A 43,818-nucleotide genomic window follows, 5' to 3' on the forward strand; every position below is an offset into this window, starting at 1 on the left:
TCGACTTCCCACGGCTTCGGCCGAGCCACCCCACGCCCCCAGATCATCAGTCCCGGAGCGATCCAACCACCTCGAAGATCATTTCGTTAGGAGTTCTAACTGCGGATCCCCTGGACCTGCTCCGCCCTGGCCTGCCGGTTCTGAACGACCAGTGAAACCGCCACACCGGCCAACGCCAGCGCCGAAACGATCGCCGAGGTGAAGCCGTATGCCGCACCGATATCACTGAGCCTGTTCCAGTCCGCTCCACCGGAGTTGGCGATGTCGTCCAGGACCAGTGGCGACAGCAACAGCACCACCGCCAGCGCAGCCACCGCGACGGCGACCAGTCCCAGAATCCTGCCTACCCGGCGAGCCGCCGCCCCTGCTGTCGCGGATGTCGCGGGCCGATGACGGAGTATCAGGTCAATCACCCCCAAGGCGGGCCTCCCCCCCATGGCTGGGCCGAGCCCGGGAAGCTTACTTCCAGCCACCGCACGCTCCGCCAGGTAGCTCCTCGAGCCACCTCGCCGATCGACACACCGAGGAGATCAGTCGACCGGCGTCCGTGCCTGCATGCGGCTCTGCACGATGCCTTCGACTCCTCGCAGGAAGGTGTCGGCGATCAGTGCCGGATCGAAGAGGCAGCCCGCCGCCATGGCACCGTCCCTCAGCATGACCAGGTGGCGCGCGTCGGCATCTGCGGGAGTGTCACCGATGCGCGCCAACAGGTCTGTGACGGTGTCGAGGAACCACTCCCGGTGCCGCAGAACGGCCTGGTGAACCGGGTGGGTCGGATCGGGATACTCGGCCACCGCGTTGAGGAATGCGCATCCCCGGAACCCCTGGGACCGGATGCCGTCGGTGATGGCCTTGGCGACGGCGCGCACGGCGTCGACGGCCGACCCGGTGCCTGCCTGGGCATCGGCGAGCTGTCCGCGCATCATCCGGTCGGCCTGGTCGAGGTAGGCCAGGACGAGGTCTTCCTTGCCCGAGAAGTGTCGGTAGAGCGTTGCGCGGGTCACCTGCGCCTCGGCGATGACCCGGTCGATGCCGACGGAGTGGATGCCCTCCGTGTAGAAGATCCGGGTCGCCGTGTTGAGCAGTCGCGTGCGTGCTTCCGAGGTCTTGCCGCTGGTGGCGTTGGTGGTCCGCGTCATGCCCCCAGTCTACGTAACGCGAGGGAGAACGTTCGGTCTTGACTCGAAGGGCCTCCCCGCGCATCATTCAACGAGACAGAACGTTCTCCCTCGCATGAGATCTCCAGGGATCCCACACTCCGGAGACGCACCGCACCGCATCGCACCGCCCTGCCCCACACCGCTCCTCTCCGCTCCGCCCTAGGAAGGCACTCCCATGGACACCCTCATCGAGCCCACCTCCGCCACTGCCTCTCCCAACACTTCCGCGGCCCTGCGCAAGCTGTACTTCCTGCGCTTCGCGTTCGCCGCCGTGTGGGCCGGGCTCCTGTTCATGACCGCTTCGAAGCTGGGCCCGCTGAGTGCGGCCTTGCTGGTGATCTACCCCCTCTTCGACGTGGCGGCCGCGGTCGTCGACCTACGGTCCGCCAAGGCGAACGGCGGTCCGGTCCGAAGTCTGTACCTCAACATCGCGCTGAGCACGCTGACCGGCATCGGCCTGGCCCTCGCCGCTACGTCCGGCATACCCGCCGTCCTGCGGGTCTGGGGCGTCTGGGCCATCACCGCGGGGCTCGTCCAGCTCGTCGTCGGCGCCCTTCGACGTCAGCTGGGAGGCCAGTGGGCGATGATCGCCAGTGGCGCCATCTCCACCCTCGCCGGCGCATCGTTCTTCGCGCAGGCCGGCAGCGATGACGCCTCGCTGAGCAGCCTCGCCGGCTACGCCTTCCTCGGAGGCGTCTTCTTCCTCGTCTCCGCACTCCGCATGACGCGCGCCGGCAAAGCCGGTGCGACAGCCTGACGCAAACCGCCACGCACCGCGGCCCGATCGGCACTCACGCCGATCGGGCCGCGGTCGTCAGTCGGGGGCACGGCACGCAGGCAGACACCGAACAGGCCGACGCGGGATTCATCGGCACCTTGCCGTCCTGACCGAGAACCGCGGCAGGCTGGACCGCGAGCTCGTACGTCGTCTCCTCGCCCATGTGTCGGACTCTTCTGCCAACAGCCGGGATGGACCGCTCTGCCAACAGCCAGGGTGGATTACGTTCCTTCGGAGAGTAGGAAGCCGAGCGCGGCTCGGAGGATGTCACGGGCGACGCTCGCACCAGGCACACCGGCAACGTGCCGAGGGCGGGGCCGGGGCCACGAACTGAGACCGGCGGCGGCTGCGGCGCAGCGGTGGTTCAGTCGATTGCGATGTCTCCTGTGCGGGACGGGACGGCGTCCAGGGCGGAGAGGGTGGCCTCGTCGAGTGTGAGCGCTCCAGCCTGCACGTTCGCCTCCAGGTGTGCGGGGTCGGCCGTGCCGGGGATCAGTAGCACGTTCGGGGCGTGGTGGAGCAGCCAGGCCAGGCCGACCTGGGCGGGCGCGGCGTTCAGGTCGCGTGCGGCGGCGCGGACGGCGGGCTCGTCGGTCACCTTCGGCATGCCGTCGAAAGCACTGCCGAGGGGGAAGTAGGGAACCCAGGCGATGTCTTCTTCGAGGCACAGGCGGAGCATGTCCTCATCGTCGCGGGCCAGGAGGCTGTAGGCGTTTTGAACGCACGCGATGCCTGCGGGCAGGGCGCGGCGGAGCACGTCGAGGGAGACGCTGCTGAGGCCGATCGCGCCGATCTTGCCTTCGTCGCGCAGGGCGGTCATCACCGCGAGTTGGTCATCGAGGTCGATGACCTGGTCGCCCTCGGCACGCAGGCCGGGGCCCGTGTCGGTGCGGCGGAGGTTGACGAGGGGGATCTGCTCCATGCCGAGGGTCGCCAGGTTCTCCTCGACGGCGGCCCGCAGCTGTTCGGGGCGCTGGGCCAGGCGGAGGGGAAGCGGGCCGTCGGGGTCGGGCTCGGCGCCGACCTTGCTGACCACCATGACGTCGTCCTGGGCGCGGATGGCTTCGCGGATCACCTCGTTCACGAAGCCGTGGCCGTAGAACTGGGCGGTGTCGATGTGATCGATGCCCAGCTCGATGCAGCGGTGCAGCAGCGCGACCGCCGTCTTGCGCTCACCGCGCAGGCGCTCCAGCTGCATCGCGCCGAAGCCGATCCGGGAGACGGTACGGCCCGCGAGTTGCCCGGAGCCTCCGGCACGCTGCGCGCCGGAGGGGGTGAGCTGAGGAGATCGGGCGGGGGAAGCCATGGGTGTTCTCCTTCGCGTGGGACCATGGGAAAAACGGAGTAACTCCGTTTCACGCACCGTACCACTAACCGGAGGGCCTCCGTTTTGTCTGAGTCCGAAACCACGGCATCCGCTCGCAACGCCGCGGCCCCCGGGCGGCCGGCACGCGCAGACGCACGGCGCAACCGCGACCGTCTCCTCTCCGCAGCCCGAGAAGCGTTCGCCGCAACGCCGGACGCCGTCCCCCTGGATGCCGTGGCCCGCGCGGCCGGCGTCGGCATCGGCACCCTCTACCGGCACTTCCCCACGCGCGAGGCGCTCGTGGAGGCCGTCTACGCCGCCGAACTCGACGAGGTCGTCGCCAGCGCACCACCGCTCCTGGAAGAGCTGGAGCCCGCGGCCGCACTGCGTGCGTGGATGACCCGGTACGCGGCGTTCTTCAAGATCAAGCGCGGCATGACCGACACCCTGCGCGCGGGCTGGGCCTCGGGAAGCATTGCCACACCCGCCACGCGAGAACGCATCACCGCCACCATCGCCATGATGCTGCGCAGCGGCGCCGAGGCCGGCTCGCTGCGCCAGGATGTCGACCCGGAGGCCGTCACCATGATGATCCTCGGTGTGTTCCTCTCCACCACCGCCACCGACTCACCGGACAAGGTCGACCAGCTCCTGGACCTGATCGTCGACGCACTGCGCCCGCCGCACGAGCCGTGAGCCCGGTGCCCGCTGCCCGCTGCCCGCTGCCCGCTGCCCGCTGCCCGCTGCCCGCTGCCCGCTGCCCGCTGCCCGAAGAGTCTGCGTCCTCCTGGCGCTCCTCTCCATCACTCCCATCGCCCCCATCACCCGCGTTTCGCCACCCCGTTTCACCGCCCCGTCCCGCCGACCACCGCCTTCACCCCCGTCCGGCGCATGCCTCGGCCTCCGTGAGGTACCGCGACACCGGGCCCAGCGTCACCATTCCGCTGGCCGCGCCGGCGTGTTCCGCGCGGGCATCGCGCAGGGCCGTCGCGGCGCGTGCGGCGACTGCCGGCTCGGCCAGGCGTACGGCGGCGCGGGCGATCAGGCACCACATGGCCTCCTGCATGTGGTCCCGCGGTGGTTCGGGCACCGCGGCGAGGGCGGCGCGGGCCTCCTCCCCACGGTCCTGCGCAAGCAGCACGAGGGGGTGCGTCCACGGCCGGTACGGGCCCCAGTCGAGGCGCGGGTCGGTGGGTGCGGGCCGGTCGTGCAGCAGGCGCAGGCCCAGGAGGGCGAGCGGGAACAGGCCTCGGTGCAACCCCGGCATCCCGGCCGCCTGCAGGGCGCCCTCGGCAGTGCGGTACCGGGCCGCGGCCGTGGCGGCGGTCGGCCCGCCGGGTTCGGTGCTGCGGGCGGCCGCGGCCCGGGCCCGGAACCAGTCGGTCAGGACCGGGACGAGAGGTGCCTCGGTGGTGGCGGCGATCCGTTCGGCGGCTTCGGCGTGCGAGGTAGCGGCGTCGAGGTCGCCGAGGGCCGAGGCCGACTGCAGCCGGATGAGCCGGCCCAGTACGGCATAGTTCGGCAGTCCGTACCGGGTGGCGAGGTCGAGGATCTCGGCGCCGATCGCGTCTCGGGCCGCCGCGAGCCCGGGACGGCTGAACGACTGGAGGAACACCCCGTTGAGGGCGAAGGCCAGCAGGGCGGGGTCGGCCAGGTCCCGTGCCAGCGACTCGGCCTGCCGCGCCGCCTCCTGTGCGCGCCGCGACTCGGTTTCGGACAGGTCAGCGCTGCGGCTCTCGACGGCGATCGTGGCCAGAAGTCGGGCGGACAGGTCGGCGGGGCCGTCGGAGCCGAGCGCGGCGAGCGTGCGCTCGGCGGCCGCGACGACGGCACGGCACTGCCCGGGGTCGTCGGCACGGCTCCAGATGGCGGGCACGTCGTAGGCGCCGATGATCCGGGCGGTCAGGGACAGGTCTCCCGTGCGTTCCGCCGCCTGGACGGCGGCGAGGCGGTCGCGCCGCGAGTGGACGAGGGCGTCGCCACCCGCCAGAGCGAGGGTGCGCGCCAGTTCCACCGTGGTGCGCGGGCCGAGCCGCACACCGGGTACGGCCCACGCGGGACGTGTGCCTTCGAGGTGATCCGAGCCGTTGAGGATGTCCGTCTCCAGACGCTGGAGTTCGGCACCGGGGTCGATCCCGAGTTGATCGACGAGCATCGTACGGGCGCGGCGTAGGGCGGCCAGCGCGTCCGCCTGGCGTCCCGCGCGGTGGAGTGCGCGGGCGAGGAGGCCCCAGGCCGGCTCCCGCCACGGATGTTCGGCGACGTGGGCACCGAGTTCGGCGACCAGGTCGGCGCCTTCCCCGGAGTCGAGGAGGATTCGGGCGCGCAGTTCCACCCCTTCCAGTCTCAACTCCTCCAGCCGTGCCCGCTCGCGCTGGACCCATGCAGAAGCCGGTACGTCGGCGTAGGCCGGTCCGCGCCAGGAGGCGAGCGCCGAGCCGAGGCCGGTCACCGCGGCGGGGGTACGCCGGGCCTGGACCAGGGCGTCCTCGAATCGGTGTGCGTCCACCCGCTCACGGGGCAGGCGGAGCGCGTAGCCGGAACCTTCGGTGACGAGCACGCGTGGTGGGTCGCGCGGCGGCCGATCGGGCTCGAGGGCGCGGCGCAGGGCGGCAACGAACGTGCGCAGGGCGCCCACAGCGCGGGCGGGCGGGTCGGTCCACAGATCGTCGACAAGGGTGTCGGTGGTGACCATCCGCCCCTCGGAGGCGACGAGCCGGGCGAGTACCTCCCGATGGCGGGGGCCGCCCAGGTCGATGGGGCCACCGTCGTCGCCGAAGGCACGCACGGCACCGAGCACGTCGATTCGCATGCCCCCATTCTCTGCATCTGGAATCGGCAGCACCCCACCGCACTGATCGAATGCTGATCGCCGTCGGCCAGGTTGATCCCGTCAGTGCCTCCTTCGCGTACCTCATCCCTACGCGACTTCCGCCCAGAAAGAAGATGCCCGATGACGCTCACCATCCCCGGCTTCGACCGCCTCCGCCTGCCCGGTGCGGACGGCGTGGAACTGGCCGCCGCCGTTGGCGGCAACGGCAACGGCAGTGGCAGTGGCAGTGGCAGTGGCAGTGGCAGTGGCAGTGGCAGTGGCAGTCCACTCGTACTGCTGCACGGTTTTCCGCAGACCCACCTGATGTGGCGACACGTCGCCGCGCAGCTCGCCGCCGAGCGCACGGTGATCTGCCCCGACCTGCGGGGCTACGGCGCCAGTGACAAGCCGGCGGCCACCGCACCCGACGTGTACGCCAAGCGCACCATGGCCGCCGACATCATGGCCCTCATGGCGGAGCTCGGCCATGAGCGCTTCGCCCTTGTCGGCCACGACCGAGGCGCCCTGGTCGCTTTCCGAGCGGCGTTGGACCACCCCGAGACCATCACGCACCTCGGGCTGCTCGACATCGTGCCGACGCTCGACATGTGGAACGTCCTGCATGGCGCGTCGGCAGCGGTCGGCTATCACCTCTTCCTCATGGCGCAGCCGCCCGGTCTGCCCGAGACGATGATCGCCAACAGCGCGGAGGCGTTCTTCGGCTCGTTCCTCGACGCCTGGTCCAACGATCCCGCCGCCATGCCGCAGGAGGTACGCGCCGAGTACCTGCGGGCGAGCGCCGCCGCGGTCACGTCGATCGTCGCGGATTACCGGGCCTCGGCGAACGTCGACATCGTGCACGACCAAGCGGACCTCGACGCCGGATCGCAGCTGGCCATGCCGGTGTCGGTCGTCCAGCAGGACTGGGGCGCGCAGCTGGGCTACGACGCCGCCGAGGTGTGGAAGGCGTGGGCCCCCACCCTCGACCACCGACTGACCCGGGCGGGGCACTTCATGGCCGAGGAAGCACCGGACGAGATCACGGCAACCATCCGGGACCTACTGGCCCGCTGAGATGCGCCGCCGGTGGGGGCACCTCTGCCCCCTCGCTCTCGGACTACAGCCTCACGGCACGGAATCGGGACACGCGAACGCGCCCACCTCTGATCGCCGGGCCGGCACCCGGGCGGCTCGTACGCTCGCGCGGCTTGCGCGCGTTGCGTTGGTCGCGCGGCTTGCGCGGCAGGTCACGAGTGGTTGTCTAGGTGGCCTAGGAGGCGATGCGTACGACGTACTTGCCGCGCACACCGCCTGCCTCCAGTGCGCGATGGGCGTCGGCGATGTCCGCCAGCGGGAAGACGGTGTCCACGATCGGTCGGAGCGTGCCCTGCTCGACGTATGACGTCAGTTCGTTGAAGAGCTCGGTCTTCGGATTGCCACTGAAGAAGCGCACCCGGCTGCGGCCGTGGACGGCGCTGGCGAGGATGTAGCCGAGGGAGGCGGCAATCCTGTCGATGTCGAAGGCGATGGCCACCATGCGTCCGCCCGGAGCGAGCAGCCTGCGGTAGTCGGGGAGGTCCTTGCCGACAGTGTCCAGGACCACGTCGTAGCGGCCCAGGTCGGCGGGCGTGGTGGCGCGGTAGTCCAGTGCCTCGTCGGCGCCCAGTTCGCGGACCAGGGCCAGGGATTCCGCGCGGGCGAGACCCATGACCTCTGCTCCCATCGCCTTACCCAACTGGACTGCCACATTGCCCACTCCCCCGGCCGCCCCGCGCACCAGGAGACGCTCGCCGGGGCGCAGCCGCGCCTTGTCCCGCAGGGCGGTGATAACCGTGGTGCCCACGGGCATCGCCACGGCTTCGACGGGGTCGAGTCCCTTGGGGCTCCGGGACATCTGCTCCGGTCGGACGGCGACGTACTCCGCTGCGCTGCCGAAGCCGGAGGAACGCGGCAGGATGCCCCAGACCCGATCCCCCACGGCGAGCCCAGCAACGGGGGAGGCGAGCTGGGCTACCTCGCCGGCGAAGTCCAGGCCTGTGCGCAGCGGGAACTTCCTGCCGGTGACGGCCTTGAACCGGCCGGCGCGAGCGTGCAGCTCACCGCCGTTGATACTCATCGCACCGACCTTCACCAGCACCTCGCCGGGTCCGGGTACGGGCTTGGGCACCTCGCCCACGTACAGCACCTCGGGGCCGCCGAAACGGTCGTACAGTGCGGCTCGCATCATCTCGGTCATGCGGTACTCACCTCGCCATTCATCGCGCCGTCCACGGGGCCGTCCACGGCGCCGTCCACGGGGCCGTCCATCGCATCGTCTTCGCCTCTACGGGCCTCTACGCGCCTTTACGATCGACCGTACGGTGGTAAGTGGACGCCATCGTCCACTTGAGCCGGAGGTGAGAGAGATCGACGCGAAACCCTCTCGGTTGCGCGCGGACGCGGAGCGCAACCGGCAGCGGATCATCGAGGCCGCCCGCGAGGCCTTCACCTGGCACGGGGTCGAGGTACCCATGGCGACCATCGCGCGCAAGGCCGGGGTGGGCGTCGCCACGCTCTACCGCCGCTTCCCCACCCGTGACGAGCTGATCAGGGAGATCTTCGCCGACCAGCTCCAGGCGTGTTCGGCGGCCCTGGACGAGGCGCTGGACGACCCCGACCCCTGGCGCGGCTTCTGCCACGTGATCGAGAAGGTGTGCGCTCTGCAAGCGGCCGAGCGCGGCTTCACGGAGGCGTTCCTCAACGCCTTTCCGGACGCGGCAGCGGACCATTCCCGGCGTCGGCTGGAGGGCGAGCGTGGATTCGCTGCCCTGGTCCGCAGGGCACAACGCGCGGGGGCGTTGCGCACGGACTTCCATCCCTCGGATCTGACGGTGGTACTGCTCGCCAACAACGCGCTCAGCGCCACACCCGATCCCGCGGCGGCCTCACGGCGCCTGGTCAGCTATCTGCTCGACTCCTTTCGCGCCGATGCCGCGCACACACCTCTGCCGCCACCGACCGGCCTCGGCCTCGGCCATCTGCTGCCTGCCGGACACCGCGCCCGGCCGACGCAGGGCAGCATCGAGTGACGCCGCATCGGTGTCATGCAACATGACCGGTCATGCAACATGACCGGCTTGCCGACGCCCCGCCCACTCCGCCCCGCCTCACTTCACTCCACTCAGCTCCGCCCCGCCCCACCCCGCCCCGCTCCGCCTCACTCCACCCCGGCCATCTCATTCTCGAACCGGTGATGCCGGATTCCCGCACGGCGTCACCACTCGATCCTCCGTCGCCGACTTGGGCGTATCCCTCACTCAGCACCCGAAGACGCTGGATTTCGCGCTTCGAAGTTCACGCGATGAGGAATTCCAGCATTGACGGTCGTCTGTCCGCTGCCTACCGTCTCGGCCATGATTCCGCGAGCGAGCGCCGACATGATCGATGAGCTGGATCGCCGCATCATTGCGGCGCTGCAGCTCAGTGGGCGTGCGCCGTGGAGCAAGATCGCCCGTTGGGCGGGGACGAGCGAGTCGACGGCGCAACGCCGGTTCAACTCGTTGCGCGAGCGGCGACTGGTGCATGTGGTCGGCGCCGTGGAGCTGGACCGGACGGGTTCGGCGTCCTCGATGCTGGTGCGGGCCCAGGCCCGGCCCGGGAAAGGCCTCCAGCTGGCGGAGCTGCTGGCCGAACGCCCGGAAGTACGTTTCCTGGCGCTCGTCACGGGCGCCGCCGATCTGATCGTCGACTTCGTGGCGCGGGACAACGAGGAACTGCTGCGTCTGCTGCACGCCGAGCTGCCGGGCGCGGACCTGATCACCGGCACGGAGCATGTCGCGGTGATCCGCACCTTCACCTCGGCGGCGCTGTGGGACACCGGCCTGCTGCCACCCGAGGCGGTGGCCGACCTGCGTCCCGCACGCTCCCTTCCGTATGAGCGGACCGGCTGGGACCAAGCACCAAAGCCGCTGTCCCCGCTGGAGAACGCCGTCGTCACGGAACTGGCCAAGGACGGGCGGCTGCCCGTCAGCGCCCTGGCCCGGACTCTCGACCGCAACGAGTCCAGCGTCGCGCGGGCACTGGACCGGTTGGTCGAGCGAGGCAGTCTGCACTTCCGCACCCTGGTGGAACCCGCACTGCTGGGGTACGAGGCCGAGTTCATGCTCTGGCTGTCCATCGAGCCGGGGCGGTTGGAGGCGGCGGGGCGGCAGCTCGCGGAGCACCCCGGCACCAAGTTCCTGGCCGCCGCCACGGGCCGGTTCAACCTGGTCGGGCACATGGTGCTACCGCGCCGCACCGACCTGTTCCGTTACACCGATGAGGTGATCGGGGCGCTCCCCGGTCTCGACGCCTCCGACATCACCCTTCACCTCGTCACCCTCAAGGGCGCGTGGACCCGTATGGACCAGTTCACCTGAGCCTGCCCCTCCGCTCCGTCACGCTCACGTCCCTTCACTCTCTCCACCGCCTCTACGTCTTTCCCCGGCCATTCCCTTCCCCCTGCCGATCCCTCCCGCCCCGCCATTTCCTTCCCCTCGCCCTCCCTCACTCGCCCCCAACCGGAGAGGCACCATGTCGAATCCTGCTTCCCGTTCCAGTGCAACTGCTTCCCGTTCCAGTGCTGCTCCGCATTCCAGTACCGCTTCCCCTGCCAGTGCTGCTTCCCATGCGTCCGTTTCCGACCCCGCGCAGGTCCCCTCCTGGCAGTGGCCGGAATCGGTGTGGCGCGGGCACGTCGAGGCGGTGCGCGCCGGGCGCCCGCTCGCCCCGGCGCGCTGGCCCGGCGAGTCGCGGGTGGCCGTGGCGTTGTCCTTCGACTCCGACCACGAGACGATCCCGCTGCGTGACGGGGAGACCAGTCCCGGGCGACTCGCGCAGGGTGAGTACGGCGCCCGGGTCGGTGCCGTACGCATTCTGGAGCTGCTGGAACGCCGAGGCGTGCCCGCGACGTTCTTCATGCCCGCCGTCTCCGCGCTGTTGCACCCCGAGGAGGTGCGCCAGTACGCCGAAGAGGGCCACGAAGTCGCCGTGCACGGCTGGATCCACGAGCGCAACACACTGCTGGCGGCCGAGGACGAACGCATCCTGATCAGCCGCGCACTGGACACCCTCACCGAACTGACCGGCACCCGACCCACAGGCATCCGCACACCGTCCTGGGACTTCTCCGACTCCACACTGCAGACGATCCTCGACCTGGGATTCGCCTACGACTCCTCCCTGATGGCCGACGACGAGCCGTACGAGGTGGTGGCCGAGGGGCGCGCCACAGGCCTGGTCGAGATCCCGGTGGACTGGATCCGTGATGACGCGCCGTACTTCACCATGGACCGTTACACGGGGGTGCGCCCCTACACGCGGCCCCGCGATGTGCTGGAGATCTGGAAGGACGAGTTCGACGCGGCCTACCGGGAGGGTGGCGTCTTTCAGCTGACCTTGCACCCGCACGTCATCGGTCACCGTTCGCGCCTGGTGATCCTGCGCGAACTGCTGGATCACATCGGTGCCCACGCCGGCGTCTGGTACGCCACCCATGCCCAGCTCGCCGATGTGGCCCGCGCCCAGCTCGGCGACGCGGCCGGCACGCAGCTCCCCTCCCGTCCCGACTCGCCCTCCCCGGAGCGTGCCCGATGAGACCCACACCCGCCGCGGCGGCGGCGATATCCGCCGGTGCCACCGCACCGCGCCAGAAGCTGACCCGCGCCCAGCGCAAGGCCATCCTCGCCGGAACCATCGGCAATACCGTCGAGTGGGTCGACTGGGCGCTGTACTCGATCTTCGCGAAAATCATCTCCGAGGTGTTCTTCGCGAAATCCGAGGGGGCCGTCGCGCTGCTGGCCACCCTCGCGGTCTTCGCCGTCGGCTTCGTGATGCGTCCGGTGGGTGCCGCCTTCCTTGGCGCGTACGCCGACCGGCACGGCCGCAAGAAAGGCATGACCCTCACCATCGCGCTGATGGCCGGGGCATCCTTCATCATCGCGCTCACCCCCGGCTACGAGACCGTGGGCATCATCGCGCCTGTCGTCCTGCTGTTGGCGCGGCTGGTGCAGGGCTTCTCCGCGGGCGGTGAGTTCGGCTCGTCCTCGGCGTTCCTGGTCGAGTCCGCGGCGCGCGGGAGGCGGGCCTTCGCCGGATCCTGGCAGCAGGTGTCGGTCGCCGGCGGGGTGCTGATCGCCTCGCTGCTGGGCACCCTCGTCACCTCCTTCCTCAGCGACGAGGCACTGCACTCGTGGGGCTGGCGGGTCGCGTTCATCGCCGGCGGGCTGCTCGGACTGCTGGGCCTGTGGCTGCGGGTGTCGGTGGAGGACACCGCCTCCTTCACCCGGGCGCGGGAGGCAGGACAGGCCAGGGTCAACCCGCTCAAGGCCATGTTCGTCGAGCATCCCGCTGCCGCGCTGCGGGTCGCGGGCATCACCATCGCCGGCACGCTCACGTACTACATCTGGGTCAACTACCTGCCCACGTACGCCAATCTGGCCACCGGCATCCCACTCAGCAAGGCCCTGCTGTCACAGACCCTGTGCCTCGTCGTCTTCGTGGTGTTGCTGCCCTTCGCCGGGCTGCTCTCCGACCGCTTCGGGCGCAAGCTGACCATGTCGGTCTTCGCCGCCGGGTTCGTGGTGCTGGCCTGGCCGTTGCTGCATCTGATGAGCGGCAGTTTCCTCAGCCTCTTCCTGGTGCAGCTCGCGGGCATGCTGCTGATCCTCGGCTACTCCGCGAACTGCGCGGTCATCATGGCCGAGCAGTTTCCGCCCGAGGTCCGCGCCACCGGCATCGCCCTGCCCTACGCACTGGCGGTCGCCGTGTTCGGTGGTACCGCGCCGTACGTCACCACCTGGCTCAACGAGGCCGGGCACCGCGACTGGCTGTGGCTGTACGTCGCCGCCGCCTCGCTGGTCTCCCTCGTCGTGTATCTGACGATGCCGGAGACCAAGGACAAGGAGTTCGACTGATGGCAGCGTTCACCACACCGCCGAGAGCACCGATGGGTGCACGTCTGAGTGGCTCGCACGTGTTGGTCACCGGCGCTGCCCGCGGCATCGGCAGGGCCATCGCCGAGGAGTACGCCCGCGGCCGGAGCGAGCGGGACCGTCCGCGTCCCGACGAGGGCACGCCGACTCCGGCACTGACGCTGGTGGACCGGGATGCCGAACCACTGGCACGCACGGCCGACGAACTGCGGGAACGGTACGGCGTACGCGTGACGGCTCAGGTCCTGGACTTGAGCGAAACCGTCGCCCCGGCCGCGGCTGTGACCGCCGCCTGGGAAACCGATGGTCCACTCGACGTGCTGGTCAACGCCGCCGGTGTCTATCCCTCGATCGACATGCTGGACGTGACCGCCGCCGGCTGGGACCGTCTCTTCGCGCTCAACACCCGCGCTCCGGTACTGGCCACCGCCGAGCTCGGCCGCCGCGCCATCGAAGCCGGCCGCGCCGCCTCCGTTGTGAACATCTCCTCCGGCGCGGCACTGCGCTCCCGCCCCGGCGGCGGACCGTACGCGGCGACCAAGGCGGCGCTGGAGATGGCGACCCGGGCCGCCGCGCTCGAACTCGGCCCCTACGGCATCCGCGTGAACGCCGTCAGCCCCGGCTTCGTGCCGGTCGACAGCGACGTCAATCCGGTCGCATCCGAGTACGCGGAGATCGTCTCCCGGAACCCGCTGGGCCGCCCGGGCAGCCCCGCCGACATCGCCCGCGCGGTCCGCTGGATCGCCGGCCCCGAGGCTGAGTGGATCACCGGCGAGGTGCTGCGCGTCGACGGCGGCTCCAATGCCGGCGCCGCCCACCTGCCCCGCCTGGGCCCCGCCCCCTCCTGGTCCTGAGCTCATCTCATCCTGGGCTCGCCTGGTCCTGAACTCACCTCATTGAGCTCACCTGGTCCTGAACTCACCTCATTCTGAGCTCACCTGGTCCTGAGCTCATCTGGTCCTGAGCTCACCCCTTCCTGACCGGGCCCTGCTCCTGCCTCTCCAGCCGGCCCTTCCCTTGTTCGACTCTTCGACCGTAAGGACGTCTCATGACCGTGGAGCCCATACGGGCCCGCACCGTGGTCGGCGGTGGCGCCATCGGCGGCACCCTCGCGTTCGCACTGGCACGCGCCGGACACCCCGTCACCCTCGTCGACAGCGACCGGGCCCATGTCGCCGCCATCCGCGAGCACGGGCTGCGCATGTTGCGCCACGACGGCGCCACAGACATCGCCCACCTGCAGGCCTGCACCCCCGAGGAGTTCGAAGGGCCCCTGCACGAGGTGCTGTTGGCGGTGAAGGCCCAGGCCACCGAGACCGCCATCCGCTGGATCGCGCCCCGCCTGGCGGCGGACGGATTCGTCGTCTCCGTACAGAACGGCTTCAACGAACCGCTCATCGCCGAGCACATCGGGGCCGCCCGCACCGTCGCGGCGTTCGTCAACATCTTCGCCGACGTCGCCGAGCCCGGCATGATCCGCGACGGCGGCCCCGGCGCCCTCGTCATCGGTGCGCCGGACGGCGCCCCCACCGGTGACCGGGTGCGCGCCCTGATCGCCGATCTGCATCCCGGTACGGGCGCCGAGACGAGCGACAACGTCGAGGGCTACCTGTGGGCCAAGGCCGGCTTCGGCGCCATGCTGGCGGCGACCGCGCTCGCCGACGACGCGATGGCCGACCTCATCGACCGGCACCCCGCCGCCATGCACACCGTGGCCCAGGAAGTCTTCGACGTCGCCGATGCGCTCGGCGTGCGGCTGGAGCCGTTCGACGCCTTCGATGCCCTGGCCTTCCGGCGCTCCGCCGACCCCGCCGCGCGGGCGGACGCCACCGCACGGCTGACCGCGTGGCTGCGTACCCAGCCCAAGAACCGCAGCGGCATCTGGCGCGACCTGGCCGTACGCCACCGCCCCATCGAGGTCACGACCCACTACGAAACCGTCTTCGCGGAGGCCGGACGGGCCGGGGTCACCACCCCCGTACTGCACGCCGTGGTCGGCGGTCTGAAGGAGCTGGAGGGGGCACCGGAAGGCATGAGCGAAGCCCGCCTGGATGCCCTGGACGCACTCGCCGCGGGGCATGCCTCGGGGTGTGCCGCCGAGGGTGCCCCGCAGCCCGCCACGGAGCTGCCAACGCAACCGGCCCTCGCCCCGGAAGAGGCCGAGGCGGTGCACGCCTGGCTGACCGCGCACCAGGAGGACATGGTTGCCGATCTGGCCGCCTACACCCGTCTGGAGAGCCCCAGCGACGATCCCGAGGCCCTGCGGGCCTGTCTGCGGTGGCTACGGCAATGGCTCGATACGGCGCTCGGCGCGCCCGACGCCGAGGAACTGCTGCCCCAGGAGGGAGCGGGCGACATCCTGATACGCCGCTACGCCGCCACCGGCCCGGCGGGCGACAGCGACCCACGGCCACTGCTGCTGCTGTGCCACTACGACACCGTCTGGCCCACCGGAACACTCGCTCAGTGGCCCTTCCGCTGCGAGGGCGACCTGATCACCGGGCCCGGTGTCTTCGACATGAAGGCCGGGCTGGTGCAGGCCGTATGGGCACTGCGCGCACTGGACGCCCTGAGCCTGCCGCGCCCCGCCTGCACTCTGCTGCTCAACGGTGACGAGGAGACCGGCAGCCTCGCTTCCAGCGAAACCATCATCGCCGAAGCCCGCGCCTCTCGCGCCGCGTTCGTCTTCGAAGCCAGCGCCGAGGGCGCCCTGAAGACCGCACGTAAGGGGGTCGGCCTCTTCCGCCTCACCGTGCAGGGCCAGGAGGCCCACGCCGGGCTTGACCCCACCGCCGGAGCCAGCGCCGTCCACGAGGCCGCCCACCAGATCCTCGATCTCGCCGATCTCACCGACCTCGCTGCCGGTACCAGCGTCAATGTCGGTGTCGTGCACGGTGGGACCCGCAGCAACGTCACCGCCGGGCAGGCCGTCGCCGATCTCGATGTCCGGGTGGCCAACGCGGCCGAACAACAACGCATCACCGCAGCCCTAGCGGTACGGGAACCTGCGAACCCCGGAACCACGGTGCGGGTCACCGGCGACTGGAACCGTCCGGTCTTCGAACGCACCCAAGGCGTCGCCGATCTCTACACGCTGGCCCGCGCCTGCGCCGCACCGCTCGGCCTCGATCTGCGCGAGGCCGCCGTGGGCGGAGCCAGCGACGGCAACTTCGTTCAGACCGCGGGCACGCCGGTACTCGACGGACTCGGCGCCGTCGGCGGCGGCGCACACGCCCGTACCGAACACGCCACCGTATCCGGCATGACCACCCGCGCCGCCCTCACCGCATCCCTCCTGACCTGCTTCACCTCCTGACCAGCTTCACCTCCTGACCTACTTCACCTACTGACCAGCTTCACTTCCTGCAGCCTGCCATCGCCCCGGCCGGGCCGACCGACACACCCGGCCGGGCTCAGTGGGCAGGGCAAGGTGGGGATGGGCGACCTCAGACCGGCTTGCGCCACACGGAGATGTGCTTCGCCGAATCCTGGGTGAACGGCGCCCCGTCCCAGTCAGCGACGCGCCGTTCCAGTTCGAGCCCCGCGATCCGCGCCATCAGGTCGAGCTCCGCCGGCCACGCGTACCGATGCCGGGAGCTGTCGCGGCGGTAGCGGCTGTCCTCGCCATCGTGGGTGAAGTGATGTGAGACGAGTACCTGCTCGACGAGGTCGAAGGTGTCGAAGCCCAGGTGCTGCTCGGAGACGTCGAACGGCACCGCGACCTGCCCGGGCGGCAGGAAGCGCAACGGCGGCACACCCAGCTCGATGACGAATCGGCCGCCAGGCGCCAGGTGACGTGCGGCGTTGCGGAAGCACTCGACCTGCTCGTCCTGCGTCAGCAGGTTCGTGATCGTGTTGTAGACGAGATAGACCAGGGTGAACTGGCCAGGGACGACGGTCGTGGCCATGTCGCCGACGGCGACCGGGAGCGTTTCTTCGTCCACCTTGCGCCGCAGGACCGCTGCCATGTGCTCGGACAGCTCGATGCCCACAACGGGCACGCCACGTTCCCGGAGTGGTACGCCCACTCGCCCGGTCCCGATGGCGAACTCCAACGCCCGCCCGTCCCCGGCGAGTTCGGCGAGGAAAGCGACCGTAGGCCCGAGCACAGCGGCCGAGGACATCTCGCCCTCCTCGGCGTCGTAACGATCGGCGGTCACACGGCTCCACAGCTCACTACTCGTCACGAGCGGTCACTTTGCCGGTCCGGCGAGGAGTTGTCCACGCAATTACGAGTGGCCCCCTCCCCCGCCCCGTTGCCCCTCATTCGCTGCCTGTGAAGGTCGCGGCGGGCGTTCCATACGGGAGAGCCAGGTGGTGAGCAGCGTTTCGAGGGACTCGGCCTCGGCGGGTGTCAGCAGATCCAGCAGGCGGCGTTCGTTGTGCATGTGGTCGGTGAAGGCCTGGTCGATCAGTTCGCGTCCAGGCCTGGTGAGGGCGACGATCCGGCCCCGCTGATCGTCGCCGGACCGGCGGCGGGTGACGAGTCCGGCGCGCTCCAGGCGGTCGATTCTCTTCGTCATCGCGCCGGTGGTGACCATGGTGTGCGCGGCGAGCTCGCCGGGTGCCCGCTCGTAGGGCTCACCGGCGCGACGCAGTGCGCACAGGACGTCGAACTCCCCCTCACCGAGACCGTAGCGGCCGTAGACGATACAGAGTTCCTCGGTGAGCCGGTCGGCCAGGCGGTGCAGTCGGCCGATCACTCCTTGTGGGCTGACGTCGAGGTCGGGCCGTTCGCGGCGCCAGTCGGCCTGGATGCTCGCCACGCGGTCCAACGGTTGCGCCGGTTCCATCGACGGCGATTGCCGGTGCGACGGCGATTGCCGGGGTGATGACGATCGCCCGGATGACGGTGATTGCCGGGGTGACGGTGATTGCCGGGGTTCCATGGATGCATAGTAGCTTCCCTGGAAGCTATATTGACTTCCGTGGAAGCTAATATGCGCTGGGTGGCGCTGACCGCAGTCGCGCCGGTGGCCTGGGGAACCAACTACTTCGTCACGCACGAGTTCCTCCCGGCCGACCGCCCGCTCTACGGGGCCGCCCTGCGGGCACTGCCCGCCGGCCTCATCCTGCTGGCCCTGCGCAGACAGCGGCCGCGCGGTGCCTGGTGGTGGCGGTTCGCGGTGCTCGGGCTGCTCAACATGAGCGTGTTCTTCGTCCTCGTCTATGCCGCCTCACAACTGCTTCCGACGAGCGTCGCCTCGATCGTCATGGCGGTCTCGCCGCTGACGATGATGCTCATCGCCTGGCCCCTGGTCTCCGAGCGGCCCAGCATCGTGCACCTGGCGGCCGCCGCGGTGGGGCTCGGCGGGGTCTGCCTCATGCTGTTCACGGGGGTACGCGGGACCAGCATGGCGGGAGTCCTTGCCTCGGCCGCCGCCATGCTCGTCTCCTCCTTCGGGCACATCCTGACCAAACGATGGAGTGCGGGGGCCGACGTACTCACCTCGACCGCCTGGCAACTCACCGCCGGAGGCCTGTTCCTGCTCCCGGTCGCCGCAGCCGTGGAGGGCCCGCCACCCGCACCTTCCCCACCGACGCTCCTCGCCTTCGGCTACGTCGCCCTGGTCGCCACCGCGCTCGCCTTCGTCGCCTGGTTCACCGGGCTACGGCACCTGCCGGCGGGTACCGTCGGCCTGATCGGACTGCTCAACCCGGTGACAGGCGTGCTGCTCGGCACGGTGGTCGCCGGAGAGGTACTGACCGCCCAGCAGGTGTGCGGACTACTTCTGGTCCTGGCCGGAGTCGTCCTGGGCCGACCCCGGCCCCAACCCCGACCCCGGCCCCGGCCCCGGCACGGATGGCGGTTCTCGGGTCCGGCTTCGGCGCGCAGGCCGACGCGAGCGAAGCCGGACGTCTCCCCTCCGATCGGTCAGCCGGGCAAGTGACAGTGACGGACGTCAAGCAGCATTCGACCGCTCCTGACGATGCGTTACGTAGAAGTCCGCATGCAGCCGCCGCCGGTGGTCCACCGTGCGTACCGGGCCGCTGAGGCGGACCCGGGCCGTCAGGCGGGTGTCCGTGCTGGAGGCGCTGAAGCGCAGTTCCAGATCGCCGGGTTCGACTATGCGGTGGCCGTCGCGGCCGGTGAAGGACGCCAGGTCGGCGGGGACGGTCGCGCGTACCTCCGCCTCCTCGCCCGGGGCGAGGTCGAGGCGTACGTACCCGATGAGGCGCTGGACGGGCTGGACCACGGAGGCGACGGGATCGTGCAGGTACAGCTGGACCACCTCGGTGCCCGCGCGTGTGCCGGTGTTGCGTACGGTGCAGGCGACCTCGAACTCTTCGCCGGTGTCAGCCACTTCGCGAGCCGTGACGAGCTGGGACCAGTCGAAGGTGGTGTACGTCAGTCCGTGGCCGAAGCCGAAGGCGGGGGTGGGATCGATGTTGGAGACCTCGGTGGCGCGGCCGAGGCGGGCTGCGAGGTAGGTGGCGGGCTGTGCGTCCGGGAGCCTGGGCACGCTGACGGGGAGCCGGCCCGCCGGGGCCACGCGTCCGCTGAGGACGGATGCGACGGCCCTCGTGCCCTCCTCACCGGGGAAGAACGTCTGGACGATGGCGGCGGCCTCGGTCGTCGCGCGTCCCAGGGCGTAGGGCCGGCCGGCGAGCAGGGTGAGGACGAGCGGAGTGCCGGTGTCCAGCAGTGTGTCGAGCAGCTGCTGCTGTACTCCGGGCAGGGCCAGGGAGCCGGCGTCACAGCCCTCGCCGCTGCTGCCGCGGCCGAAGAGCCCGGCCCGGTCGCCGAGTGAGACGATCACCAGGTCGGCGCTGCGGGCCAGCTCGACGGCCGCGGCGAAGCCGTCGGTTGCGGCGCCGTCGATGTCGCACCCGGCGGCGGTGACGACCTCGCTCTCGGGGAATTCGGCGGTCAGCGCCTCGTACAGTGTGGGGAGTTGGATGCCCGCGGGCACGTGTGGGTGCTGGCTGCCCACATGGACGGGGAAGGCGTAGCAGCCGAGTACCGCGGTGGGTGTGGCGGCGTTGGGTCCGATGAGCGCGATGCGTGGTGGGGTGCGTTCGCCGTCCAACGGCAGCGTGCCGTCGTTGCGGAGGAGGACGATGGCCTGCTCGGCGACGCGGCGGGCCAGGGCACGATTCTCCGCCGTGTCGAGGTCGACGGTGCCACGCAGACCGGTCGTCGCACCCGCATTGGTGTCGGCCTTACCCGCACTCGTAGCGGACGTAGCCGCGTCCGTGTCGGCGAGCACCGCCGGTGTCGGGTCCCAGTCCGCGTCGAGCAGCCCCAGCTGGGCCTTCTGTCTCAGAACCCGGTGCACGGCGCGGTCCACGACCGCCTCGGACACCAGACCTTCGGCGAGCGCCGCGCGCAGCGGTGCGCCGAACGCCTTGACGGTGGGGAGTTCCACGTCGACGCCCGCGGTGAGTGCCGCGGCGGCGGCTTCGCCGAGGCTGCCGGCGACTCCATGCAGGGTCTGGAGGAAGGCGATCCCGAAGTAGTCGGCGACGACCGTTCCCTCGAAGCCCCAGGCATCCCGGAGCAGGCCGGTGAGCAGCCGTTCGTCGGTCGCGGACGGGATGCCGTCGGTGTCGGTGTAGGCGTGCATCACCGAACGGACGCCACCTTCGCGCACGGCCATCTCGAACGGCGGCAGGATGACGTCGGCGCGTTCTCTGGCACCCATGCCGACGGGAGCGAGGTTGCGTCCGGCGCGGGAGGCGGAGTAGCCGGCGAAGTGCTTGAGGGTGGCGACGATGCCGGCGGCCTCCAGGCCGCGTACATACGCGGTGCCGATCGTGCCGACGAGGTAGGGGTCCTCGCCGATGGTTTCCTCCACTCTCCCCCAGCGGGCGTCGCGCACGACGTCCAGGACCGGGGCGAGGCCCTGGTGGATGCCGACCGCGCGCAGGTCACGGCCGATCGCCCTCGCCATCTCCTCGATGAGTACGGGGTTGAAGGTGGCGCCCCAGGAGAGGGGTACGGGGTAGGCGGTCGCACCCCAGGCGGCGAAACCCGCGAGGCACTCCTCGTGCGCGAGTGCCGGGATACCGAAGCGGTTCGCGGCGGCGATCCGGCGCTGGGTGCGCAGCAGCGACAGCGCGCCGAGTGCGGGGTCGACGGGGGTGGTCCCGAACGGCCGGGTCAGCTGGCCGAGCCCGTACGGCAGCAGGTCCTCCAGGGGCGCCGGCTCCTCCATGTCGTGCTGGTGCGGGGCGACTTCGGCGCCCTCGGCGGAGGCGCCGACCCACACCCCGAAGAGCTGGGCGATCTTCTCTTCCAGTGTCATCTCGGCGAGCAGGGCATCGGCCCGCTCCCCCGGCTCGCGGGCCGCGTCCCGCCACAGCGGGAGGCCGGTCGTTTCGGTGTGTTCGGCACGCTCGGTGCGTTGAGTGCGCTCGGCACGTGCGGCATGTTCGGTGTGGTCGGCGTGTTCGGTGCGTGCGGCGTGTTCGGTGTGTTCGGTGTGGTCGGTCGTTGCAGACACGTGGCCGGTCACTTTCCTCCGACGCCCATGAGGCCCTGGACCAGGGCGCGGCGGGCGAACAGATAGACGAGCAGGATGGGGACCATGGACAGCACGACCGCGGCGAGCAGGCCCGGGATGTCGACCCCGTGCTCGGTCTGGAAGTCGTACAGGCCCATGGTGATGACCTTGGTGTCGGCGGATTGCGTGAGCACCAGGGGGAAGAGGAATCCGTTCCATGCCTGCAGGGCGGAGAAGACGATGATGGTGGAGAGACCGCTGCGCGAGAGCGGCAGAACCAGCTGGAAGAAGACCCGCCGGGAGGAAGCGCCGTCCATCGTCATCGCCTCGTACAGCTCCGGTGTGATGTCGCGCATCACGCCGCTGAGGATCAGGGCGCACACCGGCATGGCGAAGGCGGCGGTCGGCAGGATGACGCCGATGAGGTTGTCGTAGAGGCCGGCCTCGCTCATGACGTAGAACATGGGCACGATGACGGCCTGGGCGGGGATGGCCAGGCCCAGCAGGAACAGCCGGAAGACCATGTGTGTCGTTCTGCTGCGGCTGCGCACGATGGCGTACGACAGCGGCGGCACGAGGAGCACGACGATGCCTACGACGCACACGGTGACCAGGGCGGTGTTGAGGAAGTACTGCCCGAATCCGTTGCCGAAGTCCCTGATGTAGTTGTCGAGCGTGAAGGTCTTCGGCAGGGCCAGCGGTCCGTTGGCCGCGTAGTCGGCCCGGGACTGGAAGGTGGCGACGAGCATCGCGTACAGCGGCAGTCCGACCAGGAAGAGCCAGATCAGGGAGCCGAAGCCGGCGAGATAGTTGGTACGGGAGTTGCTCACACGTCCTCTGAGACGACGCTCGCTCACGGGTTCTCTGAGACGGCGCTTGCTCACAGGCCCTCCATCGTGCTGCGCATCCTGTCGTAGCCCGAGAGGCGCACCACGATCAGCGAGATGACGGTGGCGACCAGGACGAGCAGCACGCCGATCGTCGAGGCCGTTCCGTAGTCGAAGTTCTTGAAGGCCTTTTGGTACATGTAGTAGGCGCTGATGGTGGTGTCGGTGCCGGGGCCGCCCTGGGTGAGGATGAGGACGGTGTCGAAGGTCGTCAGTCCGCCCACCACCATCAGGATCGTGGACGTGATGACGCTGTTGCGCAGCTGCGGCAGGGTGATGTGGAAGAACTGCCGTACCCTGCCGGCGCCGTCGATCTGGGCCGCCTGGTAGAGGACTCGGGGCACCGCCCGCGCCGCTCCCTGGTAGATCAGCGTGTGCAGCGGTGTGAACTGCCACGCACTCACGAAGACGAGTACGCCGATGGCGCTGCCCTGCTCGCCGAAGAGGTTGCCTTCACCGAACAGCCAGGTGGCGTGTGCGGGCACACCGAAGTTGGGGTCGAGGACGGCGCGCCACAGGACGGACACGGCCGCCGCCGACAGCAGCAGGGGGATGAAGTAGATGGCGGAGAGTACGGCCCGGTTGCGCTGGTGGCCCGCCGCCCAGACGCCGAGCAGGATGCTCAGCGGCGTTTGGACGGCGACGCCGAGGGCGGTGAGCAGGACGCTCAACCACAGACTCTTGAGCATGACGGGGTCGTCGAAGAGCGTGCGCCAGTTGTCCAGTCCGGTGAAGTGCGGGGCGCTCAGCCCGTCCCAGTGGGCGAAGGAGAGCACGGCTACCAGGACGAGCGGAAGGAGCGCGAAGAGGCCGAAGAAGACGGCGGCGGGGGCCGCCCAGGCGAAGCTCGGCCGGTTGACGCCGGTGGCGGTGGGGGTCATGAGAGGGGGTCCAAGTCGGAGAGCGAGGCGCAGTCAGGAGGTGGGCAGGCCTGCGCGCGGTCAGGACGTGGGCAGGGCCTGCATGGCCTTGATGAACCCGGCCTCGTCGAGCGCTCCGCTGAGGAACTGCTGTACGGCCTGGTGCATGCCGACCGTCGCGGTCTGCGGGTACGCCTGGTCCCAGGAGAGCTGGAACGCGGGTGCCTTCTCGACGTGGTCGTACTGGTAGCGGGCGAAGTCCGGGTCGGCGGCGGTGTCGAGGAACTTCTCGGTGTTCGTGGTCGTGGGCAGGTTGCCGATGCCGAGCTGCGCCTTGACGAACTCGTCCGAGTACTGGAGCTTCAGGAACTTCTCGACGGCCTCGGGGTGCTTGGTCTTCTTCAGCACCGAGTAGAAGTTGTTGGTGTTCCCGACGAGGTTGGCCGTGTCGCCCTTGCCGCCGTCGACCGACGGGAAGGTGCCGTAGCCGAGGTCGTGTTCGGCGAAGTCGGGGTGGCTCTCCTGCTGGGTGGAGTACTCCCACGAGCCCATCAGCTCGAATCCGGCCTTGCCCGTGGCCAGGAGGGTGGGCGAGCCCTGGTCGGTGAACTTCACCGAGTCGTAGTGCGTGCCGAAAGCCCCGGCGTCCTTCAGGTCCTTCAGCATGCCGAGGGCCTTCTTGCTGTCGGCGCTCGCCCAGGCGTCCTTGTCCCCGGCCAGCGCTTTCTGGAACAGTCCGGGCCCGGCCACCCGGTCGTAGAGGTACTCGAACCACATGAGTGTGGGCCACTTGTCGCCGCCGCCCAGGGCGATCGGCGTGATGCCCTTGGCCTTCAGCGTCCGCACCGCTGCCAGCAGGTCCTCCCACGTCTTCGGCGGTTCGATGCCGGCGTCGCGAAGCACCTTCTTGTTGTGGAAGAGCAGCACCGGCTGGGTGCCGCGCATGGGAACGCCGTACGGCTTCCCGTTCACCTCCGCGCTCTTGAACACGGCGGGCAGGAACTTGTCCTTCAGGCCCGGGTCCTTGGCGATGAATCGGTCCAGTGGCATCAGCAGTCCGGCGTCGACGAACGGCTTGATGCTGCCGCCGCCCCAGTTGAAGAAGACGTCAGGGGCCTGCTCGCTGTTGATGATGGTCTGCAGTTTCGCCTGGTAGTCGGCGCCCGGAATGGTGTCCAGGACGGCCTTGACCTTCGAGGTCTTGTTGAAGGTGGCGATGATCCGCTTCTCCACCTTGTTCGCGCTGTCGCCGTAGACCAGGACGTGGATCTTGCCGTCGTCCCCGCCCGCCGCTCCGGCGCCACCGCCGCATGCCGTCAGGGTCAGTGTCAGGGCCAGCGCCACACCACCGACCGACGCGTTCCGCAGCTTGGCATTGCGCAGCATGGCATTCCCCAACATGGCGTTCCGCAGGGCCCGTACACGTCGTCTCATCGCCCACACCTTTCGAAACTTTTTCGATATAACTTCCGAAACTTCATGCGTCGTCGGGAAGCTAGGACTGCCCACTCCGACGGGTCAACCCTCAGTGAGCGAGTTATCAACTTGTGACACTGCAGCCACAGTTGTCGGTGCTCTATGCTCCTTCCCATGCGCGATGACGAAGAGTCGGGCCGTGTCACCCTGGCCCAGGTGGCCAAGAAGGCCGGGGTTTCCCTCTCGACAGTTTCGAAAGTCCTCAACGGGCGACAGGATGTAGCCGCACCGACCAGGCACAAGGTGGAACGCCTGCTGGAGGAGCACGCCTACCGACGCACGACCCGCTCGGCCCAGGAGGCACCACTCATCGAGCTGGTCTTCCACGAGCTGGAGAGCATCTGGGCGATGGAGCTGATCCGCGGCGTGGAAAACGTGGCCAAGGCCCACCAGGCCGCCGTCGTCCTCACCGAAAGCGGCACCAGGCAGGCTCCCGGACCCGACTGGATCGAAGGCGTACTCCAACGCCGACCGCTCGGCGTGGTCCTGGTCTTCTCCGCCCTCCCGGCAGAGGTCAAACAGCAGCTCCGCTCGCGCGCCATCCCCTTCGTCATCATCGACCCCGCCGGCGACCCCGACCCCGACGTCCCGTCAGTGGGTTCGGCCAACTGGAGCGGCGGGCTCGCAGCCACTCGCCACCTCATCGAGTCCGGGCACCGCCGCATCGGCATCATCACCGGTCCCGAGGACATGCTCTGCTCGCTGGCACGCCTGGACGGGTACCGCTCGGCGATGAGCATGGCAGGCCTGGAGATCGACCCCGATCTCATCCTGTACGGCGACTTCCACGTCGAAGGCGGCTACGACGGGGCCATGAAACTGCTCTCACTCCCCCACCCACCGACCGCCATCTTCTCCGGCAGCGACCTGCAGGCCCTGGGCGCTCTGGAAGCCGCGCGCGTCAGCGGCCTGCGCGTCCCCCACGACCTGTCCGTCGTCGGCTACGACGACGTACCGGTCGCCCGCTGGTCCAGCCCGGCCCTGACCACGGTGCACCAGCCACTGCGCCGGATGGCCGAGGAGGCGACCCAGATGCTGCTGCACATCCGGGCACAGGCCCCGGTCACCACACGCCTCGAACTGGCCACCGACCTCGTCGTCAGGAACAGCACGGCCCCGCCCGCGACCGACCCACCCCGCGACGGACCCACTCCGCAACCGACCCACCCCGCGACTGACCCGCCCCGCGACTGACCCACTCCGCCGACCGACCCACTCCGCCGACCGACCACACCAAGGGTGCCCGGTGAGTGTGCAACCGGTAAGCGTGCAGTCGGTAAGCGTGCAACCGGTGGCGTCCGGGCCAACCGATCGAGGCGGTCCCCGCCGCCGGCCTGGCGACCAAGATCGATTGTCAGTGGTGGATGAGAAGGTAGGGACACCGAGTGAGAAGAGGGGGAGCGCTCATGTCCGGAAGCCAGAACTACATCAACCACGTTGCTCTTGTGCTGGATGCCAGTTCGTCCATGTCACACCTGAGCCGCAAGGTCGTCGACGTCGCCGACCAGCAGATCGCCTACCTGGCCCGCCGATCGCAGGAGCTGGGCCAGGAAACTCGCGTCACGGTGTACGTCTTCGCCGACAAGGTGGAGTGCGTCATCTACGACAAGGACGTGCTGCGGATGCCGTCCCTGAAGGAGCACTACCGCGCCGGAGGAATGACCGCTCTGCTGGCGGCCACACTGAAGTCGCAGCGAGAGCTGGCGCAGACCGCCCAACTGTACGGCGACCACAGCTTCCTGACGTTCGTGCTGACCGACGGTCAGGAGAACGCGAGTCATCGCTGCCCGGACGTCACGACCGATGTGCCGCGCAATCTGGTGCAGGCCGTGTCCGAGATGATCGCGACGCAGGAGGACAACTGGACGCTGGCCGTCCTTGTGCCGGACCAGATGGGCAAGCGCGAGGCCATGCAGTGTGGTTTCCCGAAGGACAACATCGCCATCTGGGACGCCACGAGCACCCAGGGACTGGAGGAGGCAGGCCAGGTCATCCAGCAGGCCACCGAGAACTTCATGGTGGGCCGGGCCAAGGGCATCCGAGGATCACGAGCGGTGTTCTCCACGGGTGCGGAGGCGGTGAACAAGGACACCATCAAGGCTGCCGGCCTCACGCCGGTGAACCCATCCGAGTACCAACTGATTCCGGTGGCTCGCGCAGCGGCGATACGGGAATGGGTCATCGAATGCGGGCACACCTACCGCACCGGTTGCGCCTTCTACCAGCTGAGTAAGTCCGAGAAGATCCAGCCGCGGAAGCAGATCGCGGTGCTGGAGAAGAAGACGGACCGGGTGTACACGGGACCGCAGGCCCGCTCCCTGCTCGGCCTGCCGGACACCGAAGTCCGCATCAGTCCGGACCGCAACGACGACTTCACGATCTTCGTGCAGAGCACCAGCGTGAACCGAAAGCTGGTACCGAACACACGACTTCTGCTCATGATCTGAGGCCAGGCGGGGTCCCGCCGGTCGGACCGGCGGGACCCCGCCCGTTCAGTACGTCGTTCAGCACACCGTTCATCGCGACCGCACGCCGTTCGGCACACCGTTCATGACGACGCGACCGCATATCGTTCAGCACACCGTTCATGCATGGCGACCGTGTGGTCTCAGGCGACGTGAGCTGGGACGCGTGCCTGAAGAATCCGGCCCACTCCGGCGGGCTTTTCTCAGCGGTGGGACCGTTCAGGACACAGGCCGGGGCGAGGCGATGAGACGGGGATAGAGCGCCTCGGCGTTGTGTCGATTGATCGCGTCGGCCTGGCCTGGAACGTAGTCGGGGTAGGTCTCCAGGTAGTGGTTGTAGTAGGTGCCCGCGTCCTGGGGAGCGAAGGGCCAGTCGCTGCCGTACAGCACGTGCCCGGGTTCGGCGAAGGCGAGCAGGGCGGGCAGCGCACTGGGACTGGCGGACAGCGCGGTGTCGAAGTAGAAGCGCTTGAGGTCGCGCAGGATGTCCTCGGCCTTGCGGGCCGGGGCGACGACGGTGGAGGTCAGCCCCGAGAAGCGATAGGCGGCGTACGGGAGGAAGCCACCGCCGTGGGAGAGGATCACGCGTACGTTGCGGTACCGGTCCATGACGCCGTTGAGCACCAGGTTGAGTGCGGTGCGGGTGGTGTCGAAGACGTAGTCGGCGAGCGGGGCGGGCGTGCCGGGCAGCAGGGGCATCGGCGGCTGTGCGGGGTGGACGAAGACATTGGCATTGCGGCGGTCGAGTTCGGCCCACAGCGGCTCGAAGTCGGGGTCGCCCAGGTAGCGGCCATGGACGCTGGACATCAGCACGACGCCGTCCGCACCTGAGGTGTCGAGCGCGTGGACGGCCTCGGTCACGGCGGCGTCGACGTCGGGCAGCGGGATGCTGGCGAAGTGGCCGAAGCGGTCGGGGCGGTCCTTGACGACCTCGGCACCGTAGTCGTTGACGGCACGGGCGAGGGTGACGGCGTCCTGGTACCGGCTGGATCAGGTGGATCGAGTGGAAGGGGTGGAAGGGGTGGGTCGGGCAGATCACGCCGCCGACACGGAAGGCGTGGAGGCGTTGGCGCGCGCCGCTGACCAGCTGTTCTACGTCATGCGCCGCTCGCGGGCCGCGACCGTCGGCCAGTCCACGGCCGGCCTCTCCATGTCTCAGGTGGCCCTGCTGGAACCCCTCATGGAGGACGCCCGGGGCGAGGGAATGCCGGTCGGCAGGCTCGCCTCCGGCGCCGAGGTCAGCGTCCCCACCGCCACACGCATGCTCAAACAGCTCGAAGCCGGCGGAGTGGTCACTCGGCGACGCTCCGAACAGGATGAACGCCAGGTATTGATTCGCCTCACCGAAGACGGCGCCGACCAGCTCGCAGCCATGCGGACAGAACTACGGGGACGCCAGCTCCAGGCCCTCTCGCACTTCACACCGCAGGAACGCCGCGCACTCACCGCTCAGCTGCACCGACTCGCCGACGTCATCGCCGATGTCGCCGCCGATGCCGCCGCCGACGAAACCGCTCAGTGACCGTCTTCCTCGACGTCAAGTGTTCGGGGTGAGGTCGCAGGGTGCGCAGCAGATGCAGGTGTAGATGTGGATGTAGATGCAACAGATGGTGTCGCGGTCGTCGGCGTGGCGGCGGTGCGGTGTCGGTATGAGCGCCGTACCGCGCGGACGGCGACCGCGGCCAGGATCAGTGCGCCCGCTCCGAAGATCGTGTTGCCGGTCAGGCCGATGATCGGCGGCATGCCCATGTCCATCGCATGGACGACGCCCACCCAGACGTAGGTCAGCAAAGCGCCAACGGCCATGGCGACACGGTGCTCGCTCCCCCAGCCGCTGCGGCGCGACCAGCGGATGCCGAGAACCACGGCCAGGATCGCCAGGACCAGCCAGAATGCCGCCACACTCCAGTCCGGTACGTGATCCCGCAATACCGACTGGCCGACCCAGTAGGCGCTGGTGAGGGCGAAGGCCGCGCATCCCGCCAGCCGCGGACGAGGGGCAGCGGTGCGAGTGGCCAGGCGAGGGGAAGTGGTGTGGGTGACCGGCTGTGGGGCAACGGTACCGGTGGTCGGCCTCGGGTTCCGGCCGGTCAGGAGGGCCGCGGCAACCACAGCGATGATCATGATGGCGCCGACGGTCCACTGCCACCAAGAGGCCATGAAGTGGCCGTTGGCAGCGTACTGCGAGGCGGCCAAGAGCACTGACCCCGTCACGAACACCAATGTGGTGACGATCAGGCCGGAACGGCCGAGCCAGGGACGCCGCGGCTCGCGTCGGAAGGACTCGACGAGTGCGATCGGTACGCAGGTGCTCCAGATCATGTGCATCGACACGACGTCCTGGAGCAGCGCCACGCTGGTACCGAGCAGGGGCACGTGCGTTCCCGCATAGGTGAGGCCGAAGTCGAATCCGCCGTAGTGAGGGTTCCAGAGCATCTGATCGACCGGCCCCTCCTCGAACAGCCCGTAGGCCGCACCGAGCAGCAGCATCGTCGGCCAGCCCCGCCCCGTGTGCCGTGCGACCTCCCGGATGAGCAAGGCTCCGCAGCCGTACAGCGGAATCAGGAAGGGCAGGCCCGCGATTGCGGTGATCGGTGCGTTGCCGAGGAGAAATTCGCCGACCAAGGGGGCCAGCAGGAGCAGGGCGAAGACCGGTCGCCACCGGCGCCGGGACCTACGTAGGTGGATCATTCACCCGATGCTAGGCACGCACCGCGGCCGTCACATCGGCCGACCGGCTATGGGTACTGGCCACCCGGCCACATCTTCCGGACCGCCCGACCACCTGCGTCCTATCGTCGCATCCCATCGCTGCGTCCTATCGCCGCATCCCATCGCTGGGCGGTATGGGGCCATCGGCCATCCGGCCCCCGTCAGTCGGCCTGCGCATCGTGGGCCAGCAGGGCGAGCTGGATGCGATTGTCCAGGTCCAGCTTGGTCAGCGCACTCGACAGGTGGGCTTTGACCGTGCCGGTGGACAGGTGCAAACGCTGCCCGATCTCGGCGTTGGACAACCCTTCGGCCACCGCACGGGCAACCTCGCGCTCCCGGTCGGAGAGCGAGGCAAGCGTGCGCCGCGCCTGCTCGGTGCGACCGTCGGTGCCGGTCGCGGCATGGTCGATCAGCGTGCGTGCCGCCGCCGGGGAGAGCACCGGCTCGCCGCGGGCTGACCGGCGCACCGCCTCGACGATCTCCTCGGGTTCGGTGTGTTTGAGCAGGTACCCCGCGGCCCCCGCCCGCATGGCGTCCAGGATGAGACCGTCGGCATCGAAGGTGGTCAGCACGATGACCTGGGGTGCACGGTCACAGTCACCGCCGGCACCGCCGTGCTCCCCACCTGCCACCGTCCGGGTTGCGGTGAGCCCATCCATGACCGGCATCCGGATGTCCATCAGCACGACGTCCGGAGTGTGTCGCCGGACGGCCTCGGCCACGCCCGCACCGTCCGCCACCTCGCCGACGACTTCGATGTCGGACGCGCCGCGCAGCATCATCGTCAGCCCGGCCCGCACCAGCGGGTCGTCATCGACCAACAGCACTCGGATCACTGCTGTCACTCCGCGGTCCAGGGCAGTGTGACCCGCAGCGTGAACGTCCCGTTTTCGTTGCCGTGTTCGAGCAGGCCGCCGTCCAGCCGCACCCGCTCGGCCAGCCCGGTCAGGCCGGCTCCGGTTCCCGGGATGTCCGGCGTCCGCACTCCGGCGGGCGCACGGTTGGCAATCTCGATCGTCAGGTCCGAGCCCGGCCTGCCGGCCAGCCGTACGGTCACCTTCGCTCCCGGTGCGTGTTTGCGCGCGTTGGTCAGGCCCTCCTGGACCACCCGATACACCGTACGCTGAAGCTGCGGGCGCAGCGGTGACGCCTCGGGTCCGAGCGCCTCGTACGGCTCCCCCAGCGCATCGCGCGGTGCGTTGTGGATGTCATTTCCATCGTAGACGTGGTCTTCGCCGTGGACGTGGTCTTCGTCGTGGACGCCGTCGTCACTGTGAGCGTCGCCTTCGTTATGGGCCTCGTCTTCGTTACGGGCCTCGTCCTCGTTGTGAACCTCGTCTTCGTTGTGCGCGTCGTCTTCAGCGTGGACGTCGTCGTGGAAGTCGTCGTGGAAGTCGACGTCCTGTCCCGCGGCTCTGGCCTCCTTCACCAAGCGCGGCACGTCGGCCAGACGCGGCTGCGGGGCCGTCGGTTCGCCGTCGCCCGTGCGCAGTACCAGCAGGACATCGTGCAATTCGCCCAGCGCCTGGTGGGCGTTGTCCCGGATGATCTGAGCGCTGTCGGAGATCTCGGTGCCATCGAGCCCTGGACCACTGCCGGCGGCGGACTGCTTGGCGCGGTAGGCCAGCGCACCGGCGTGCACCGACAACAGTGAGATGCGGTGGGCCAGCACGTCGTGCATTTCGCGGGCGATGGCCTCGCGCTCCGTGCGGCGGGTGTCGGCCAGGCGCCGGGCGTGGTCCGCGCGCTCCAGGTCAGCCTCCCGTCGTACCGCGAGGGCCCACAGCCGTCGGGCCCTCAAGGTACTGCCGCAGGCGAAAGCGACCAGGTAGTACGCGAGCGCGAAGGCGACACCTACCATGCCGTCCGCGCTGAACCCCTGAACGAGCAGTGTGCCGAGCAGGCTTGCCGCCAAGTACAGACCGAGCACCGAGAGCGAGCGTCGCCAAGGTAGCCGCAGCGCGAGGTTCACGGTGATCACAAAGCCCGCGGGGAGCGCACTGCTGGAGACGGCAACGGCCGGCAACGCGAGCAACGCCACGATCAGTGGAGCGCTCCGGCGCCACCACAACGACACACAGGCCAGTCCGCCCAGCAGGAGATCGACGGCCACGAGCCAGTCCGAGGGGCGATCGTACTGCTGGACGATGCCGCAGACCACCAGCCCCAGCACGACCGCGGCGCCGAAAGTCAGGGAGTCGATCGCCCAGTCCCGTGGGGTCCGACGGGCTCGTGTCCGGTCACCACCGGCCAGGAAGTCGCCGGGCAGCAGCCATGCCGGTACGGCTCTCCGGACGTCGTCGCTGTGCTCCACGCTCCTCACGATAGGTGTCCGATCGACTCGGCCTTTCCCCGACTGGCCACCGCGATGGCCAGTTCGAAATTGTTGCCGGCGGCGCCCCGCAAGCCAGGGAGGCTCACGGGGCCCGGACGCCACGAGGATCAAGGATTGAGGATCGAGGATTGAGGATCGAGGCTCGCGGGGCCCACCGAAGGCCGCGGAGACTCACCGAAACTCACGGAGCGCGGCGCATCGATCTCAGAGGCTGCCGACGACCTTGCGGGGGCGGATACGGACGACTACCCGCTCATTGTCTTCCGCGGCGGCGGGGTTGAAGGCTGCGTAGTCTTTGCCGGTGTACTTGCGGGAGAGTTCGTCGATCAGCTCCTGGCCGCCCTCGCGGGTCATGGTCACCTCGCCGCGGATCTCGGCGTAGGTGTAGGGGGCGGTCGGCGGATTGATCATGACGGTCACCCGCGGGTCCCTCCGCAGGTTCCGCTCCTTGCGTCGGCCGATGGTCGTGGAGAACAACAGGTCGTCCCCGTCCCGCTTGATCCAGACGACCGAGAGTTGAGAGCTGCCGTCGGGCTGGATGGTGGCTACGGTCGCGAAGACCGGGTTGTCGTCGATGTACTTCCGCAGATCCTCGGACAGCGTGGTCATGGTGCTGCTCCTTCCCTGCAAGCAAGGTGCCGGTGCTGTGTGCGCCTGATCAACGTATGCGACAGAGCAGTTGTCGCCCAGATGGCGTCCCGGCGTTTCGGGAGAAGCTGCGCGGCGTCGGAAGCGAGGGCCAACCGAACCCAGCTGGCTGATCGGGTAGCCGCTCGGCCGGCCACCCGGCTGACTGACTGGCTGGCTGGCTGGCTGGCTGGCTGGCGCGATGTTCGCTCTCCCGTTTTCCTGTCAGCCGCGGAATTCTGGGTGCCTGGGCCCTGCCCGTGCACCATCCACCCCGCCGCGAGCCGGGCCCGGGGACGATCGGACGATCAGGTGATGCTGAGCCGTCAGCGGGCAGTCACAGTCATGCACGCCGGGTTGCTGCCCACAGGAGCAGGGCGGCGAGGCTGAAGGCCATGCCGAGTGCTGTTACGGCCGGCCAGCCCGCCGTCGCGTAGGCGAGGGAAGAGCCGAGGGCGCCGAGGCTGCTGCCTGTCGAGTAGAAGACCATGTAGCCACCGATGATTCTGCTGCCTGCGTCGGGGCGGACGGCGTGGATCAGGGTCTGGTTGGTGACGTGCACGGCCTGCACGGCGAAGTCCAGCAGGACGGCGCCGATGGCCAGCGCCCACAGCGAGTGCCCGGTCAGAGCGATCGGGAGCCAGGAGAGCGCCAACAGGGCGAGGCCGACGCCGGTCGTCCGCTGGGCGAGTCCCCGATCGTTCCAACGCCCGGCCACTCCGGCGGCGACGGCCCCGGCCGCCCCGGCGAGCCCGAACGCGCCGATCGCGGTGTGCGACAGCGACCACGGCGGACCACTCAGGGGCTGCGCCATACCGCTCCACAACGTGCTGAAGGCCGCGAACACCAGCAGGGCGAGCGCACCTCGGATCCGCAGCAAGGGGTGGCGGGCGAACAACGTGACGGTCGAGGCGACCAGTTGTCCGTACGATACGTCGCGCACCCTCGCGGGCGGCCTGGTGCTCGCGGACAGAACGCGACGTAGCAGCAGGGCAAGGACGGCGGTGACGCCGGCCGCCGTCAGATAGACCGCCCGCCAGCCAGCGAGGTCGGCGAGGAGCCCGGCGACGGCGCGGGCCAGCAGAATTCCGGTGACGATGCCGCCGGTGACGGTTCCGACGGCGCGGCCGCGCCGGGCGGGTGGGGTCAGGTCGGCAGCCGCCGCGACCATCGTCTGGGCGACGACGGCGAGCAGACCCACCATGGCGAGTGCACCGAGCAGTGCCACCACCCCGGGCGCCAGCCCAGCGGCCAGCAGCGCGAGTGTCAACAGTGCTAACTGACCGGTGATCAGCTGACGATGGTCGAGTAGGTCACCCAACGGCACGAGCGTCAGCAGGCCTGCTGCGTAGCCGAGTTGAGTCGCGGTGACGATCGCACCGAGCAGCCCAGGACTGAGCGCAAATCGCTCGCCGAGGGTCACCAACAGGGGCTGGGCGAAGTAAACCGTGGCAACAGAGCTGCCGCAGGCGAGGGCGAGCAGGGGCAGGAGCCGGGCCGGTGGCGAAGCGCCCGCCCCCGACGCCGCAGCGCGCGTCTCCTGTTCGCCGGTCCCACTACCACTACCGGCCGTCGGACCGGAGCACTGACTCGCCATCCCAACGCACCTCCCGATCGCCTCACTTGGTTGCATCTTGCTACCAGCGTGACGGTAGCCGCGCGAGGTAGCATGTTGCAACCACTACCTGGAAAGCCTCCGGGAGTTGGAGGAGAGGAGCTACGGATGGTCGCCCGCACCCGTTTCGACGCCGACCCCTGCCCTGTCGCCCGGTCGGTGAACGCCATCGGAGACTGGTGGTCGCTGCTGATCGTGCGGGACGCCTTCGACGGCAGCCGACGCTTCGGTGAGTTCCATCGGAGCCTCGGCATCGCCAAAAACATCCTGACGGCACGCCTGCGTGCACTGGAGGAAGCGGAGGTGCTGCGCAGCGTCCCCGCGCCGGGCGGCGGGTCACACCGCGAGTACGTCCTCACGGACAAGGGCCGCGCCTTGTTCCCGGTGATCGTCGCCCTCCGTCAGTGGGGCGAGGAGCAGTGCTTCACCCCCGGCGAGGACCACTCCCGCCTGCTGGACCGTCGGACCAATCAGCCGCTGCGTCACCTGCAGATTCAGGCGGCGGACGGACGGCCGATAGGCCCCGAGGACACGGTCGTGGAGAAGGTACGAGAAACAGCGAGGGCCGAGAAGGAACCCACGGCGAAAGCGGGCAAAGGCCACTGAGCCGGAGGGGTTCCGCCCACAGCCGCGCGCCTAACCCCCCGGTGCCACCGGCTACGCACGCATGCGCCATCGGCGCGCACGTACTTGACTCGCCATGGGGTGGCGAGTGTGGCTGGCTCAGAAGAGCGAGGCGAAAATTCTGTTGGCGGTGCCGTTGAAGCGCTCGTGCAATGGCTCGATGCGTGCGCAATGCTGTCTTGCGGTGGCGAGGGTCGGGGCCCAGATCGTGTCACCCGCCGCGTGCTGAATTTCCTGGGCCAGTGCGCGCATCTCCTCGTCCAAGACGCGGGCGGCCGAGAGTTGAACTGCGGGCGGGGTTACGGGGCCCCTTGCGTCCAGAAAAACGTGCCCCCGGGGGCTGCTGCCCCGTGCCGTAAACGAACTGACCCGTCGGTGCGGTTCGATCCGGATGGCCGGCCTGCGCTACACCGCCGAAGACCTGAAGTTGGTCGGCACCCACATCCGCCAGGGCGACGTGGTCCAGCCCGTTCTGGTATCACGGAGAGGACCATGTCGGCTTCGGTCACGGCGCGCACTACTGCCTTGGTTCGCGCTCGCCCGCTGGCGGCCGAGGTGGCCCTCGGCCGCCTGCTGCGACGCTGCCCATGCCTTTCCCTGGCCGTCGCCCCCGACCAACTCACACCCCAAGTACGCCACCGCCAGCCGGGGGCCTGGCGTCTCCGACAACTCCCGCTGCACCTGACGGGTAGTAAGGCGTAGGCACCCGCTGCCGCCAACTCGTCGACGAAGAGCGGCTTGAGCTTGAGTGTGGCCCCTCCCCCGATCAGTTCAGGCGGACTGCCGATCGTCGGGATGACCCACGCCGAACAGCCCCATGGGGTGCTGACCGGACGGGACGACCGCAGGGGTGAGGCCAAGGAGCCGGTCGTCGTCGAACCCGGCGACGAGCACGGCCCCCAGGTCGGCCTCTGCGGCCTGGAGGTAGATGTTCTGGCTGGCGTGCCCGGCCTCCAGCCACACGTACCGCGCGCCCCGCCGCCCCAGCGGTTGCTGATCGGCGAAATGCTGTACAGCCGCTTCCAGGTCGCCGCTGAGCAGCAGTAGCGCCGCTGCCTCACGCAACCAGGCGTGGTCGACGAGGGTGGTGCCGGCGACCCGGTCGCGGTGGTCACCGTCAGCGATCAGAGTCAACGCATCGCGCTCGGGCTCGTACTGGTAGATGCCGGCAGCGAGACCGTCGACCTTGCCCGCCACCACTGTGAGAGTCAGCGGGTACGACGCGTGCGCCGACGGGCATGAGCGGCGCTCACCGGTAGTCCGACCCTGTGCCGCCCGCGCCATGAGGGCGACTTGTGCGATGCTCAGGGGCTGGGTCCCGAACCTGCGTGTGCTGCGTCGCCGCATCAGCAACGATGCGAGACCTCCAGTACCCGGGGACGTGGACCGAAGAGGCTCCAGACATACTTCGCGCTGTGTCATCAGCCCAGACAAGCACATCCCCGAAGCGATCACCGCGAACGACTGTTGTTCAACCGCGGCACCAGCTAGCAGGCCGCACTTGTTGCCTGGACTCCCAACAGCCCTTCCAAGAGCTTCACGGTGGATGCCTCGCTCACTGCGTGCACTGTGGTGATGCCGAGAGCCTCGGCGGGCGGCAGGTTCAGCGCATGGTCATCCACGAATATGCAGTCGGCCGGAGGCAGTCCCATGCGCTCCAATACCAAGTCGTAGATGGCCGGGTCAGGCTTCGCCAGGCCTTCCAGCTCGCTGATCACATGCACGTCGAAGAGGTCCCATACTCCTAGTGCCTGATAGGGGTTGAAGGGGTCCAATCCGAAGCTGTTCGAGAGCAGACCCATCCGGTACCCGGCTGCCCGCGCCGCCCTGGCCAGTGCCACCATGTGTCCAGCTGCCCGCACGCCGCCCCATGCGCGGCCCATCAAGTCGACACCGTCTTCCAGGCCCAGCAACGCTGCCGTGGCCGCGTTCCACTCCGCCTGCGGCAGCCGGCCTACTTCCAGCTCGGTGTAGAGGCGGCGTCCCTCCTCGGTGGAGTTGAGCGTACGCCGCCATGCCTCGGGGTCCAGGCCTTCACGGACACACCATGTTCGGTGTACCGCTCTCACGTCCTCGGTGAGCACACCCGCGAAATCCAGGATCAATCCCTTGAACGCGGGGTCGCCGTGCAGCCTCTGCGACCGATCAGCCCCGTCGTGCACAGGAGTGTCGTCCTTTCGTCATCGCCCCTCACTCTCGTCCGTCCGCCCACCTGCCCGCCTGCCCATCTGCCCATCTGCCCATCTGCCCATCTGCCCGCCAACGGTCTCGAATGCTGTCCCGAGCTCCTTTCCCATCCCGGCTTGAACGAAGCCCCCGCAGCCCAGCTCACCACCGGCCTGGTCCGGCGCCCGCTCGTCGGCACTCCCCTGTCATGGCTGACGTCGGCGGTCTGGCGGACGAGGGGCAGCGCCAGGCATGGCGTTCCTGGCTGCGGGGGTCGTCGACCTGGGTCCATTCGGCGTCGATGCGCATGGTTGCCCTGCGCTCGGTGTCGTACGGGGCCCAGCCGGGGTTGCCGGTCCTGGCGAACCGGACCCAGGCGGCATGCATGCGGGCGGCGAGATCCGTGGGGGGCTTGTCGGGGCCGAGCAGGGCGGCCGGGCCGTGCAGCTCCGGGAGGTGCGCGAGATCGAAGACGAAGGGCAGCTCGACCGCGTGGGTGGCGCCGAGCTGCCCGTTCAAGGCTTGGGAACGCCAGGCGAACTCGTAAGCGTAGGTGGCGGATCGGGAGTGGGCGGTGTGTGCGCCGGCCAGGGCCCAGCTGCCTGCGCCGAACAGCGCGTCGCCCATGAGGGCGGAGCGCAGCTCGCCGAAGGATGCCTCGGGGCGTGTCGTGCGATAGGTCTCGACGAGTAGCGCCGGCTCGGGGTGCGAGCGCGCCGCCGCGTCGTCGACGTCCTCGGCGGTGGAGGTGGCGTACCGGCCCACGGGCACCAGGTAGAGGTTTCCTTCCTCGGTGTTGGTCCCGATGAGCAGGTCGATGTCGGCGCTGTGGCCGGCGGCGACGGATTCGGCGGGTTGGGTGTCGAGGACCAGACTGAAGGGGCTGAGTCCGATCAGCGGGTCGTGGTGGGTCGCGGTCTGCAAGTCGATGCCCGCGAGGCGGGAGGCGGCCTCGACCAGGCGCTCGTCGGGAATTTCCGCGAAGGCGTCGACGTGCGGTTCGATGCCCAGAGCCGCGGCCGCTGCCTGGGTGACGCGGGCGGCCTGCTCGGTGGTGAACGCGCCCAGACCGCTGCCGCTTTGGATGATCGCCCGGCGGAAGAGGCCTGTTGCTTCGGGGGTGCGGAAGAGGCCTGCGGCTTCGGGGGTGGCGAGGACGCCGCCGACGATGGTCGCCCCGGCCGACTGGCCGAAGAGGGTGACGTTGTGCGGGTCACCGCCGAAAGCGGCGATGTTTTCCTTCACCCAGTGCAGTGCGGCGACGACGTCGAGCAGACCGCGATTGGCCGGCGCGCCGGGGAGGTCGAGGAATCCCGCGATGCCGAGCCGGTAGTTGAGCGTGACGAGGACGACGCCGTCGCGGGCGAAGGCGGAGCCGTCGTAGAGCGCGGACCGCGTCGATCCGGCAACGAACCCACCGCCGTGGACGAAGACCATGACGGGCAGGTCGCCTTCCGCGACGGCGGGCGTGAAGACGTTGACGGTGAGGTAGTCCTCGCCACGGCTCCAACCGGTGCCGAAGTAAGGGGACATATCGATGCTGCCGAGCTTGCGCTCGGACTGCGGCGCGTTGGGCCCCGGCACGGTGGCGTCCCGCACGCCGTCCCACGGTTCGTGCGGCTGCGGCGGCGCGAACCGGCCCGCGCCGCGAGGGGCGGCAGCGTAGGGGATGTTCAGGAAGGCGGTGGTGTCGCCCCGACGCAGGCCGCGAACGGCTCCGTGCGCCGTGGCCACGACGGGGAGGGAGCCGTTGTTCACGAGGGGGAGGGAGTGGTGGCTCACGGTGGGGGTGGGATGGTGGTTCATGGTGGTGCCTTTCCGCAGGGACTCAGGACTGCTCGGGGTACGGGGCGAAGGGGGCCCAGCCCTTGATGGCGAACTTGTCTCCCTCGCGTGCCACTTCGGCGGCACCGTGGCCGCCCAGGTGCGCAGGGATCACAAGGGCGTTGTTGTCAGCCGCCCAGCCGAGCACCTTGCGGCGAGTGGCGCGGGCGCCCGCGGGGTCCTCGCAGAAGCAACTGTTGGCGTCCGGTTCGAGGATCTGTACCGGGCTGTGCAGCATGTCGCCGACGAACACCGCGCGGTCCGTCCCGGAGGTAAGGGTCAGGACAGAGGAGCCGGGGGTGTGACCGGGAGCCGCATCCAGGCGCAGGCCGGCGTCGATCTGGTGGCTGTTCTCCCACAGCAGTGTCTGGCCGGCCTGGTGCACCGGAGCCACGCTGTCCTCGAAGACGTTCTGGTTGCCTCGGCCGAGCAGCGGCTTATGGCCGTTCTCGGGATTCCAGAATTCGAAGTCGACCTTCGGCATCAGGTAAGTGGCGCGCGGGAAAGTTGGCACCCACTGGCGACCGTCCAGGTAGGTGTTCCAGCCGACGTGATCGATGTGGAGATGTGTGTTGATCACGATGTCCACGTCCTCGGGCTCGACCCCGGCCCGGGCGAGATTGGCCAGGAAATCCGTCTTGAGGTGGCTCCAAACCGGTGCGTACGGGCGCTCCTTGTGGTTGCCCACGCCGGTATCGACGAGGATGGTCTTGCCCTCGCTGCGCAGCAGCCAGGTCTGGATCGCGGAATTCACGATGTTGGTATCGGAACCCAGGAAATGCGGGGTCAGCCAGGAGGCGCCGTCTTCCCACACTTCCTTCGGACTCTCCGGGAAGAAAGTTTCGGGCGTCATGTCGACGGAGCCGAAGTATTCCCATACCCGGGTGACGCTGACATCGCCGAGCGTAATGTTGTCGTTGTCCATGTGGCGTCCTTGGAAATTCGGAGGATTTCCTGAACCGTACGAGCGGCCTCGGCACCCGGGGTATCCGTCACGTGACTGCACCTGGGCGCACGACCGAGCCACAGGGCGTGCCGCGGCCGCTTGTAGCCTGGGCGGGCAACGCAAGGCGGCTCCCGTTCGTGAGCCACGATCCGTGGTAACCGTGGAGGGCCCGTGGATGAGCACACCGGCGACCTCGCTGCGGTCGCGAAACGAAAGCCGGAGCTGGATCCGGAGTCGGAGTGGGAGTCGGAGCCGGAGTGGGAGCCGGAGCCGGAATCAGACCCGGGTCCGGAGTCGGATCCGGAGTCGGACTCGCAGCCGAGTCCGGGTGAGGCGTTCGTCGGTCGGGGTGCGGAGCTGAGGCGCCTCTCTCGTGCGGTGGAATCAGCGTCGGGTGACCCCGTGGTGATGCTCGTCGGTGGCACGGGCATGGGGAAGAGTGCCCTGCTGGACCGTGCGGCACGTCGAGCTGAGGCGAGCGGTGTTCGCGTACTGCGCGCCGAAGGCAGCGAGTCGGAGATGAATCTGCCGTTCTCAGCACTGCATCAGTTGCTGCGGCCACTGCTGGCGGCGGTGGACGAACTGCCGGCGAGGCAGCGCACCGCGCTACAGCACGCCTTCGGCACGGGGCCGGCCGCGCCCCAACATGCGAGCGGCGCACCCGATCTGCTGTTGGTCGGGGTCGCCGTGCTGAGCCTGCTCTCCGCTCTGGGCGACCGACAGCCCGTCCTCTTGGTGCTCGACGATGCGCAGTGGTTCGACCGTGCTTCCGTGGACGCACTGTCCTTTGCTGCCAGGCGGCTGGGAGCTGAGCCCGTCACGATGCTGATCGCCGCCCGTGACGGCGACCGCCCCGCGGGGTTCGACCGGCACGTGCCCACGCTCATCCTCGAACCGTTGGACAACGCTGCGGCGAACCGGCTGCTGGACCAGCAACCCAAGAGTCCAACCGGCCACACCAGGGCGCGCATCCTCGACCAAGCAGGCGGCAACCCCCTGGCACTGGTCGAACTCACGAGGGCAGCCACCGCTCACGACGTGGCCGCAGGGCTGCCGTCCGTAGGTCCGCTCCCCCTCACCGATCACCTGGAGCGGATTTTCGCCGCTTGCCTCGACGGCCTCCCCGCCCACACGACCCGGGCCCTGCTGCTCCTGGCCGCCATGGACAGCATCGACTCCCCGATCGCCCTCCCGGCCGGACTGCCGAATGTCGTCCCGACCGGGCTCTCGGACACTGACGACAACGTCTGGCTGTCCGAAGCTGAGGACAACGCCTGGCGGCCGAACGCCGAGCAGAACACCTGGCTGCCCAACGCCGAGCACGAAGCCTGGCGGCCGAACACCGAGCAGAACACCTGGCTGCCCAACGCCGAGCACGAAGCCTGGCGGCCGAACACCGAGCACAACATCTGGCTGCCCAACGCCGAGCACGAAGGCCCAGCGCGAGGCTCATCTCACGCTCGCCGAGCTGCTGCGGGACGAACCGGACCGGGGTGCCTGGCATCTGGCCGCCGCCTGTTCGGGCCCGGACGCCGCCGTTTCGGCGGAGCTGGCGCGGACCGCTGATCGGGCCCGCAGCCGCGGCGGCCACGCGGCGGCGGCCAAGGCCCTCCAGCGCGCGGCGGAGCTGGCACCGCGGCGTTGGGACAGTGCCCGACTGCTGGTCGAAGCCGCTTCGGCGGCCGTGTTCACCGGTGACCTCGCTTGGGTCGAGGAACTGACCGCTGCGGCCCGCGCACGCACGGATGACCCGGCGCTGCTGGCTTCCGCCGCGGTGCAGGTCGGGCGACTGGCGATCCTGACCTTGCGCCACACCACGGTCTTCTCCCGGCTGACCGACGCCGCCGAGGGATGGGCGGTCTCGCAGCCGGCCGCCGCGCTGGGCCTCTTGGCCGACGCCGCCGTGGTCCGCTTCTATTCCGGAGAGGACGCCCAGCGCCGCCGTATCCATGACATTCTGGGACGCCTTCCCGAGGACGCCTCATCCACAGGCTTGCGCACCTGGGTGAGGGTCGTGTCGGATCCCTTCGGCGGCAGGGACGAATTCGTCGCCGTGCTTCCGCAGTTGATCGCCGAGGCGGAAGCCCGGCCGGAGCGGCTCACCACCGTCGGGATCATGGCGTGGTTGCTGGACGAGACCCCGCAGGCCGTCCGCGCCTTCGACCAGGCCCTCGACCGTTGGCAGGCGCAAGGGGCGCTGCCGGAGGGCCTGGGTGGCGCGGTCGCCTGGGCCTACGTGGAACGAGGACGGTGGGACCAGGCCCGGGAGGCCTGCGCCCGCGCCACCGCGGTCGGCCAGGCAGCCGGCCTGGACCACGCCGCGGCCTGTGCGGCCGCCGTGGATGCCACCGTGTTGGCCTACCAGGGGGACACACCGGCAGCTCGCGCGCGGGCCGATGAGGCGCTCGCTCTGATCGACCCGCTGGAAAGTCGCTCGGTTGCGGTCTACGCCCGTCGGGCGCTCGGCGCCGCGGCGGCTGCGGACGGCGCGTACGTGACCGCCTACGACCAACTACGCCTGGTTTTCACGGGAGATGGCGAGCCCGTGCACTATCACGCTTCCTTCCCGGCCCTCGCGGATCTGGCCGCCGCCGCGGTGCGCAGCGGCCGCCGCGAGGACGCCGCCGCGATCGTCGAGCGTTGCGCACGCGCGCTCGGGGACAACGCCTCACCCCGCCTACACGCGCTGCTCAGCCGAGCCCGCGGCCTGCTGGCCGACCCCGAGCATGCCGAGTCGCACTTCCGGGCTGCCCTGGCCGACCCGGTCCTCGCGCACTGGCCCTTCGAACGCGCCCAGACCCTGCTCGATCTCGCCGAATGGCTGCGGCGCCGGCGACGCATCGCGGAGGCGCGGGCGCCGCTCGCCGACGCCCTGGAGATCTTCCGCCGCCTGGGTGCCCGCCCGTGGATCGAGCGCGCGCGGGCCGAATCGCGCGCTGCCGGCCTCGACGTCATGGACACGGCCCCCGATGCGCTCGCCGCGCTCTCCCCGCAACAGCAGCAGATCATCAGGCTCGCCGCCCGCGGACTGACCAACCGCGAGATCGGCGAGAAGCTCTTCCTCTCCCCGCGCACCGTCAGTTCGCACCTCTATCGCAGCTTCCCCAAGCTGGGCATCACCGCCCGCTCCCAGCTGCGTGACCTCCTCGACGGCGTCCTCGCGTCGACCGCCCACCAGGAATGAAGACACGCCCAGCCCCGGCCAAGAAACGCCCAGCCCCGGCCGAGGCACGCCCACTACCCCTGCAGAGCTGGTGGTGGCGCGGGCGGTCAGTGTGCCCGCACGCTCTTCAGCCACTGCAGGACTTCGAGGGAGACAGGGTCGGTGTTGTCGGCAAATTCGTCGTACTTGTCGAGGAACTTCGCCACGTAGGGGCAGACCGGCACGATGCGTTTTCCGGAGGCGCGTACATCGGTCAGAACCTGATTCGGAAGGCCCCTACACAGTTGGCCTGGCCAGTGGTTGCTGTGGATCTGGCCAGGGGTTGACGCTCGTGGTGTGGGGCCGGGGCTTGTCGCCGGCAGGGAGAACCGACGCCCCGGCCGCAGGGGGTGGGCCTGATGCCCGCAAGTACCAAGGTCGGCAGTGTCACGCTCCAGCGGTACGAGGAGCTGGTGGCTGAAGACCGGCAGCTCGGACTGGACGAGACGAAGATCCAGTTCAAAGTGGGGGACGACGCTTTGGACATCGAGCCGATGCGTCCGCACGGCGGCTCCCAGGTGGCCGCCTGTTACTGACCTTTCCGCTGCGTTGTCGGGAGTGACGTCGGCGGGTGTCCGCGGTATGCCGTTGCTATGCGGTATGCGCAAGGGGGAGGACTGAGGCCG

At 69.4% G+C, this 43,818-nt stretch carries 36 protein-coding genes and 3 pseudogenes; 16 read left to right on the forward strand and 23 right to left on the reverse strand.

Features of this window, described 5'->3' with window-relative positions; genetic code table 11:
- Nucleotides 1-95 precede the first annotated feature (95 nt).
- Both IF20_RS35310 and IF20_RS35315 read right to left on the reverse strand, forming a co-directional pair.
- On the reverse strand, nt 96-413 hold the full coding sequence (locus IF20_RS35310) for a DUF6082 family protein (protein ID WP_234426976.1): 318 nt from the start codon (nt 411-413) through the stop codon (nt 96-98).
- A 117-nt stretch (nt 414-530) separates the two neighbouring features.
- Complete coding sequence (locus tag IF20_RS35315; protein ID WP_052869547.1) at nt 531-1,139, reverse strand: TetR/AcrR family transcriptional regulator; 609 nt, start codon at nt 1,137-1,139, stop codon at nt 531-533.
- A gap of 196 nt (nt 1,140-1,335) precedes the next feature.
- On the opposite strand from IF20_RS35315, the gene IF20_RS35320 reads away from it, so the two are divergent.
- On the forward strand, nt 1,336-1,917 hold the full coding sequence (locus tag IF20_RS35320) for a hypothetical protein (RefSeq protein ID WP_052869548.1): 582 nt from the start codon (nt 1,336-1,338) through the stop codon (nt 1,915-1,917).
- 385 nt (nt 1,918-2,302) lie between these two features.
- Here the strand turns inward: IF20_RS35320 and IF20_RS35325 are convergent, their stop codons facing one another.
- Nucleotides 2,303-3,244: an aldo/keto reductase gene (locus IF20_RS35325; RefSeq protein ID WP_052869549.1), complete on the reverse strand. Its 942-nt coding sequence runs from the start codon at nt 3,242-3,244 to the stop codon at nt 2,303-2,305.
- Nucleotides 3,245-3,328: 84 nt separating this feature from the next.
- Here IF20_RS35325 and IF20_RS35330 point away from each other — a divergent pair, with 84 nt between their 5' ends.
- On the forward strand, nt 3,329-3,940 hold the full coding sequence (locus tag IF20_RS35330; RefSeq protein ID WP_052869550.1) for a TetR/AcrR family transcriptional regulator: 612 nt from the start codon (nt 3,329-3,331) through the stop codon (nt 3,938-3,940).
- Between the two features lie 178 nt (nt 3,941-4,118).
- Here IF20_RS35330 and IF20_RS35335 read toward each other — a convergent pair whose 3' ends face one another.
- On the reverse strand, nt 4,119-6,056 hold the full coding sequence (locus IF20_RS35335) for an AfsR/SARP family transcriptional regulator (RefSeq protein WP_052869551.1): 1,938 nt from the start codon (nt 6,054-6,056) through the stop codon (nt 4,119-4,121).
- 141 nt (nt 6,057-6,197) lie between these two features.
- Between IF20_RS35335 and IF20_RS35340 the strand changes: the two genes are divergently transcribed.
- Nucleotides 6,198-7,130 carry an alpha/beta fold hydrolase gene (locus IF20_RS35340; protein WP_052869552.1) on the forward strand — a complete coding sequence of 311 codons (933 nt, stop codon included), beginning with the start codon at nt 6,198-6,200 and terminating at the stop codon, nt 7,128-7,130.
- A 196-nt stretch (nt 7,131-7,326) separates the two neighbouring features.
- On the opposite strand, the gene IF20_RS35345 is transcribed toward IF20_RS35340, so the two are convergent.
- Nucleotides 7,327-8,292, reverse strand: coding sequence for an NAD(P)-dependent alcohol dehydrogenase (locus IF20_RS35345; RefSeq protein WP_234426972.1), 966 nt, complete (start codon nt 8,290-8,292; stop codon nt 7,327-7,329).
- Between the two features lie 160 nt (nt 8,293-8,452).
- Between IF20_RS35345 and IF20_RS35350 the strand changes: the two genes are divergently transcribed.
- The 6 genes from IF20_RS35350 (at nt 8,453) to IF20_RS35375 (ending at nt 16,322) form a co-directional block, all read left to right on the forward strand.
- On the forward strand, nt 8,453-9,124 hold the full coding sequence (locus tag IF20_RS35350; protein ID WP_234426973.1) for a TetR/AcrR family transcriptional regulator: 672 nt from the start codon (nt 8,453-8,455) through the stop codon (nt 9,122-9,124).
- Nucleotides 9,125-9,472: 348 nt separating this feature from the next.
- Nucleotides 9,473-10,453, forward strand: coding sequence for an Lrp/AsnC family transcriptional regulator (locus tag IF20_RS35355; RefSeq protein ID WP_052869554.1), 981 nt, complete (start codon nt 9,473-9,475; stop codon nt 10,451-10,453).
- A 325-nt stretch (nt 10,454-10,778) separates the two neighbouring features.
- A complete protein-coding gene (locus IF20_RS35360; protein ID WP_407702607.1) occupies nt 10,779-11,669 on the forward strand; it encodes a polysaccharide deacetylase family protein in 891 nt (296 codons plus the stop codon).
- Nucleotides 11,666-12,988 (forward strand): MFS transporter, encoded by a 1,323-nt coding sequence (locus IF20_RS35365; RefSeq protein WP_052869556.1) that lies wholly within the window; start codon nt 11,666-11,668, stop codon nt 12,986-12,988. The genes IF20_RS35360 and IF20_RS35365 overlap by 4 nt, the downstream gene beginning before the upstream one ends.
- Nucleotides 12,988-13,860, forward strand: a complete 873-nt coding sequence (locus IF20_RS35370; RefSeq protein ID WP_234426974.1) for an SDR family NAD(P)-dependent oxidoreductase — start codon at nt 12,988-12,990, stop codon at nt 13,858-13,860. Before IF20_RS35365 ends, IF20_RS35370 begins: the two co-directional genes overlap by 1 nt.
- A gap of 194 nt (nt 13,861-14,054) precedes the next feature.
- Nucleotides 14,055-16,322, forward strand: a complete 2,268-nt coding sequence (locus IF20_RS35375; protein WP_052869558.1) for a M20/M25/M40 family metallo-hydrolase — start codon at nt 14,055-14,057, stop codon at nt 16,320-16,322.
- Between the two features lie 130 nt (nt 16,323-16,452).
- On the opposite strand, the gene IF20_RS35380 is transcribed toward IF20_RS35375, so the two are convergent.
- Together IF20_RS35380 and IF20_RS35385 are read right to left on the reverse strand one after the other, a co-directional pair.
- A complete protein-coding gene (locus IF20_RS35380) occupies nt 16,453-17,193 on the reverse strand; it encodes a class I SAM-dependent DNA methyltransferase (protein WP_052869559.1) in 741 nt (246 codons plus the stop codon).
- Between the two features lie 42 nt (nt 17,194-17,235).
- On the reverse strand, nt 17,236-17,799 hold the full coding sequence (locus IF20_RS35385) for a MarR family winged helix-turn-helix transcriptional regulator (protein WP_052869560.1): 564 nt from the start codon (nt 17,797-17,799) through the stop codon (nt 17,236-17,238).
- 147 nt (nt 17,800-17,946) lie between these two features.
- Between IF20_RS35385 and IF20_RS35390 the strand changes: the two genes are divergently transcribed.
- Entirely contained in the window at nt 17,947-18,897 is a 951-nt protein-coding gene (locus IF20_RS35390) for an EamA family transporter (RefSeq protein WP_110944857.1), read from the forward strand.
- Nucleotides 18,898-18,909: 12 nt separating this feature from the next.
- Here the strand turns inward: IF20_RS35390 and IF20_RS35395 are convergent, their stop codons facing one another.
- The 4 genes from IF20_RS35395 to IF20_RS35410 form a co-directional block, all read right to left on the reverse strand.
- Complete coding sequence (locus IF20_RS35395) at nt 18,910-21,255, reverse strand: beta-xylosidase/alpha-l-arabinosidase (RefSeq protein WP_110944861.1); 2,346 nt, start codon at nt 21,253-21,255, stop codon at nt 18,910-18,912.
- Nucleotides 21,256-21,461: 206 nt separating this feature from the next.
- Nucleotides 21,462-22,283 carry a carbohydrate ABC transporter permease gene (locus tag IF20_RS35400; RefSeq protein ID WP_052869561.1) on the reverse strand — a complete coding sequence of 274 codons (822 nt, stop codon included), beginning with the start codon at nt 22,281-22,283 and terminating at the stop codon, nt 21,462-21,464.
- Nucleotides 22,284-22,333: 50 nt separating this feature from the next.
- A complete protein-coding gene (locus IF20_RS35405) occupies nt 22,334-23,221 on the reverse strand; it encodes a carbohydrate ABC transporter permease (RefSeq protein WP_052869562.1) in 888 nt (295 codons plus the stop codon).
- Nucleotides 23,222-23,281: 60 nt separating this feature from the next.
- Complete coding sequence (locus IF20_RS35410; RefSeq protein ID WP_052869563.1) at nt 23,282-24,586, reverse strand: ABC transporter substrate-binding protein; 1,305 nt, start codon at nt 24,584-24,586, stop codon at nt 23,282-23,284.
- A gap of 192 nt (nt 24,587-24,778) precedes the next feature.
- Here IF20_RS35410 and IF20_RS35415 point away from each other — a divergent pair, with 192 nt between their 5' ends.
- Both IF20_RS35415 and IF20_RS35420 read left to right on the forward strand, forming a co-directional pair.
- Nucleotides 24,779-25,870, forward strand: a complete 1,092-nt coding sequence (locus tag IF20_RS35415) for a LacI family DNA-binding transcriptional regulator (RefSeq protein WP_052869564.1) — start codon at nt 24,779-24,781, stop codon at nt 25,868-25,870.
- A 212-nt stretch (nt 25,871-26,082) separates the two neighbouring features.
- Nucleotides 26,083-27,123 carry a vWA domain-containing protein gene (locus tag IF20_RS35420; protein WP_052869565.1) on the forward strand — a complete coding sequence of 347 codons (1,041 nt, stop codon included), beginning with the start codon at nt 26,083-26,085 and terminating at the stop codon, nt 27,121-27,123.
- A 237-nt stretch (nt 27,124-27,360) separates the two neighbouring features.
- Here IF20_RS35420 and IF20_RS35425 read toward each other — a convergent pair.
- Nucleotides 27,361-28,104 (reverse strand): annotated as a pseudogene (locus tag IF20_RS35425) (amidohydrolase family protein); the annotation flags it as partial.
- Between the two features lie 40 nt (nt 28,105-28,144).
- On the opposite strand from IF20_RS35425, the gene IF20_RS35430 reads away from it, so the two are divergent.
- Complete coding sequence (locus IF20_RS35430; RefSeq protein ID WP_052869566.1) at nt 28,145-28,663, forward strand: MarR family winged helix-turn-helix transcriptional regulator; 519 nt, start codon at nt 28,145-28,147, stop codon at nt 28,661-28,663.
- On the opposite strand, the gene IF20_RS35435 is transcribed toward IF20_RS35430, so the two are convergent.
- The 5 genes from IF20_RS35435 to IF20_RS35460 form a co-directional block, all read right to left on the reverse strand.
- Nucleotides 28,657-29,766: a hypothetical protein gene (locus IF20_RS35435; protein ID WP_199896905.1), complete on the reverse strand. Its 1,110-nt coding sequence runs from the start codon at nt 29,764-29,766 to the stop codon at nt 28,657-28,659. The two genes, IF20_RS35430 and IF20_RS35435, sit on opposite strands and share 7 nt — an antisense overlap.
- A gap of 248 nt (nt 29,767-30,014) precedes the next feature.
- Nucleotides 30,015-30,689 carry a response regulator gene (locus IF20_RS35440; protein WP_052869567.1) on the reverse strand — a complete coding sequence of 225 codons (675 nt, stop codon included), beginning with the start codon at nt 30,687-30,689 and terminating at the stop codon, nt 30,015-30,017.
- A 5-nt stretch (nt 30,690-30,694) separates the two neighbouring features.
- Nucleotides 30,695-32,026, reverse strand: coding sequence for a sensor histidine kinase (locus tag IF20_RS40330; RefSeq protein ID WP_407702608.1), 1,332 nt, complete (start codon nt 32,024-32,026; stop codon nt 30,695-30,697).
- 366 nt (nt 32,027-32,392) lie between these two features.
- Nucleotides 32,393-32,797: a PPOX class F420-dependent oxidoreductase gene (locus IF20_RS35455; protein WP_052869569.1), complete on the reverse strand. Its 405-nt coding sequence runs from the start codon at nt 32,795-32,797 to the stop codon at nt 32,393-32,395.
- A gap of 361 nt (nt 32,798-33,158) precedes the next feature.
- Nucleotides 33,159-34,412, reverse strand: a complete 1,254-nt coding sequence (locus tag IF20_RS35460) for an MFS transporter (RefSeq protein WP_110944858.1) — start codon at nt 34,410-34,412, stop codon at nt 33,159-33,161.
- A gap of 126 nt (nt 34,413-34,538) precedes the next feature.
- On the opposite strand from IF20_RS35460, the gene IF20_RS35465 reads away from it, so the two are divergent.
- Nucleotides 34,539-35,036, forward strand: coding sequence for a winged helix-turn-helix transcriptional regulator (locus IF20_RS35465; RefSeq protein ID WP_052869570.1), 498 nt, complete (start codon nt 34,539-34,541; stop codon nt 35,034-35,036).
- Between the two features lie 117 nt (nt 35,037-35,153).
- Here IF20_RS35465 and IF20_RS39620 read toward each other — a convergent pair whose 3' ends face one another.
- From IF20_RS39620 to IF20_RS35485, 5 genes are all read right to left on the reverse strand, one after another.
- Nucleotides 35,154-35,318: a hypothetical protein gene (locus tag IF20_RS39620; protein ID WP_199896906.1), complete on the reverse strand. Its 165-nt coding sequence runs from the start codon at nt 35,316-35,318 to the stop codon at nt 35,154-35,156.
- Between the two features lie 507 nt (nt 35,319-35,825).
- Nucleotides 35,826-36,494, reverse strand: coding sequence for a SagB/ThcOx family dehydrogenase (locus IF20_RS35470; protein WP_324605623.1), 669 nt, complete (start codon nt 36,492-36,494; stop codon nt 35,826-35,828).
- 47 nt (nt 36,495-36,541) lie between these two features.
- On the reverse strand, nt 36,542-37,216 hold the full coding sequence (locus IF20_RS35475) for an HAD-IA family hydrolase (RefSeq protein ID WP_234426975.1): 675 nt from the start codon (nt 37,214-37,216) through the stop codon (nt 36,542-36,544).
- A gap of 166 nt (nt 37,217-37,382) precedes the next feature.
- Nucleotides 37,383-39,026, reverse strand: coding sequence for a carboxylesterase/lipase family protein (locus tag IF20_RS35480; protein ID WP_110944860.1), 1,644 nt, complete (start codon nt 39,024-39,026; stop codon nt 37,383-37,385).
- Nucleotides 39,027-39,048: 22 nt separating this feature from the next.
- On the reverse strand, nt 39,049-39,969 hold the full coding sequence (locus IF20_RS35485; protein ID WP_052869572.1) for an MBL fold metallo-hydrolase: 921 nt from the start codon (nt 39,967-39,969) through the stop codon (nt 39,049-39,051).
- Between the two features lie 378 nt (nt 39,970-40,347).
- Between IF20_RS35485 and IF20_RS35490 the strand changes: the two are divergent.
- Nucleotides 40,348-43,174 (forward strand): annotated as a pseudogene (locus tag IF20_RS35490) (AAA family ATPase).
- An 86-nt stretch (nt 43,175-43,260) separates the two neighbouring features.
- Here IF20_RS35490 and IF20_RS40335 read toward each other — a convergent pair.
- A pseudogene (locus IF20_RS40335) lies at nt 43,261-43,419 on the reverse strand (N-acetyltransferase); the annotation flags it as partial.
- A gap of 132 nt (nt 43,420-43,551) precedes the next feature.
- Here IF20_RS40335 and IF20_RS39630 point away from each other — a divergent pair.
- A complete protein-coding gene (locus IF20_RS39630; RefSeq protein WP_199896909.1) occupies nt 43,552-43,728 on the forward strand; it encodes a hypothetical protein in 177 nt (58 codons plus the stop codon).
- Nucleotides 43,729-43,818 lie beyond the last annotated feature (90 nt).

The sequence above is a fragment of the Streptomyces niger genome, assembly GCF_000718305.1.
Classification (GTDB): domain Bacteria; phylum Actinomycetota; class Actinomycetes; order Streptomycetales; family Streptomycetaceae; genus Streptomyces; species Streptomyces niger.

What these genes read in the sequence shown, in the direction of transcription:
- IF20_RS35410 (WP_052869563.1), bottom strand. Translation starts at nt 24,586, where the DNA reads ATGCTGCGCAATGCCAAGCTGCGGAACGCGTCGGTCGGTGGTGTGGCG.
- IF20_RS35355 (WP_052869554.1), top strand. Translation starts at nt 9,473, where the DNA reads ATGATCGATGAGCTGGATCGCCGCATCATTGCGGCGCTGCAGCTCAGT.
- IF20_RS35375 (WP_052869558.1), top strand. Translation starts at nt 14,055, where the DNA reads ATGACCGTGGAGCCCATACGGGCCCGCACCGTGGTCGGCGGTGGCGCC.
- IF20_RS35470 (WP_324605623.1), bottom strand. Translation starts at nt 36,494, where the DNA reads ATGTGCTTGTCTGGGCTGATGACACAGCGCGAAGTATGTCTGGAGCCT.
- IF20_RS35465 (WP_052869570.1), top strand. Translation starts at nt 34,539, where the DNA reads ATGGTCGCCCGCACCCGTTTCGACGCCGACCCCTGCCCTGTCGCCCGG.
- IF20_RS35390 (WP_110944857.1), top strand. Translation starts at nt 17,947, where the DNA reads ATGCGCTGGGTGGCGCTGACCGCAGTCGCGCCGGTGGCCTGGGGAACC.
- IF20_RS39630 (WP_199896909.1), top strand. Translation starts at nt 43,552, where the DNA reads ATGCCCGCAAGTACCAAGGTCGGCAGTGTCACGCTCCAGCGGTACGAG.
- IF20_RS35340 (WP_052869552.1), top strand. Translation starts at nt 6,198, where the DNA reads ATGACGCTCACCATCCCCGGCTTCGACCGCCTCCGCCTGCCCGGTGCG.
- IF20_RS35485 (WP_052869572.1), bottom strand. Translation starts at nt 39,969, where the DNA reads ATGGACAACGACAACATTACGCTCGGCGATGTCAGCGTCACCCGGGTA.
- IF20_RS35315 (WP_052869547.1), bottom strand. Translation starts at nt 1,139, where the DNA reads ATGACGCGGACCACCAACGCCACCAGCGGCAAGACCTCGGAAGCACGC.
- IF20_RS35395 (WP_110944861.1), bottom strand. Translation starts at nt 21,255, where the DNA reads ATGACACTGGAAGAGAAGATCGCCCAGCTCTTCGGGGTGTGGGTCGGC.
- IF20_RS35480 (WP_110944860.1), bottom strand. Translation starts at nt 39,026, where the DNA reads ATGAACCACCATCCCACCCCCACCGTGAGCCACCACTCCCTCCCCCTC.
- IF20_RS35335 (WP_052869551.1), bottom strand. Translation starts at nt 6,056, where the DNA reads ATGCGAATCGACGTGCTCGGTGCCGTGCGTGCCTTCGGCGACGACGGT.
- IF20_RS35420 (WP_052869565.1), top strand. Translation starts at nt 26,083, where the DNA reads ATGTCCGGAAGCCAGAACTACATCAACCACGTTGCTCTTGTGCTGGAT.
- IF20_RS35405 (WP_052869562.1), bottom strand. Translation starts at nt 23,221, where the DNA reads ATGACCCCCACCGCCACCGGCGTCAACCGGCCGAGCTTCGCCTGGGCG.
- IF20_RS35345 (WP_234426972.1), bottom strand. Translation starts at nt 8,292, where the DNA reads ATGACCGAGATGATGCGAGCCGCACTGTACGACCGTTTCGGCGGCCCC.
- IF20_RS35365 (WP_052869556.1), top strand. Translation starts at nt 11,666, where the DNA reads ATGAGACCCACACCCGCCGCGGCGGCGGCGATATCCGCCGGTGCCACC.
- IF20_RS35320 (WP_052869548.1), top strand. Translation starts at nt 1,336, where the DNA reads ATGGACACCCTCATCGAGCCCACCTCCGCCACTGCCTCTCCCAACACT.
- IF20_RS35385 (WP_052869560.1), bottom strand. Translation starts at nt 17,799, where the DNA reads ATGGAACCGGCGCAACCGTTGGACCGCGTGGCGAGCATCCAGGCCGAC.
- IF20_RS35455 (WP_052869569.1), bottom strand. Translation starts at nt 32,797, where the DNA reads ATGACCACGCTGTCCGAGGATCTGCGGAAGTACATCGACGACAACCCG.
- IF20_RS35325 (WP_052869549.1), bottom strand. Translation starts at nt 3,244, where the DNA reads ATGGCTTCCCCCGCCCGATCTCCTCAGCTCACCCCCTCCGGCGCGCAG.
- IF20_RS35415 (WP_052869564.1), top strand. Translation starts at nt 24,779, where the DNA reads ATGCTCCTTCCCATGCGCGATGACGAAGAGTCGGGCCGTGTCACCCTG.
- IF20_RS35460 (WP_110944858.1), bottom strand. Translation starts at nt 34,412, where the DNA reads ATGGCGAGTCAGTGCTCCGGTCCGACGGCCGGTAGTGGTAGTGGGACC.
- IF20_RS35370 (WP_234426974.1), top strand. Translation starts at nt 12,988, where the DNA reads ATGGCAGCGTTCACCACACCGCCGAGAGCACCGATGGGTGCACGTCTG.